The sequence below is a fragment of the Flavobacterium sp. 20NA77.7 genome (assembly GCF_031326205.1).
Taxonomy (GTDB): domain Bacteria; phylum Bacteroidota; class Bacteroidia; order Flavobacteriales; family Flavobacteriaceae; genus Flavobacterium; species Flavobacterium nakdongensis.
Map to the genome: position 1 here is coordinate 2,249,191 of NZ_CP133721.1, position 57,671 is coordinate 2,306,861.

The 57,671-nt window shown below is 33.5% G+C and carries 49 protein-coding genes (2 of these 49 only partly in view); 19 read left to right on the forward strand and 30 right to left on the reverse strand.

The window, feature by feature from the left end:
* The 9 genes from recO to RF683_RS09965 form a co-directional block, all read right to left on the reverse strand.
* Positions 1-278, reverse strand: the 5' portion of a protein-coding gene (gene recO / locus RF683_RS09925; RefSeq protein WP_309532129.1) for a DNA repair protein RecO. 436 nt of this gene lie to the left of the window's left edge; 278 of the gene's 714 nt are visible here — the first part of the coding sequence; the start codon lies at positions 276-278; its stop codon lies off the left edge, out of view.
* Entirely contained in the window at positions 278-2,554 is a 2,277-nt protein-coding gene (gene porZ, locus RF683_RS09930; protein WP_309532130.1) for a type IX secretion system anionic LPS delivery protein PorZ, read from the reverse strand. Before porZ ends, recO begins: the two co-directional genes overlap by 1 nt.
* 80 nt (positions 2,555-2,634) lie before the next feature.
* Complete coding sequence (locus tag RF683_RS09935; protein WP_309532131.1) at positions 2,635-4,398, reverse strand: BatD family protein; 1,764 nt, start codon at positions 4,396-4,398, stop codon at positions 2,635-2,637.
* Positions 4,399-4,449: 51 nt separating this feature from the next.
* Complete coding sequence (locus RF683_RS09940; protein WP_309532132.1) at positions 4,450-5,097, reverse strand: tetratricopeptide repeat protein; 648 nt, start codon at positions 5,095-5,097, stop codon at positions 4,450-4,452.
* Positions 5,090-6,124, reverse strand: a complete 1,035-nt coding sequence (locus tag RF683_RS09945) for a VWA domain-containing protein (protein ID WP_309532134.1) — start codon at positions 6,122-6,124, stop codon at positions 5,090-5,092. Before RF683_RS09945 ends, RF683_RS09940 begins: the two co-directional genes overlap by 8 nt.
* Entirely contained in the window at positions 6,124-7,128 is a 1,005-nt protein-coding gene (locus RF683_RS09950) for a vWA domain-containing protein (RefSeq protein ID WP_309532135.1), read from the reverse strand. The genes RF683_RS09945 and RF683_RS09950 overlap by 1 nt, the downstream gene beginning before the upstream one ends.
* Positions 7,118-8,722, reverse strand: coding sequence for a BatD family protein (locus RF683_RS09955; protein ID WP_309532136.1), 1,605 nt, complete (start codon positions 8,720-8,722; stop codon positions 7,118-7,120). Before RF683_RS09955 ends, RF683_RS09950 begins: the two co-directional genes overlap by 11 nt.
* On the reverse strand, positions 8,722-9,588 hold the full coding sequence (locus RF683_RS09960) for a DUF58 domain-containing protein (protein ID WP_309532137.1): 867 nt from the start codon (positions 9,586-9,588) through the stop codon (positions 8,722-8,724). The genes RF683_RS09955 and RF683_RS09960 overlap by 1 nt, the downstream gene beginning before the upstream one ends.
* An 18-nt stretch (positions 9,589-9,606) precedes the next feature.
* The gene (locus tag RF683_RS09965; RefSeq protein WP_309532138.1) at positions 9,607-10,611 is read right to left on the reverse strand and encodes an AAA family ATPase; all 1,005 of its coding nucleotides are present in this window, start codon (positions 10,609-10,611) and stop codon (positions 9,607-9,609) included.
* Between the two features lie 181 nt (positions 10,612-10,792).
* On the opposite strand from RF683_RS09965, the gene RF683_RS09970 reads away from it, so the two are divergent.
* Positions 10,793-11,662, forward strand: coding sequence for an aldo/keto reductase (locus RF683_RS09970; RefSeq protein ID WP_309532139.1), 870 nt, complete (start codon positions 10,793-10,795; stop codon positions 11,660-11,662).
* Positions 11,663-11,666: 4 nt separating this feature from the next.
* On the opposite strand, the gene RF683_RS09975 is transcribed toward RF683_RS09970, so the two are convergent.
* Positions 11,667-12,341: an SCO family protein gene (locus RF683_RS09975; RefSeq protein WP_309532140.1), complete on the reverse strand. Its 675-nt coding sequence runs from the start codon at positions 12,339-12,341 to the stop codon at positions 11,667-11,669.
* A 121-nt stretch (positions 12,342-12,462) separates the two neighbouring features.
* Here RF683_RS09975 and RF683_RS09980 point away from each other — a divergent pair, with 121 nt between their 5' ends.
* The gene (locus tag RF683_RS09980; protein WP_309532141.1) at positions 12,463-15,849 is read left to right on the forward strand and encodes a T9SS type A sorting domain-containing protein; all 3,387 of its coding nucleotides are present in this window, start codon (positions 12,463-12,465) and stop codon (positions 15,847-15,849) included.
* 222 nt (positions 15,850-16,071) lie between these two features.
* Here RF683_RS09980 and RF683_RS09985 read toward each other — a convergent pair whose 3' ends face one another.
* Positions 16,072-16,761 carry a response regulator transcription factor gene (locus RF683_RS09985; RefSeq protein ID WP_309532142.1) on the reverse strand — a complete coding sequence of 230 codons (690 nt, stop codon included), beginning with the start codon at positions 16,759-16,761 and terminating at the stop codon, positions 16,072-16,074.
* 9 nt (positions 16,762-16,770) lie between these two features.
* Positions 16,771-18,051 carry a sensor histidine kinase gene (locus RF683_RS09990; RefSeq protein ID WP_309532143.1) on the reverse strand — a complete coding sequence of 427 codons (1,281 nt, stop codon included), beginning with the start codon at positions 18,049-18,051 and terminating at the stop codon, positions 16,771-16,773.
* A 150-nt stretch (positions 18,052-18,201) separates the two neighbouring features.
* Between RF683_RS09990 and RF683_RS09995 the strand changes: the two genes are divergently transcribed.
* The 5 genes from RF683_RS09995 to RF683_RS10015 all read left to right on the forward strand — a co-directional run bounded on the left by RF683_RS09995 (position 18,202) and on the right by RF683_RS10015 (position 22,791).
* On the forward strand, positions 18,202-18,648 hold the full coding sequence (locus RF683_RS09995; protein WP_309532144.1) for a DUF1573 domain-containing protein: 447 nt from the start codon (positions 18,202-18,204) through the stop codon (positions 18,646-18,648).
* Between the two features lie 62 nt (positions 18,649-18,710).
* Positions 18,711-19,184: a methylated-DNA--[protein]-cysteine S-methyltransferase gene (locus RF683_RS10000; protein ID WP_309532145.1), complete on the forward strand. Its 474-nt coding sequence runs from the start codon at positions 18,711-18,713 to the stop codon at positions 19,182-19,184.
* A 37-nt stretch (positions 19,185-19,221) separates the two neighbouring features.
* The gene (locus RF683_RS10005) at positions 19,222-20,379 is read left to right on the forward strand and encodes a serine hydrolase domain-containing protein (protein ID WP_309532146.1); all 1,158 of its coding nucleotides are present in this window, start codon (positions 19,222-19,224) and stop codon (positions 20,377-20,379) included.
* Between the two features lie 13 nt (positions 20,380-20,392).
* A complete protein-coding gene (locus RF683_RS10010) occupies positions 20,393-21,106 on the forward strand; it encodes a 3'-5' exonuclease (protein WP_309532147.1) in 714 nt (237 codons plus the stop codon).
* A gap of 86 nt (positions 21,107-21,192) precedes the next feature.
* Positions 21,193-22,791, forward strand: a complete 1,599-nt coding sequence (locus RF683_RS10015) for a peptide chain release factor 3 (RefSeq protein WP_309532148.1) — start codon at positions 21,193-21,195, stop codon at positions 22,789-22,791.
* Positions 22,792-22,930: 139 nt separating this feature from the next.
* Here the strand turns inward: RF683_RS10015 and RF683_RS10020 are convergent, their stop codons facing one another.
* The 3 genes from RF683_RS10020 to RF683_RS10030 are packed head-to-tail and all read right to left on the reverse strand — an operon-like array spanning position 22,931 to position 32,140.
* Positions 22,931-24,793, reverse strand: a complete 1,863-nt coding sequence (locus RF683_RS10020; protein WP_309532149.1) for an OmpA family protein — start codon at positions 24,791-24,793, stop codon at positions 22,931-22,933.
* Positions 24,794-24,817: 24 nt separating this feature from the next.
* Positions 24,818-25,738, reverse strand: coding sequence for a PorP/SprF family type IX secretion system membrane protein (locus tag RF683_RS10025; protein WP_309532150.1), 921 nt, complete (start codon positions 25,736-25,738; stop codon positions 24,818-24,820).
* Positions 25,739-25,798: 60 nt separating this feature from the next.
* Positions 25,799-32,140 (reverse strand): T9SS type B sorting domain-containing protein, encoded by a 6,342-nt coding sequence (locus RF683_RS10030; RefSeq protein WP_309532151.1) that lies wholly within the window; start codon positions 32,138-32,140, stop codon positions 25,799-25,801.
* Positions 32,141-32,296: 156 nt separating this feature from the next.
* Here RF683_RS10030 and hflX point away from each other — a divergent pair, with 156 nt between their 5' ends.
* The 3 genes from hflX to RF683_RS10045 all read left to right on the forward strand — a co-directional run bounded on the left by hflX (position 32,297) and on the right by RF683_RS10045 (position 34,801).
* Entirely contained in the window at positions 32,297-33,520 is a 1,224-nt protein-coding gene (gene hflX / locus RF683_RS10035; RefSeq protein WP_309533171.1) for a GTPase HflX, read from the forward strand.
* Positions 33,521-33,655: 135 nt separating this feature from the next.
* The gene (locus tag RF683_RS10040) at positions 33,656-34,177 is read left to right on the forward strand and encodes an STM3941 family protein (RefSeq protein ID WP_309532152.1); all 522 of its coding nucleotides are present in this window, start codon (positions 33,656-33,658) and stop codon (positions 34,175-34,177) included.
* 111 nt (positions 34,178-34,288) lie between these two features.
* Positions 34,289-34,801: a hypothetical protein gene (locus RF683_RS10045; RefSeq protein WP_309532153.1), complete on the forward strand. Its 513-nt coding sequence runs from the start codon at positions 34,289-34,291 to the stop codon at positions 34,799-34,801.
* Positions 34,802-34,838: 37 nt separating this feature from the next.
* Here RF683_RS10045 and RF683_RS10050 read toward each other — a convergent pair whose 3' ends face one another.
* From RF683_RS10050 to RF683_RS10100, 11 genes are all read right to left on the reverse strand, one after another.
* Entirely contained in the window at positions 34,839-35,342 is a 504-nt protein-coding gene (locus tag RF683_RS10050; protein ID WP_309532154.1) for a DUF2480 family protein, read from the reverse strand.
* Between the two features lie 60 nt (positions 35,343-35,402).
* Positions 35,403-35,726, reverse strand: a complete 324-nt coding sequence (locus RF683_RS10055) for an SUF system Fe-S cluster assembly protein (RefSeq protein WP_309532155.1) — start codon at positions 35,724-35,726, stop codon at positions 35,403-35,405.
* A gap of 51 nt (positions 35,727-35,777) precedes the next feature.
* Positions 35,778-36,191 carry a GxxExxY protein gene (locus RF683_RS10060; RefSeq protein ID WP_309532156.1) on the reverse strand — a complete coding sequence of 138 codons (414 nt, stop codon included), beginning with the start codon at positions 36,189-36,191 and terminating at the stop codon, positions 35,778-35,780.
* A 49-nt stretch (positions 36,192-36,240) separates the two neighbouring features.
* Positions 36,241-36,660: a SufE family protein gene (locus RF683_RS10065; RefSeq protein WP_309532157.1), complete on the reverse strand. Its 420-nt coding sequence runs from the start codon at positions 36,658-36,660 to the stop codon at positions 36,241-36,243.
* 1 nt (position 36,661) lies between these two features.
* A complete protein-coding gene (locus RF683_RS10070) occupies positions 36,662-37,102 on the reverse strand; it encodes a hypothetical protein (protein ID WP_309532158.1) in 441 nt (146 codons plus the stop codon).
* A 12-nt stretch (positions 37,103-37,114) separates the two neighbouring features.
* Positions 37,115-38,329 (reverse strand): aminotransferase class V-fold PLP-dependent enzyme, encoded by a 1,215-nt coding sequence (locus RF683_RS10075; protein ID WP_309532159.1) that lies wholly within the window; start codon positions 38,327-38,329, stop codon positions 37,115-37,117.
* An 18-nt stretch (positions 38,330-38,347) separates the two neighbouring features.
* Positions 38,348-39,664 carry a Fe-S cluster assembly protein SufD gene (sufD, locus tag RF683_RS10080; protein WP_309532160.1) on the reverse strand — a complete coding sequence of 439 codons (1,317 nt, stop codon included), beginning with the start codon at positions 39,662-39,664 and terminating at the stop codon, positions 38,348-38,350.
* Between the two features lie 85 nt (positions 39,665-39,749).
* Positions 39,750-40,118 (reverse strand): four helix bundle protein, encoded by a 369-nt coding sequence (locus tag RF683_RS10085; protein WP_309532161.1) that lies wholly within the window; start codon positions 40,116-40,118, stop codon positions 39,750-39,752.
* Between the two features lie 9 nt (positions 40,119-40,127).
* Complete coding sequence (gene sufC / locus RF683_RS10090) at positions 40,128-40,892, reverse strand: Fe-S cluster assembly ATPase SufC (protein WP_309532162.1); 765 nt, start codon at positions 40,890-40,892, stop codon at positions 40,128-40,130.
* A 47-nt stretch (positions 40,893-40,939) separates the two neighbouring features.
* Positions 40,940-42,388: a Fe-S cluster assembly protein SufB gene (gene sufB, locus RF683_RS10095; RefSeq protein ID WP_309532163.1), complete on the reverse strand. Its 1,449-nt coding sequence runs from the start codon at positions 42,386-42,388 to the stop codon at positions 40,940-40,942.
* A 129-nt stretch (positions 42,389-42,517) separates the two neighbouring features.
* A complete protein-coding gene (locus RF683_RS10100) occupies positions 42,518-42,847 on the reverse strand; it encodes a HesB/IscA family protein (protein WP_309532164.1) in 330 nt (109 codons plus the stop codon).
* 257 nt (positions 42,848-43,104) lie between these two features.
* Here RF683_RS10100 and RF683_RS10105 point away from each other — a divergent pair, with 257 nt between their 5' ends.
* From RF683_RS10105 to RF683_RS10130, 6 genes are all read left to right on the forward strand, one after another.
* Positions 43,105-43,962 carry an MBL fold metallo-hydrolase gene (locus tag RF683_RS10105; RefSeq protein ID WP_309532165.1) on the forward strand — a complete coding sequence of 286 codons (858 nt, stop codon included), beginning with the start codon at positions 43,105-43,107 and terminating at the stop codon, positions 43,960-43,962.
* Between the two features lie 27 nt (positions 43,963-43,989).
* Complete coding sequence (locus tag RF683_RS10110; protein WP_309532166.1) at positions 43,990-45,585, forward strand: S8 family peptidase; 1,596 nt, start codon at positions 43,990-43,992, stop codon at positions 45,583-45,585.
* 3 nt (positions 45,586-45,588) lie between these two features.
* Positions 45,589-47,481, forward strand: coding sequence for a M1 family metallopeptidase (locus tag RF683_RS10115; RefSeq protein WP_309532167.1), 1,893 nt, complete (start codon positions 45,589-45,591; stop codon positions 47,479-47,481).
* Between the two features lie 62 nt (positions 47,482-47,543).
* Positions 47,544-47,948, forward strand: a complete 405-nt coding sequence (rnpA, locus tag RF683_RS10120) for a ribonuclease P protein component (protein ID WP_309532168.1) — start codon at positions 47,544-47,546, stop codon at positions 47,946-47,948.
* Positions 47,949-47,989: 41 nt separating this feature from the next.
* Positions 47,990-49,624: a S41 family peptidase gene (locus tag RF683_RS10125; protein WP_309532169.1), complete on the forward strand. Its 1,635-nt coding sequence runs from the start codon at positions 47,990-47,992 to the stop codon at positions 49,622-49,624.
* A gap of 4 nt (positions 49,625-49,628) precedes the next feature.
* The gene (locus tag RF683_RS10130) at positions 49,629-50,450 is read left to right on the forward strand and encodes an OmpA family protein (RefSeq protein WP_309532170.1); all 822 of its coding nucleotides are present in this window, start codon (positions 49,629-49,631) and stop codon (positions 50,448-50,450) included.
* Here RF683_RS10130 and RF683_RS10135 read toward each other — a convergent pair.
* Complete coding sequence (locus RF683_RS10135; RefSeq protein WP_309532171.1) at positions 50,440-50,805, reverse strand: helix-turn-helix domain-containing protein; 366 nt, start codon at positions 50,803-50,805, stop codon at positions 50,440-50,442. The two genes, RF683_RS10130 and RF683_RS10135, sit on opposite strands and share 11 nt — an antisense overlap.
* 349 nt (positions 50,806-51,154) lie before the next feature.
* Between RF683_RS10135 and RF683_RS10140 the strand changes: the two genes are divergently transcribed.
* The 3 genes from RF683_RS10140 (at position 51,155) to RF683_RS10150 (ending at position 54,999) form a co-directional block, all read left to right on the forward strand.
* The gene (locus RF683_RS10140; protein ID WP_309532172.1) at positions 51,155-51,439 is read left to right on the forward strand and encodes a hypothetical protein; all 285 of its coding nucleotides are present in this window, start codon (positions 51,155-51,157) and stop codon (positions 51,437-51,439) included.
* 68 nt (positions 51,440-51,507) lie between these two features.
* Positions 51,508-52,290: a GLPGLI family protein gene (locus RF683_RS10145; RefSeq protein ID WP_309532173.1), complete on the forward strand. Its 783-nt coding sequence runs from the start codon at positions 51,508-51,510 to the stop codon at positions 52,288-52,290.
* A 6-nt stretch (positions 52,291-52,296) separates the two neighbouring features.
* Positions 52,297-54,999 carry a carboxypeptidase-like regulatory domain-containing protein gene (locus tag RF683_RS10150; protein ID WP_309532174.1) on the forward strand — a complete coding sequence of 901 codons (2,703 nt, stop codon included), beginning with the start codon at positions 52,297-52,299 and terminating at the stop codon, positions 54,997-54,999.
* A gap of 5 nt (positions 55,000-55,004) precedes the next feature.
* Here the strand turns inward: RF683_RS10150 and RF683_RS10155 are convergent, their stop codons facing one another.
* The 3 genes from RF683_RS10155 to RF683_RS10165 all read right to left on the reverse strand — a co-directional run.
* Positions 55,005-55,445, reverse strand: coding sequence for a GNAT family N-acetyltransferase (locus RF683_RS10155; protein WP_309532175.1), 441 nt, complete (start codon positions 55,443-55,445; stop codon positions 55,005-55,007).
* 59 nt (positions 55,446-55,504) lie between these two features.
* Positions 55,505-57,163 carry a lytic transglycosylase domain-containing protein gene (locus tag RF683_RS10160; RefSeq protein ID WP_309532176.1) on the reverse strand — a complete coding sequence of 553 codons (1,659 nt, stop codon included), beginning with the start codon at positions 57,161-57,163 and terminating at the stop codon, positions 55,505-55,507.
* 78 nt (positions 57,164-57,241) lie between these two features.
* Positions 57,242-57,671, reverse strand: the end of a protein-coding gene (locus RF683_RS10165; RefSeq protein WP_309532177.1) for a phosphoglycerate kinase. The gene runs 758 nt beyond the window's last position; the window shows 430 of its 1,188 coding nt (coding positions 759-1,188); its start codon lies beyond the right edge, outside the window; it ends in the stop codon at positions 57,242-57,244.

Genomic DNA, 57,671 nt, shown 5'->3' on the forward strand with positions numbered 1-57,671 from the left:
GTGCTCTTAACAATGTCGGTGTAAATAGATTGATAAACGTGTGCAAGCTTTACTTCTTTAAAATGCTCTAGTGTACCTTTGTTTTTGTGGGTAGCTTCTATTTCAAGACTATTTAATGGCTGAAAGTAAGCAATGCGTTGGTTTGCTTTTTTTGACGAAAAAGCACTCTGGACAAAATAGGATTTAATACCATGATTTAAGGTGTAGCACTTTACGATCAAGCTTTTTTCTTGATATTTTAATGCGCTTAAGACAATGGCTTTGGTTTTAATGAGCATTACCTAACAATCATTATTTTTTTTACCGTTGTTTCTGCTCCATCTGCAGCGCTAACAAACACCATATACACACCAGATGCTACTTTGTATTTTCCAAAAGCAGTGGTATCCCATTCTACTGTTCCGCCTTGAGAAGTGGTTTCAAAAACTAAATTGCCTTCTATATCTGTAATTTTTACATTCACTTTGTCCATTAATCCCGCTATCTTTACGGTTCCTGTGTAATCTGGTCGAATGGGGTTTGGATATACATAAACTGCTTCTAAATTATCACTACCTTTGGTTGATGAGCCTAAAAATGAAACGGTTCCTTTATCTGTAGCAAAAAAAACTTCCCCCGAAACTTCATCAATTTCAATATCTAATACATTGTTACTCGGTAAAGGCGAATTTTCTTTGGTAAATCGATGCAAGGTTGTTTTGCCATTTGCACTTACATGAAAAACCCCTGCATCAGCAAGTGCAATCCATTTGTTATTTGAACCGTCGACATAAATGTCTTGTATCATTTGTTGGTAAAACAATTCCTGCGCTAAATCGCCTTCCTGAATGACAATGTTTGTTGCTGTTAATTCATTTTCTGAAATAAAACGGTCCACACTAGAAATGATTCGCAATCCTTTATAAGTGCCAATCCACAACTGTCCTTTTTTGTCGACAGCCACACAACGCACATCTTTATCAGGCAAACCATTATCTAAGCCTACAACAATAAACTTATTGTTATATTTTTCGTTAAAACCAATAACGCCATTCAAAAAAGTAGCTATCCATTTTGTGCCATTTTTATCAATATCAATATTCCCGTAGCGTTCGTTTGTAACATCAGAAATAACATTTGTTAAATCATATGACTGCCAATTGTTTCCTGGTTTTAGCACCTTTAAAGCTTTATTAACATAGGCGTTTGCTAACCAAATATTCCCGTCTTTATCTTGTTTTAGTCCATTAGGGCGAACAGATTTATACGTTGGGTCGGGAAGATAGGTTAAACTCTCCAAACCTGATGTTCCAGTGTTTAAATGGTTCAACAGCGTTACGTCGGTTTTGTTTACAACTTTTAATAAGCCACTATGGTTAGAGCAAATGTATTTTTCTGTTTTATTTTTAGTGTTTTCTAAAATAGTTCCTAAAGAAACGGCATTAAATAATGCGCCCTTTGGAATACTACTCCATCCTGATTGAGGAGCAAAAACACTTATGCCTTCTTGTTTATAATCGGGTGCATACGTGCGGTCATAACTGCCGTGTGTAAGCCATAATTCGTCGGTTGTTTTTTTTATTTTAAACGAATAATCTTGAATAGGACCGTTTGGAGATAGTAAAGTAAATTGATTCGTAGCAGGAATGGAAGATTCAAACAGCCCGTTTTTACTTGTGCCAATGTATAGTTTATTATTTAGAATTGCTGCGCCAGTGAAATAATCTGAAATACCTGTTATTTGATACGTTATTGATTGTAAAGCTAAGGACGTATTGAAAACATGAATTTGATAATTGGCATGCGCCACTAAATATGTTGCGCTTGTTTTTAATTTTATTCCAACGGAACCAAAAGAAGCAAATGACTGAGGAATAGCACCCACAAACTTATATAACATATTGTTTGAGTTCATCCCAATCAGTTGATTATTAAACGTAACTAAGCTTAGCCAATAGCCGCCATCAAAAACACTCCATTGCGAATAATCATATAGAAAAGGATTGGATAAGGCTGCTTTTTTGATTCCTTGTGTTCTCGTAACCGCATAAATTTGATTATTAAAAACGGTGGTTTGTAACACATCTAGTAGTTCGCCCGATGAACCAATGTAATAGGTTTCGTCTATTTCCAGATTCGTTAAATCAAAAACAGTGATTCCGTATTGAGTGCTTACATATATTTTACCATTGAATTCATAAAAGTCATTTATTCTTTTAGAATTAGGTGGCACAGGAACTTCTAAAATAATATCGGGCTTATTTACTATAGTACCATCTGGTTTAATAATAATGATTTGGCCATTTTCATTTCCTATAAAAGTGTGCTTTGTAGATGTATGAAAAAGCGTAGTAATCTCATTAGGTTTTAAATCATTAATAGACGTATACGTCGTGAGATTATTTGTGTTCAAATCTTTACTAAAAACAGCATTTTTTGTAGACGCAAAAATAGTTTGATTACCCGCACAAACATCAGTAATTTCATTAAACGAAAAATAACCCTTCCACAAGTTCTGTTGTGCCTGAACCTGTGTAATAAAAAGGATAAGTATTCCGAGGAATTTTTGCATCATACCTATACGTTGTAGCTTGAGAAATTCTTTTCAACAATACTACTCAAAAACGAGCACATTCGCAAATTATTGCGATAGAATTAATTTTTATGTCTTAATGCCGAAAGCACTTTTTGAGCGGTTTGAAAGTCTTCTTGAACAGCTACATTCAAAAACGGCGCATATTTTACTTGTTCACACGTATGCAACAATCGAAGTGTATTTTCGATAATTTCTTCTGAATAATTAGCTTCTCGCAATCCTTTTTCAATACTTGTTTTATCCGTAAAACCGCCTTCAAAATTTATTTTTTGTGATAAAGTTGCAAGAAGTATGCGTTCCATTTTTTGATACATTTTTTCTTTATCAAAAGTGTCCTGCTCATCAAGTATTTCCATTTGATAACTTGGCGTTTCGACTTTTATTTCTTCTTTAATTACAAACTCGTTAGTTGAGTCATAAACTTGATTTTTTATGTTGTTTTTCTTTTTTAAATACCAAAAAATTACACTTGATGCGAGTAAAAAGAGTGCTACACCAACAAGGTATTTGATTCCGCTGCCAGGCGCACTTTGTGGTTCTGAAAAATCTTTAACAACGCTATTTTTTTTGTTGGCATTTGAATGATTAATAGGTGTGTTTTTGCCTTGCTGAATTATCATTTTTAACGGCTGGGCAGTAATGGTTTCGTATTTTTTTGTTTGACTATTAAAAAATGTGAAAGTTTGTTCTGGAAAACGCAACTCCCCTTTTTTAGTAGGTATAAGTGTATAACTATCTGTTATTTTACCCGTCATTCCATATACATTATCTTTGATTTCTTCGGTGTGCTTTGGTTCAAAAACCTCAACGTTTTGGGGAAATATAGGTTTTGGAAGGTCAAATAATTTCAAGTTTCCTGAACCCGAAACGATAAATTTCATTTCAAAAGATTCGCCTGTTTTGCCTGCATTTTTATCTACTACTACTGTAAAATCAAAGTCTCCTACAGCGCCTGTGAAATTTTTTGGTTTTCCGTTTTCTGGAAGGGGTTTTACATTAATTTTTAACGCATTAGACACAACTATTTTTCGAGTAGTATCGAAAACTGGGTCGTCAAAAAAATCTAATTCTCCAGTTGGATACGCAATATTAAGATCTAATGTGATAGGATTAATTGTGAGCAAACCCGTTTTCTGAGGATAAAGTAAAGCCGTTCTGAACGCTTTGGTGTAATAGGTTCGACAGTTTACATAGACCTCTTGCCAATCGTCGTAATTGACATTATCTGTTTGACTCCAAAAGTTATTGTATTTTGGATAATTTATTTTATTTTCTTGTTCAATTCTAAATTTTGGGTGCAAATAAATCCGATACGTTACCTCAACGGGCTCATTGATAAAAACTTCTTTTTTTGTTAGTTCTGCTTCAATAAAAATAGCTTGATTTTTTGAAGGTATTGTTTTGTTGGCATTTATTTGATAGGTGTTCCCTGAAGCATTTGCGGTTGATTCTTTTCGTTTTTGATTGTTTACTACAAGCTGAATGGGTTTTGAAAAATAGGCTTTGCCTTTATACACAATTGAAGCGGCCTGAATTGTATATACACCTGCTTTAGTGGCCTGAAGGGCATACGAATATTGCTGTGAAGCAGAATAAGCACCATTTACAATGTTTTCTGAAGCACTAACAAACGGTCCAGCCACTTCAAAATTTCCAAAACGTGGCGGTTCAAAATTTTGACCATTGTTGTTAAATACAAAATCTAATTGAATGGTTTCGCCCACCATTATATTCGTTTTACTTACACGTGCCTCTAATTTCACTTGAGCAAAAGTGAAATACGTAACTAAAAAAAGAAATGCTGTTAAAATATTCTTTTTCATTTGTAACGAATTATTTTTAAAGGTCATTTGTTTTAATTTCATTGTATGTGTTTACCAATCCTTTTCTGTTTCAAGAGTTTGTGTTTTTCCGCGTTGTGCATTGGCTTTTTCTTGCACTCTTTTTTCTTCTTTACCTATGGCATTTAAAATATTTTCCATACGCTGTTTGTTGGTTCCTTTTGGCTTAGATTGAGATTGATTATTTTTGTTTTTTTGAGAATTTTTATTCTTGTCTTTATTGTTTTTTGGTTGTTTTTTATCCTTATTCTTCGGTTTATTTTTTGGAGGCGGATTTTGTTTCAATTTTCGTTGAGCAACTGCTAAATTATAGCGTGTTTCTTCGTCTTTTGGGTTGTTTTTTAAGGCGTTTTTATAACTTTCAACGGCTTTGTCATATTTTTTTTCTCGCATATACACATTTCCTAAATTATGATAGACTTTGTGTTTTTCAGCTTTCGTTTTAGCAGTTGAAAGTGCTAGTTTATAATTTTGTTTTGCTTCGTTATATTGCTTTGATTTATAAATGGTGTTTCCTAAATTGTATGTTGCTTGATTTTGTTGTTTTTTGGAATTATTCTTTACTTCTCTTAATTGCACTTCCTTTTGTTTTAACGCAAGGTTTTTTTGATTTACTTCTTGCTGTGAAAAAACAACCGAAATAAATAAAAGCAAGCTTATTTGTAGTAGTATTTTATTCATTTTTCTCTCTTTTAATTCTTTGTGCAAAAGAAAATAGGTTATTTTCAATAAAAAATACATCTAGTAAGAACAGCACTAAAGCCACACCTAAAAACCATTGAAATTGCGATTTTTGTTGGGCAATTTGTTGCGATTTAACCGTTGCTTTTTTCATAGATTGGATTTCTTTTTTAACAAGCGCGACAACCTCATCTGTTTGGTTGGCATAAATGTAACTCCCAGATGCATTTTTTGCTATATTCTCTAAAACAGTTTCTTGAAGTTTGGTAACAACTTCTCTTCCTTCTTTATCTTTTTTAACTTGAGGTTCGCCGTATTCATCAATAAAATAAATAGGGCCTCCTTGAGGTGTTCCTATTCCAATAGTAAGTACTTTAACTTCTTTATCTTTAGCATAAATAGCTGCTTTTTCAGCCGCTTCTTCGTGGTCTTCTCCGTCTGAAAGTAAAATGAGTACTTTTCCCGCATTAGGATTGTCAAAAAAGTCAACTCCTGTTTTTAGTGCTGTATTAATAGCGGTTCCTTGAGAAGAAATTAAATCTGTATTTATCGTTTGTAGATACATTTTAGCCAATGCATAGTCTGTTGTCATTGGTAAAACAGGATAAGCATTACCTGCATAAGCAACCATACCCATTCGCTCCGCATTTAACTGGTTCACTAATTGTGAAATAATTTGTTTGGCACGTTCTAAACGATTTGGAGAAACGTCTTTACAAAGCATGCTTTTTGAAACATCTAAGGCAAAAACAACCTCAACTCCTTGCGCAGTAACGCTATTTTTTTCAGTACCAAATTTAGGATTAACTAGTGCTAAAACGCTGAAAAAAAGAATCGTTAAAAAAAGAATAAATCTAAATTGTTCGTGATTTACGGTGCTAAATTTTACAATTTTTTGTAAAGCAATCGGATTTCCGAACTCCAACTGTTTTTTTCTTTGCCAGTTTAAATAATAATGCCTTACTACTACGAATAAAGGAATAAGTAGCAACAAAAGAAAATATAGGTGTTTTTCTATCGTAAACATTAAATAAAACTTTTATAAATTAATTTTTTTAGGGCAAATTCAACAGCTAAACAAGCTATTGCTAGTAGTAACCAAAAACGAAATTCTTCTTGAAATTTTAAGTGTTTTTGCTCTCTAATTATTGTTTTTTCTAATTGATCTATTTCATTATATATAGCCGCTAATTTTTCATTTGATGTCGCTCTAAAATATTTTCCTTTCGTCGTTGACGCAATTTGTTGCATCAATGCTTCATCAATTTCAACCTGCTGTTTTTGATACAATATATTTCCGTTAGCGTCTGTAGTATAAGGCACATTTGCTATTCCGTTTGTGCCCACACCTATTGTATATACCTTTATTCCATACGCTGTAGCAATTTCAGCAGCAGAAATTGGATCTAGACTGCCTTTATTATTTACCCCGTCTGTAAGCAATATAATAATTTTTGTTTTTGACTTACTTGTTTTTAGTCTGTTTATAGCTGTAGCTAAACCAATGCCTATTGCCGTACCATCTTCTAAAACATATCCATTGTATTGAACGTCTGCTAAAGAAGTGAGCACCATTTGATGATCTGAAGTAACTGGTGTTCTGGTATAACTTTCGCCTGCATATACCACTAAACCAATACGGTCATTTGTCCTGTTTTTTATAAAATCTGCTGCTACTTTTTTGACTGCTTCTAATCGGTTTGGTTTTAGATCCGTTGCCAACATTGAACCTGACACATCGGTGGCAATTACAATATCAATTCCGTTTTTATAACTTGTGAAGTTAGATTTTTCAGTACTAATGGGTCTTGCAAGAGCCAACACCATACCTACAAAAGCTACTACGCGTAACACCCATAAATAAGGTCTAGTACGTGTACGCCACGTTTTTGTTTGTTCATCAGTAGCTATCTGACTTACTTTTAAAGTAGGTTGAGCGTGTGGTGCTACTTTCACATACCAAAAAATAAAAAAAGGGACCAGAATGAGTAATCCTAGTAATTCTGGATGTAAAAACGAGTTACTCTTCATCTTCGTCTAGAATGAGTTGGATACTGTTTTTTATTTTTTCAATAAAATTAGTTTTCTCTTTATCGGTTGTTCTACAAAAAATCCGAACGGTTTTTAAACTGGTTTCATCATGTAAAACTAAAATTATACCTGTAATTTTTTCAATTTCTCCATTAGTTAAAAACTCAAAATTTGACACTAATTCGTCCCCTTCAACACCATTTTGATTTTTAAATTTTTTGGCATCTACTTTTAATTTTTTTACACCTTGTTGAAGCAAAAGGGCTTGCTCATAATCAATAATTCCTACTAACTCAAATTTAGTAGTATCTTTAAACGCTTTCGTTTCAACAGAAATAGCAATATTATCTTTTAAACTATTCCACTTAAAAGTAGCTGTTGATTTTATACTAGGAGCAATGCTATCTGAGGCGTTTCGTTCTAAGGCTTTTGGCGTGGTGATTTGTATCGCAGGATAACCATATTCAGACGTTACCCAATCTTTGGCTAAATAATAATGTGAATCTTTGCCATTTTGGTATTGTAATAAGGCATCGTAAATGTTTTGATAGCCTAAATAGACTGTACCCGCAATTGCTGTTAATAAAAAACTAAGCACTACCGCAAATTGACGGTAATTTTTATTTTTAAATTGTCTTTTTTGTTCCGCTTCTAATGCTCTAGCTACACGTATTTCTTCGTTAGATTGTGGCAATTTATCATGAAATTCTTGAATACAAGTAAAAATTGTTTTTTGATCTTGAAGGAGAATTGTCTCATTTAATTTAGACTTAGCAAATTTTACTAAATCGGCATGTCGAAACACCTGTTCAAGGGATTGTAACGTAGTTTGGGAAATTTCTAATTTTTGTTCTTTTGTTTTTTGGTTAACCCGAATCAAAAATTCATCTGTCGTACTCTCTAGAGCGGGAATTTCTATTGTTACTTCAAAATACGATTTTATTAATTCTGTCGCTTTAGAATAAAATAGTTTAGGTTGTGTTTTTAAAGACTCTAACGATGAAAATTGTGTGGAAAAAAGCGTAAACGGCGGTGTATATTTCTCTCTTTTTAAATCATATTTAGCATGTATTCGTTTCATTAACCAATAAACGATTACCGGAACAATACCAAGAAATAAAAAGACTAAAATCACTTGCCAAAAAACTAATGGTTGAGCCTCATTTAAAGTTGTATTAAAGTTAATTGATTCATCTTGTTTAATGTCATATAAGGGTTGTTTAAGCGTATCAACTTCAACATCTTTTACTTCTATTGTTTGCTTTTGGGTGTTGATTTTTTGCTTATTGTACGCTATTTCAACCGAAGGAATGGTATAAGTGCCCGAATTAAATTGCGTGATGGTATATTTTTTTACTAATTGGTCAATGTTTTTTTGTCGAATCGTTTTAACAGGATGGTTTGTAACTACTTCCCATTTACCTATTGAATCTAGTTCAGGAAAAACAACTTGGTCTGTTTTTTTTGCATTAAGATGAAGTGTTAACGTAACTTGATCGCCAATTTTTATTGTTTTTTTATCAACAGAAGTCGTTACTGTTTGTGCAACAGAGGAGTAAAAACCAAACAATAACAGTACAATATACCTTTTCATTAACTTCTCGATTTAAAATACGTTAATAATTTAGAAACATAGCTTTCTTCGGTATGTGTATTAACTAAACCTGCCCCACATTTAGAAAAAGCGGAAAAACAATAGGCTTCTTGTGTTTTAAATTCATTTTCATAAGCATGGCGAACTTCTGGAGACTGTGTGTCTAGCCAAATATGGGCATTTGTTTCAGCGTCTACAACAGAAATTAAACCTAAGTTAGGGAGATGTTGTTCTCTTTTATCATACACTCTAATTCCAGTTACATCATGTTTTTTAGCTGCGATTTGAAGTGATTTTTGGTAATTTGAATCCCTGAAATCAGAAATTAAAAATAGTATGGCTTTCTTTTTCATGACTTGAGACACAAATTCTAAAGCTAAATGAATAGCTGTTTTGTTACTTTTAGGTTGCCATTCTACTAATTCTCTAATAATTCGCAATACATGCGTTTTTCCTTTTTTTGGTGGAATAAATAATTCTACTTGATCGGAAAAAAGCACTAACCCAATTTTATCATTGTTTTGTGTAGCTGAAAAAGCTAATGTAGCTGCGATTTCAGCAATAATTTCATTTTTATTTTGTAACGAAGAACCAAATGATTGTGACGCACTACAGTCGACCATTAAAAGAAGTGTTAATTCTCTTTCTTCTTCAAATACTTTTATATATGTATCATTATTTCGTGCGGTAACATTCCAATCAATAGCACGAAAATCATCTCCATATTGGTAGGGTCTCACTTCTGAAAACGTTACTCCCCTGCCCTTAAAAGACGAATGATATTGACCCGAAAAAAGATGATTGCTCAATCTTCGGGTTTTAATTTCTATCTTCTTTACTTTTTTTAGCAGTTCTTTAGTTTCCATTTTAGTTTAATTCGCCGTTTATGGGACTTGAACTTGATTTATTATTTTTGAAATGATAGCTTCAGTAGTAATGTTTTCAGCTTCGGCTTCATAAGTTATGCCTATTCTGTGGCGCAAGACATCATGTACTACCGCGCGCACGTCTTCCGGAATAACATACCCTCTTCGTTTAATAAAAGCATAGCATTTTGCGGCTAAAGCTAAATTAATACTTCCTCTAGGAGAAGCTCCATATTGAATAAACGGTTTAAGATTTTCTAATCTGTATTTTTCTGGGAAACGTGTAGCAAAAACAAGATTTAGAATATAGTTCTCAATTTTTTCGTCCATATATACTTCTTTAACCAATGCCTGCGCACGAAGAATTTGATCTACACTTACTACCGGATTTATAGAGGGTAATCCGCCTTGTAAACTCATTCTAATAATAGCCTGTTCTTCTTCCATTTTTGGGTAATCCACAATTGTTTTTAACATGAAACGATCCATTTGTGCTTCAGGTAACGGATACGTTCCCTCTTGTTCCACAGGGTTTTGAGTGGCTAATACCAAAAAAGGCGCATCAAGCTTATAGGAAACATCTCCTATTGTGACTTGTTTTTCTTGCATGGCTTCTAACAATGCCGATTGTACTTTAGCGGGAGCTCTATTGATTTCGTCTGCCAAAACAAAATTGGCAAATACAGGTCCTTTTTTAACTGTAAATGCATTTTCTTTTAAATTATACACCATGGTTCCTACTACATCTGCTGGTAATAAATCAGGGGTAAACTGTATACGACTAAACGAACCTTGGACCGCTTTTGACAAAGTATTTATTGCCAATGTTTTGGCTAATCCAGGCATTCCTTCTAACAAAATATGACCTTGTCCTAAAAGCCCTATCAACAAGCGTTCTATCATGTGTTTTTGACCTACAATAGTTTTGTTCATTTCAAAAGTCAATACTTCAATAAATGCGCTTTCTTGCTGTATTTTTTCATTAAGTGACGCCACGTCAATTGTTCCTGTTTGCTGTTCCATTTGTAGTATTATTTCAATTATGGATTTTAATTTTAATAATTGGGTGCAAATTGTAATTTTTAATTATTTTTTGATGTTAAGAGTCCGTTAAATTATATGTTTTGAAGATAAATTAGTTTGAAGAGCGACTTATGCGATTTAGTTTTGTTGTTTTTTATATATTTGAATATAAATTGAAACTATGTCAAACAAACTTTCTAGTCTTATTGCAGGCACCATGAACTGGGGTGTTTGGGGTAATAATTTAGCTAAAAGGGATATGCAAGAGCGCATTTTTGCTTATCTAAATCAAGGAATTACCTCTTTTGATCATGCCGATATTTATGGCGGATATACGACCGAAGCCTCCTTTGGAGAAGCGTGGCAAGAAATGAATATTACTAGAGATAACGTGCAATTCATTTCAAAATGCGGCATAAAATATGTTGGAGGAACTAGAAAATATGCTTTAAAGCATTATGATTATAGTAAATCCTATATTATTTGGAGCGTAGAACAGTCGTTAAAAAATTTACAAACAGAGTATTTAGATGTGTTATTGCTCCACAGACCAAGCCCTCTAATGCAAGCCGATGAAATTGCAGAAGCGGTAACTAAATTAAAAGAAACGGGAAAAATTAAAAATTTTGGCGTATCTAATTTTTCTGTTGAACAAACCGCTTTGCTTCAAAAAAACATTCCTATTTCTTATAATCAAATTCAATTTTCGGCAACGCATTTTGAACCTATGCTAAATGGAAGTATAGATTTTATGCAATTACATAGTGTTGTGCCAATGGCTTGGAATCCGCTAGGTGCTGTTTTTAAAGAAACAACCGAGCAAACCCAGCGTTTACATCAACTCCTTTCAAAACTTGAAACAAAATATGAATGTGGTAAGGAAATTATTTTGTTAGCGTGGATTTTGAAACATCCTGCGGGGATATTGCCTGTAGTGGGCACAACAAATCTAGATAGAATCACGAGTTTAGCTCACGTAAAAACGATAGCTTTATCAATAGAAGATTGGTTTGCAATATGGACAGAAAGTCAAGGAAAAAAAGTACCCTAAATTTTTATTCTTGAGTCGCTAAAAATTCAATATCCTCTAAAAGTTGATTCATGTTTTTTTCGCCTTTTTTAGTCTCATTGAGTAAGGTTCCATTATAAAACCCTCTGATTCGACCCTTTTGATCTACTAAGACAAAGTTTTCTGTATGAACCATGTCGTATAATTCTTCTGGCTTTCCTGTTTTTACAACTAAATAAGACTGTCTCGCAATTTTATAAATTTCTTTTTGATTACCTGTTACTAAATTCCATTTAACATCTAGTACACCTTTTGCTTTTGCATATTCTTTCAAAACCTCAACCGTATCCTCATCAGGAAAAACAGTATGAGAAAGTAATTTAACTTTTGGATTGTCTTTAATTTTATCTTGTAACCAAACCATATTTGTGGTCATCTTTGGACAAATGGTTTGACAAGTTGTAAAAAAGAAATCGGCTACGTATATTTTTCCTTCATAATCTTTATTCGTAATTGTTTTGCCGTTTTGGTTCGTAAATGAAAAGGGAGCGATTTTATGATTATAACCTATATGTTGAACTGTAGAATCTACTAATTCTGGATTTACATCACGTGGCGTATAAATAGGAAGGTTTCTTCTATTCATTAAAGAATAAATCGCTATAAAAATAGAGACTAATAAAATTGAAAAGCAAAAAATAAAAATAGTGCGTTTTTTCATTTTGGAAAAATATTTGTTGCAAAAATACACATTTCTAAATGGTCTTTATTGTTTTTTACCCTTGTAAAAACCTCCTTTCTGTTTTTTTTAGTATGTTTGTGTAACCAAAATGTCTACTGCTATGAAAAATATCTACTTAACTTTCTTTTGTTTATTTTCTGTTTTTATTTTTGGACAATTTAATAAAAACGCTCCTTGGAACGTATCAACAGCTGATGTTGTAAAAACAAATTTGTTTGAGCAAGAAGTTACTATTTTTAATAACTATTGGTTAAACAAAGATCGAACTAAAAAAGGAAGCGGCTTTAAACCCTTTAAAAGATGGGAATATCATTGGCAAAATCAGTTAAATGCGGATGGTACAATTATGACGCCTCAACAGCTATGGGAAGCATGGAATACTAAAAAAAATAGATCCACAAATAGAAGTTCAACCATTCAATCTTTACCGCCAAGTAATTGGGAGCCTGTAGGTCCGTTTACACATACCAATACAGGTTCTTGGTCTTCTGGACAAGGAAGAGTAAATGTAGTAGCTGTAGACCCGTCTAATCCTACAACAATATATATAGGTGCACCTGCCGGTGGGATTTGGAAATCAACAAACAGTGGCTCATCTTGGATACCTCTATCGGATGAGTTACCACAAATAGGTGTTTCAGGCATTGCTGTTGATCCTACAAACTCAAATATAATATATATTGCCACGGGGGACCGAGATGCGTCTGACACCTATTCTGTTGGTGTTTTAAAATCAACTAATGGCGGTATTTCTTGGAATACAACAGGTTTAAGCTTTACGGGGACTTCAAATTTTGCTGGCGATCTTATTATTCATCCGACAAACAATCAAATTATTTTATGTGCAACTAGCGCAGGAATTTATAGAACACTAGACGGCGGAACCACATGGACAGTGGAACAAACAGGTGATTTTTCTCAAGGTTCAATACGTTTTAAACCAACAGACCACACAATTGTATATGCTACTTCAAACAATAAATTTTATAAATCCACAAACACGGGAGATACGTTTACAAATATTACCTCTGGTCTTTCTGCTTCAGGCTCAACAGGGCGAATGATATTAGATATAACACCAGCTAACGCAAATTATGTGTATATTTTAAGCATTAATACAAGTAATGCTTTAAATGGTATTTATCAATCTACCAATAGCGGAACTTCATTTAATAAAACCTCTGGAACTACAGATATCTTAGAATCTACACAGGGTTGGTATGATTTAGCTTTAGCCGTTTCGCCTACGAATGCAAATGTTTTATTTACAGGATGTTTAAATATTTGGAAATCCTCAAATGGTGGTAGTACTGCTACAAAAGTAAACAATTGGAGTGCGCCATCTTCGGCTACTTATACACATGCCGATATCCATTTTTTACAATTTTTAAATGGAAAATTATATTGTGGAAGTGACGGAGGGGTGTATGTTAGCGAAGATAATGGTTTGTCTTTTAACGATTTAACGGGCGGTCTGCAAATTAGTCAATTCTATAAAATTTCTGTATCTAAACAATCCTCTGGTAAAATGGTTGGCGGACTTCAAGATAATGGTGGCTATGCATTTAGCAATGCTGGATGGAAAAATTTTTATGGCGCAGACGGTATGGATGCTGCTGTAAGTCAAAGTAATAGTAATCTTTATTATGGATTTATTCAATTTGGAAATCCTATGTACATTTCAAACAACGGGGGCAACAGCATAACAGGTAGTGTGGGTTCGCCTGGAGGTGTAGATGGGAATTGGGTTACACCCATAAAAAGTGACGGACAAGGTGCTATTTATTCTGGTTTTAATGGGTTGTTTAAATTAGTCAATGGAGCTTGGTCACAACAAAACACAAATAGTGTTGGTTCGGGAAATATTGAATTAATTAGTATAGCGCCTTCCAATGATGCTGTTATTTTTGTGGCTAACGACAACGTACTATATAAAAGCACGAACGTGGGTGTTACCTTTACTGCTGTTTATACGGCTTCCTCTTCAATAACAGGAATTACAGTGCACTACTCTAACACAAATATCGTTTACATTACAACTAGCGGTGTCTCAGGAGAAGCCTTAAAATCTACCGACGGTGGTAATACATTCGTTTCAATTGCTCCCGGACTGCCTTCTATCTCTAAAAATTGCATTGTACATCAGGGAAGAAATAGCACAAATCCACTATATGTAGGAACAGCTTTAGGCGTTTACTACATAGACGACACAATGTCAACTTGGCAAGCCTTTGATACTAACTTACCCAATGTTTCTATAACCGATTTAGAAATTAACTTAGAAGACGCCAAAATTGTTGCAGCTACCTATGGACGGGGAATTTGGCAAACAAATATTCCTGTAGAAATTCCTGCTTTAGATTTAAAATTTGTTTCGGTAACTAATCCAACTATAAATATAAACTGTACTGCCTCAGTTGCCCCGCAAATTGTAGTAAAAAATGGAGGCCAAAACACCATTTCATCTGTTGCTATTACTTATTTAGTAGATAACACGCCTAGCTCTTTTAATTGGTCGGGTACAATAGCTTCTGGCGCAAATCAACTTATTGATATTCCTTCCTTTACAACAAATAGAGGGGCTCACACATTATCCTTTACAACGACTACAGCAGGCGATGCTTTTTCAGACAACAATACTGGAGGAACAATTTTTTATGTAAATGATTCAGGAACTGTAGGTGTTACTAATAATTTTACAACTGTTTCGGACGAATTAATAGTAATTACAGAAGGAGGAAACGGATGGACAAGAGGAAACAGAGTTTCGGGCTTACTAACTACGAATGGAAATACGGCATACGTTACAAATATCTCAGGAAATTATGCGGATAATACCAAGTCTTATTTAATTTCTCAGTGCTATAATTTATCTACTATATCTAACCCAACAATTAATTTTAAATTGGCTTTTGATTTAGAACAAGACTGGGATTTGGCATATGTTGAATATAGTACTGATTTTGGAGCAAATTGGGCAGTTTTAGGTACCATGGGAACAGGGTGGTATAATAGCGACAGAACTCCTCAAACCTCAGGAACAGATTGTTATAATTGTGTAGGCGCACAATGGACAGGGACAAATACTACCTTATCAGATTACTCGGCTTCTTTAGCGGCTTTAAATGCTGAAACAAACGTTATTTTTAGAATTGTTTTTCAATCAGATGAAGGCGTAAACCAACTAGGAATAAATATTGATGATTTTGTCGTATCAGGCTCACTTAATACAGAAGGTATGAATTTGAACGCGATTCAAATTGCTCCAAACCCTACAAGTAGTTCATTTAAAATTTTCTTTCGGGATACTATACCTAGCACTATTGAAATTTTTGATGTAACAGGTAAAATTATTTATACAAAAAAGAATCATGTGTTTTCTAATGAAGTAGAAATTGACTTAAACGAAGTTTCTGTGGGTCTATACTTTATTAAAATAACATCCATAGATCAAAAAATTTACACAGAAAGAATAATCAAAAAGTAAACAAAAAATCCCCGTAAATTTTACGGGGATTTTTGTGCTTGTAATGGTTAACCCTTATTACATTAACTATAGAATTGGGTGCAAAAAGGTAAAATTATTTAACATTAAGTATAAATAAAATACTAACTTTTAACTTGCCAAATGTACTAATAAATATAACGCTTACAACTTTTTTTTATTACATAAAGATGTGTAATCGTTTCATTTTAAAAGCATTGCTATTTATTTTTCTTCAACAACCCATTTAAATCCTACTCGGGGAATATTTTCAATAGCTAATGCAGGTTCTTCTTTTATTATTTTTCGTAAACGAGAAATGAACACGTCTAAACTTCTTCCTAAAAAATAATCGTCACTTCCCCATAGTTCCATCAATATTTTTTCTCTTTTCAATACCATATTTGGGTGATCTAAAAAGAGTTTTAACAGTTGTGCTTCTCGCTCTGTTAATGTAATTTTTATATGTTGATTTTTAACTAAATAATTTTCAGGCTCAAATAGAAATGAACCAAAAGAATAATTTTTTATAGATATTTTGTCAGTTGTTTTTTGACTTCGTTGTAAAAAAACTTCAATTTTTAGAATTAATTCCTCTATAGAATACGGTTTAATCAAATAATCATCTGCACCTAATTTTAATCCTTTTATACGGTCTTCTTTTAATGTTTTTGCGGATAAAAAAATTATTGGAATTTCTTGATTCTTTTTCCTAATGTTTTCAGCTATTTGAAAACCATCCATGTCGGGTAGCATAATATCCAATATGACTAAATCAAAAGCTTGAGTACAAAACGTTTCAAACCCTTTTTTACCATTGTTACAGTGCACTACCTCATAATGATGTTCTAAATTATCTGTCGTTAAAAACGCCAGCGTTTCGTCGTCTTCAACATATAAAATTTTTTTCCCCATATTATTATTTTATTTGTTGTTCATTAATTTATATTCATGAATGATTATTGTAACCGTAATTCCTTCTTTCTGATTATTGTGAATACTAATTTGCCAATGATGCATCTCACAAATTTTCTTTACATAAGCTAAGCCAATTCCGAAACCTTCTATTTCTTTACTGTCTTCACGAGCAACGCGATAAAATTTATCAAAAACAAAAGGCAATTCTCTTTCTGGAATACCCATCCCATTATCAATAATTTTTAAGGTTAATTTGCTGTTTTCTTCAGAGACCAAAAGTTGAATATTCGGTCTTTCTCCTGAATATTTAACCGCATTATCTACCAAATTATAAATTACGTTATAAAAATGAAAAGCATCGGCTTGAATTTGATATTCATTTTGTGAAACAATAGAAATCGTAAGCTCTTTTTCAAACTTTAACAATACATTTTCCTTCACAAGCTCTATTATAGGAAGTAATTTTAAAGGGGTTTTTTCAATGGTCATTTGCTTACTCTCTGTTTTAGCAACATACAAAATGCGTTCTATATGTTGATTTAACTTCTGCGATTGCTCAATAATAATTTGGTTATACCTTGCTAATTTCGAATTAGTCTTTATTTCGGGTTGGTCTTTACAATAGGTAGAAGCAATTAATATAGAAGACAAGGGTGTTTTAAACTCATGCGTCATATTGTTGATAAAATCTTTCTGTAAATCTGTATATTTTTTTTGCTTTAACATTAATAAAATGGAATATACATAAATGATTAAAACAAATAATAAAACACCTGTAAACACCCAATATTGTTCCAAATTTTTAAAATGGCTTTGTTTCATTTCTGGAAAATGTATCGCAAAATAATAGGTGTAATCCTGATGTTTTACAAAACAATTTTTACATTTTAAGGGTTCTTTTTCTCCTTTACTTGAAATATAACTGCCATAAACCATTTGGTTAGACGAGCAATTGTAAACCGCATATTCAAAAGCTAAATCTAATTTTATTTTTTGAAACTCCTCTTTTAGATAATGCTCTAATATCGTATTTTCAAATTCATCATTAACATTTACAATATAATACTCTTCTGATTGTTTAATTACTTGATTTGAAACCGTTAATCCTGAATGATTATCTCTATATACCTTGTCTAAAACATCTTGAAGAGCAAAAAAGATTTTATCTTCGGTTTCCTTTTTTTCAAGTTTATACGCGTTGTCAATTAACAAAAGTTGCATAATAATGACACCTACTATCGCTAATAGACCAATGATAATGACGCTATTTAATCTTGAAAATTTCATGTTCTCTATATTTTTTTAACGATATTACTACAAAAAAGTAAGCAAAATTAGACATTAACAACTCATTAACAGCAATAATATAAGTGATTAACAACAATTTGTAAAATAATAAATATATTTGCTCCATACAAAATTAAAAATTATTCAACTATGAAAACAGTAAAATTACTAGCATTTGCATTATTCGTTTCTACTGCGTCTTTTGCTCAAACACAACAAGATGCAAAAACGGCCGTGGCTACTCCACAAGTTCAATCCCAATTAAAATGGGAAACAGAAACACATGATTTTGGTACAATTGAAAAAGGTAAACCAGTTACTTATGAGTTTACGTTTACTAACACTACAAAAAAAGATGTTCTTTTGACTTCTGTAAGAGCTTCTTGTGGATGTACCGCTACAAATTATACAAAAACAGCTATTAAACCAGGTGAAAAAGGTATCGTTTCTGCAGAGTACAACGCAGCTGCTCCTGGTGCTTTTCACAAAACAGTTACAGTTACTACTAGTGAAGAAAATGTAGCACCAAAAGTAATCACTATTAAAGGTACTGTAAAAGCAGACGAAGTTCCTGCTCCAGCGCCGCAAGCTAAATAATTCAGTTGTTTTTTACTATATTTATCCCGATAAGTTTTATAACAACTTGTCGGGATTTTTTTATGGAAAAAGCATTACTACAAACTCCTCTTGGCAATCTTCTTATTGAAGGCGATGAAAACGGTTTAACATCGCTATCTATTATCTCAGATGAAATAAAAATAACTCATACGAGTCAAAAAACATTGGAAGATGCTATAATACAACTTCAAGAATATTTTGAAGGAAAACGGAAACAATTTACAATTCGTCTCAATCCTCAAGGGACAAATTTCCAAAAAAAAGTATGGCAGAAACTTCTTGAAATTCCATTTGGAACCACAATAAGCTATCAGCAATTATCAAACCAATTAGGCGATTCAAAAGCGATAAGAGCAGTCGCAAATGCTAATAGTAAAAACCCCTTATGGATTATCATTCCTTGCCATCGAGTTATTGGTTCTGATGGGTCACTAACTGGTTATGCGGGTGGGTTGTGGCGAAAAAAATGGTTGTTAGAACATGAAAATCCATCTTTGCAACAACGATTGTTTTAAAAAGTTTCTTACATTCGTAAAACAAAACAACTAAAGAATGAAACGGCTCAAAAAATTCTTCAAATGGTTCGCTATTGCATTAAGTAGCATCGTTTTATTACTCTATATTTTTAATGTAGATTATCTTTTAAGAGCAGTGCAAACAATTTACTTAAAAGGTTATGTTACAGCATTTCTAGAAGATTACAAAGAGTTCCCTAATAGAACAATAAGAAAGGGAACGGCACAGCCTTGGCCTATTGCTAAAGATTACAACTCTATTACTGAAACAACTACATTATACAAAACGCATCAAGAATTAAAAACAGTTGCTTTTGTGATTATTAAAAATGATAGTGTTTGGCATGAAAGTTATTTTGATGGTTTCGACAAAAATTCTAAAACCAACTCTTTTTCTATGGCTAAAAGCATGGTTTGCGCTGCGTTAGGGAAAGCGATTATGGAACATAAAATAAAAAATCTAAATCAAAAAGTGATTGATTTTTTTCCAAATTTAAAAGGAAAATACGCTAAAGAAGTAACTGTGGGTGATTTAGCCTCAATGTCTTCTGGATTAAATTGGGACGAAAAATATTATAGTCCGTTTTCAATTGTTACGAGAGCCTATTTTGATGATGATTTAAAAAAAATTATTTTAGGCCTTGAAATAAATGAAAAACCGGGGCAAAAATTTAAATACCTAAGTGGTGCTACCCAATTATTAGCCATGTGTATAGAAAAAGCAACAGGCGTTTTTCTTTCAGATTATATTGCTAAAAATTTTTGGCAACCCATGGGTGCCGAACATGATGCTTTATGGCAACTAGACGACCCAGACGGCATTGAAAAGGCTTATTGTTGTGTGGCAAGTAACGCAAGAGATTTTGCTCGTTTTGGAAAATTGTTCAAACAAAATGGAAAATGGAACGGCAAACAACTACTAGACGAAGCTTTTATAAAAAAGTCTATTACTCCCCGATTTAAAGACGCGCCAGAATACGGCTATGGTTGGTGGTTACATGAAATTAATGGAAAAAAATTATACTATATGCGTGGTCATTTAGGGCAATTTGTAATTGTTATTCCCGAAGACGATTTAATCATTGTAAGACTCGGGCATTTAAAAGGAAAGCAAACTAAAACAGACCCACATAGTAACGACCTTTACACCTATGTAAACGAAACCTATGCCATGCTAGCAAAAAGAAAAAACTAAAACTCCCAAAACTATGATCACCTCAATTAACCTAGAAAACATTCTGTTTTTAGACATCGAAACAGTACCCGAAAATGCTTCATTCCAAAATCTTGATGAAGATTTTAAAACACTATTTAGTCAGAAAACACAGTACCAGCGCAAAGACGAGATTGCTGCCGAAGAATTTTACGAACGTGCTGGAATTTGGGCCGAATTTGGGAAAATTATTTGTATATCTGTGGGTTATTTTACCCATAAAATGGGGGACCGACAATTTAGGGTAACTACTTTTCATGGAGAAGAAAAGAAACTTTTACAAGACTTTGCTAATCTGTTAAGCACACATTTTAACGGGCCTAACCACGTGCTATGTGGCCATAATGCTAAAGAGTTTGATTTTCCTTTTATTGCAAGAAGAATGATAATTAACCAAATAAAAATTCCTAATAAATTGAATTTAATGGGCAAAAAACCTTGGGAGGTGCCTCATTTAGACACCTTAGAAATGTGGAAATTTGGAGACTACAAACATTATACTTCTTTAAAATTATTAACAAAAGTATTAGGCGTACCTTCTCCAAAAGATGATATTGATGGTAGCGAAGTTGCTAAAGTATATTATGAAGAGAATAATATTGACCGTATAATTACCTATTGTGAAAAAGATGTTGTTGCGGTAGCACAAATTATTTTGAAACTTAGAATGGAACCGTTGCTAAACGAAGAGGATATTTTAAGCGTTTAACGCCTTTAGGTTGGGTGTTTTTTACTTTCCTGTTGGGTATTTTCGGCATATAAATTTTTCTGCCTACTTTTGCAAAAATTTTTAAGATGAGTTTCGAAAAAGAAATTGCCCGTAGAAGAACGTTTGGAATCATTTCACATCCCGATGCTGGTAAAACAACCTTAACAGAAAAACTATTACTTTTTGGTGGCGCCATTCAAGAAGCAGGTGCTGTAAAAAGCAATAAAATAAAAAAAGGAGCCACTTCTGATTTCATGGAAATTGAGCGTCAAAGAGGTATCTCTGTGGCTACATCTGTATTGGCTTTCAATTATAAAGACAAAAAAATAAATATCCTAGATACCCCTGGGCACAAAGATTTTGCCGAAGACACATTTAGAACACTTACTGCTGTTGACAGTGTAATTGTTGTAGTAGACGTGGCAAAAGGTGTGGAAGAACAAACCGAAAAATTAGTAGAAGTGTGTCGCATGCGTAACATTCCTATGATTGTGTTTATAAACAAATTGGATCGCGAAGGAAAAGATGCGTTTGACCTCATGGACGAAGTGGAAAAAAAACTTGGATTGCATGTTACACCTTTGAGTTTCCCTATTGGTATGGGGTATGATTTTCAAGGTATTTATAATATTTGGGAAAAGAATATCAACCTTTTCGAAGGTGATAGTCGTAAAAATATTGAAGAGACCATTGCTTTTTCAGACATCAATAACCCAGAATTAGAAAAAATTATTGGCGAAAATCCTGCTACTAAACTTAGAGAAGAATTAGAATTAATCGAAGAAGTGTATCCTGCTTTTGATCGTGAGGTCTATTTAAATGGGAAATTACAACCTGTATTTTTTGGATCGGCTTTGAATAATTTTGGTGTTCGCGAATTATTAGATTGTTTTGTAGATATAGCACCAACTCCAAGGCCTAAAGAATCAGACACGCGATTAGTAGCCCCAGATGAAGCTAAATTTAGTGGATTTGTTTTTAAAATTCATGCAAACATGGACCCAAAACACCGTGATCGTTTAGCGTTCATAAAAATCGTTTCTGGGACGTTTGAACGTAACAAACCTTACTTGCACGTGCGTCATGGAAAAAACTTAAAATTTTCAAGCCCTAATGCGTTTTTTGCAGAGAAAAAAGAGATTGTGGATATTTCTTATCCGGGAGATATTGTTGGTCTACATGACACGGGTAATTTTAAAATTGGTGATACTTTAACAGAAGGTGAAATCATGAATTTTAAAGGTATTCCGAGTTTCTCACCCGAACATTTTAGATACATCAATAATGCAGACCCACTAAAAGCTAAACAACTGGAAAAAGGTGTAGACCAACTTATGGACGAAGGAGTTGCGCAGCTATTTACGTTAGAAATGAACAGCAGAAAAGTGATTGGAACTGTAGGGGCCTTACAATATGAAGTCATTCAATACCGTCTGGAACACGAATATGGCGCTAAATGCACCTATGAAAACTTCCCAGCTTATAAAGCGTGTTGGGTATTACCAGACAATCCAAAAAATGAAGAATTTGCCGAATTTAAACGTGTAAAACAAAAATTTTTAGGACACGACAAACACGGCCAATTAGTCTTTTTAGCTGATAGTGAGTTTTCTATACAAATGACACAACAAAAATACCCGAGTGTAAAATTATTTTTCACATCTGATTATCATAAAAAAGAATAAGAAGCACGCCTATATTTTTTCAAAAAGCATAGGGTCCCCCCGTGTTTCGTTATATAAAAAAGGTTGTCTTAATTAAGACAACCTTTTTTGATGCCACTTCACCCGCGGCTATACTTGACGTATTGTGTTTAGTCTACTGCTATTTCTTAACAATTAAAAACTCACTACGTCTGTTTTGTGCATGCTCTTCTTCGGTACATTCTGTGCAAGATACTTTTGGTTCTGTTTCTCCCATGCCTTTACCTGAAATTCTATCTTTAGCAATGCCTTTTGAGATAATATATTGAACCGTAGCCTTAGCTCTTCTGTCTGATAAACGTAAGTTGTAGTTGTCTCCTCCTCTAGCATCTGTGTGCGATTTTGCATAGATAACCATCGTAGGATGCTCATTCATCACTTTTACTAACTTGTCTAACTCCTCAGCACCTTGTGCCGTAATGTTTGACTTGTCATACTCAAAGTAAATTGGTTGCAAGATAACTTCTGTTTCGGTGATAATTGGTTTTATAGGCGTTAAAGGAATTTCAACAACTACTACACCACCTTCACTCTTTTCTACTGCTTTAGAATTACTCTCATAACCACTTCTACTTGCTTGTGCGCCATAGGTTTGTTCACAAGCCACACCAAAGCTAGTTTGACCTTCTTCATTGGTTGTTTGTGTGCCTATTGCTTTTGATTTAGCATCTACTAATGTAACTTGAGCATCTGCTAGTAATTTGTTTGTTTCTGCATCTTTAACAACAATCTTTGCTTGTACCCCACAAATTGGGTCTGCTTGATAAATGTCGTCATTGCCTTCTCTATTACTTGAAAAATAACCTACTTTTTTAGCTTTATTAAATGTAAAGGCAAAGTCGTCTTTTTCTGTGTTTACAGGTGCGCCTACATTGCTCGGTTTTTCGTTAGTTTTTGTATTATATACATATACATCATACCCACCAAATCCTTCTGTGTGATTTGAAGCATAAAACAACATGTTGTCGTCTGTAATGTAGGGGAAACTTTCGTTATCAGAAGTATTAATAGCTTTTACATTTTCTGGAGTGCCATAGCTGTCACCATCAATACTTACTTTCCAAATGTCTTCTCCACCCATACCACCTGGCATATCCGAAGAAAAATACAAGGTTTTACCGTCTTTACTAATACTTGGATTCCTTGCAGAGTAGTCTTTGTTGTTAAAAGGCAATACTTGTGCATTTTGCCATTTGTCGCCTACTTTGGTGGCTTTGTATAAATAAATTTGGCTGTATTTTAAGTGCTTTGATTTGTCTTTTTGGTATTCGCTTTGGTTAAAACTCTCACTTCCATAATAAATCGTTGAACCATCTGCAGATACTGCTGCCGGCCCATCGTGCCATCTCGTGTTTAGTTCTGCTACCTCTGTAGCTTGGCTTATGCTCCCATCTTGATTGCGTGTGGCTTTGTAAATATCTAGATACGGCTGATCGTTCATCCCGTTTGTTTTTCTAGATGTATTACGCGCACTTGCAAAATACAATTCGTTGTTAGCTGTCAATACTGCCCCAAAATCAGCTTTATCGCTACTTATATCTGAGCGCTTTACTTCATACTTCTTTACCTGTGCCTTTAATTGTGCTACAGCATTCGGATTGTTCTTAAATGCTTTTGCTCTGGCGTCATTTGGAAGCATTTTTGCAAATTGCTCCATTTGTTTATTGCTTTGGGTTAAGTTACCATTGGCTTTAAGCATTTGAGCATATCTATAATGTGTTTCGGCATCTTGTGGTGTTTCTATAGCTTTAGCATACCACATTTCTGCTTCTTTTGTGTTAAACACATTGTAATAACTGTCTGCTAACTGCTTGTAAACATAACCGTCTGCTTTGCCTTTCTCTACTAATTTTGAGTACGCTGAAGCAGCATCTACAAACTCTAATCTATCATAAAGTTTATCGGCTTCTTTGGTGTCTTTATTCTGTGCTAGTGCTGCTGTACTTACTAATAGGGCACTGGCTAATATATATATATTTCTCATGTGTAGTCTCTTTGATTAGATAGATTAAAAATAACGCGGTGAACGAGATACTTTTTTATTAAAGTTAACATCAAACAATAAGATAATCTCATGCGAAGCAGGAGTAGTTACTTTCAAATCTGAAGTAATATGATCATACGCATAACCTACTTTTAAATTCGGAGCTACTTGATAATTTACCATCGCACCAAAACTGTCTTGTAAACGATACGTAGCACCCAACTCTAATTTGTTTTGAATTAAAAAATTCGTAGATAAATCTAAAGATGTTGGTGTATTAAACGCAGATTTTAACATAAAGAATGGCTTAAATTTTAAATTCTCATTAATATCAAACACATAACCTCCCGTTACAAAATAATGGTTTACTTCACTTCCAAAACTTCTACCTATTATATCTAAATGTTTTGACTTCATCATATTAGGAACTGAAACAGCAAAATAATACTTATTGGTATAATAAAATAAACCTGCACCTAAATTAAAATAACTTTTGCTAGTGTTTTGAGAAAAAGCAATATCATTAGCATCAGGTACAAAATTATATACCTCAGACAAAAGACCAACATTATGCAATGTTAATCCCGCCTTTAAACCAAAAGCTAATTTATGTTCGCCTCCTAATTGTAAGGTATACGAAAAATCACCATACATGTTGTTCTCTTCAACAGGGCCTAACTTATCATTAATTACAGATAAACCTAACCCTACATTCTTTCCTGCTGGCATGTGACCGAAAAAAGTAGCAGTAGAAGGGGCGCCCTCTATATCAACCCATTGTTTTCTATATAATAATCCCATCGATAAATTCTCCTTACTACCTGCATAAGCTGGATTCATCACGCTCATATTGTACATGTACTGCGTATAATGCGGATCTTGTTGCGCCATTAAATCAGGAACAAAACCCAAAGTAACCAACGCTAATAAATAAATTCTCTTCATAATGTTTGTCGTGTTTTAAAACTACACTACTATTTAAAATAGTAGTGTAGAACTCTTTTTTTAATTCTCCTTATTAATGTAAATCCAACCCGTCTTAAGCTCCCCACCTAACAACTTAATAGCATAATAATAAGTCCCATCAGGTAAAACAGAACCACTATCCGATTGACCAAACCAATCATTGTGGTAATTAACCTTACTGTAAACCTTACCTCCATACCTGTTGAATATTTCAACCTTCTCAGCCGTTAACTCTAAATAATCATTCAACCCATCTCCATTAGGACTTATACCTCGCTGGATTTGGCATTGATGCACACTAACTGTTAAACTAGTCGGTAAGTAACATCCCGTACCATTCGGTGTAAAGTTATACACCGTAGTTCCTGCTGATGCAGTATCTACTGTTGAAGGAGACCAAACTCCTGTTACTCCATTAGTTGAAGTTGACGAAAGCACAATCGGCACTGCGCCTACGCAAAGATCAGCAATTGGAGTAAATACAGGCTGCACAAATGGATTTACTGTTATAGTCATCGTTGTACTAGTTGCACATTGACCTGCGGTTGGTGTAAAGGTGTAAGTTGTTGTTGCTGTATTATTTGGTGCTGGTGACCAAGTTCCCGTGATACTGTTTGTAGATGTTGTTGGTAACGCAGACAATACGTCTCCCGAACAAATTGCACTTACCGGAGTAAATGTAGGAGTGATATTTGGGTTAACCGTTATAGTCATAGTAGTTGTAATCGCACACTGGCCAGTATTAGGTGTAAATGTATATGTTGTTGTAGCGGTATTATTTAATGCTGGAGACCAAGAACCAACAATATTATTTGTTGAAGTTGTTGGTAAAGCCGTTAAAGTTGCTCCCGAACAAATCGCCGCTACTTGGTTAAATGTTGGTGTAATGATTGAACTGATAACAATCGGTGCAGTTGAAGAACCAGAATTTATACAGTTTGTTAAATCACCTGGGTAATTATAAGTGACTGTATATGAACCTACTGTGCTATTTACTAAATTGATTACCCCTGTAGTAGAATTAATATCTAATCCTGTTGGTGTAGCACTAAATGTTCCTCCTGAAGTAAATCCTGTAGCTAAAGCCGGTGAAGGATTAGTCGTATTAGAATTACACACTGGTGTAGTATAAGTAAATGATGTTACTGGGTTTGTGTAAGGAACCGCGTCGATGGTAAAATTAGACGGTGAAGAGTAACAATCATTTATTAAATCATGCACAATTAATGTGTGTGAGCCAGGTGTTAAACCGCTAAATGTTGTCCCTGATTGGAACGTACCGCTGTCTACTGCATATTGATAGTTTGATACATATAATGAATATTGTCCAATATTAGAATAATTTTCAGGGTCTAATGTACTCCATTGTGCTGGCGTCCAAGTAGTAGTTGGAAGAGGTGTTGAAGAAGCTAATCTTCTATACGTATAACCAGGTTGGTTGTTTGGTGTAAACACGGTTCCGTTTGTTGGTCCCCACATGTCTACTTCAACATCAGTAACTGTAGTTAAACGAATATTATCATTTGTATCTACACCAGAATTTGGAATTAGTAAATTATGAGAAACTCCAGGAATACTTGGATCATTACTAATCTTAATAACAAATGTACTATTATTTGCAATCGTTCCCGATAACGTTTGTTGCCACGTAGCGGTTGCATTTCCATTATTGTACATTTTTAATTTATAGTTTGCTAAATTTTTTGCACTTCCTGTGCCGTTGTACAACTCTACATATGATAATGCTCCTGTATTAGCGTCAGTCACTTCTGAAATAAATAAATCCGAAGGAGTTACTGCTGACTGAGTAATCGGTGATGTTACTTGCATATTACCTGTTTGTGTTGAGCAGGTTGGTTGAGCAGTAACAGATGCGGTTGGCGTTGGAATAGATATGATATTTACCTTAAACGATACTTGATTAGAACAATCACCGTTTGTTGCATATACATAAACTACTTGAGTTGTTGTAATTACATCTCCTGCATTTAATTGTGTTCCTGTTGCATTTGAACCTGTATAATAAACACCTGTTGTTAAAGCAGGTAATGTATAACTATTACATCCATTCACGTCTACTTTAATAGGTAATTGTGGAGCTGTTTTTATTTCAACTGAAGTGTTTGTTGTGTATGCCGCACATCCTCCTTGAGCAGGAACAGACATAGTAATTGTATAAGTTCCAGGTGTAGCTAAAGATGGTGTTATTGCTCCAGAAATAGGGTCTAACGCATACTGCAAACCAAGTGGTGTTGACGAATATGTGGTATTTGGACCTGCCGTTCCTGTAATAACAACAGGATATGCTACAGAATCAGAATTACAATAAGACGCACTTGAATAAGCAATTGAAGCATTAGGGTTTGGTGTTACAATTACTGTTCTAGTACAAATAATTGGATTATTCGTTGCTGGAGGAAGTAATGTTGGAATTAAAGTGCTTGTTACTGTATACGTTCCAGGTGTACTGGTTGCAAAATTAATTTCCCCTGTAACAGAATTTATAGATAATCCAGCTGGCGATGCAGAATAAGTACCTGCTGTTGCTCCGGCAACCAAAACGGGCGTTTGATTAACGCTATTACTACAATAAGTAACGGCTGAATAATTAAATGTGTTATATGGATAACAAAAAGACTGTGCTGTATTATTAGCATTTGGTGTAATAGTTACTGATCCTGCTTGATTAGCAAAGTTAGTAACCATTAATATATATACCTGACCCTGCGTAACTGTTATGGTAAAGTTTTCTGTGGCAGCAGCAGAATAACTACAGCTTAAAGGGCTTCCATTAGGAATCAACACACAACCTGCATCTCTGCTTGGGAAAGGGCCCCATAATGCATAATCCACATCAATAGGTGTTCCACCAGTAGTAACCTGGTTAATTGTATAACTTAATGAACCGCTCTGAGCTGCTTCTAAAAAGAAAAAGCTAGCGTTTGGTGAAGAACCTAAACATCCATATGGACCTAAATTTATTACACCAGTAGCATTTGGATAAGTTCTAGGCTGATTACATAAAGAAACTGCCTCAGGACAAGGAACGGCTCCTATACATAACTTAAAAGAAATAGCTGTATTTGTTGAGGCAGTAGTATAAACTCTAACATAATACGTCTGCCCAATTACTAAGCTATTAGCTACGTAACTTGTTGATCCACATTGTATTTGTGTAAGTGAATTACATGTTCCTGAATATAAGGCAAAATTAACCGTTGTGCTTGCTGGTAATATATTTGACAAACTAAATGTGTGTGTTGGCTTTGTGGCAACAAAAGAATACCAAACATCATTTGCTGTAGCAGAACAAGTCAATGTTGGTGTTGCAGTTGGTGTTGCTCCAGTTAATACCCCGTTATTTAATAAGGTACAATTTAAATCATCATTAAGAATAGCTACTGTTGCATTTGTACATAAATCATTAAGCGGTGTTGTAGTGAAATTTACACCATCTGTCCAAAAACTTTTATCTGTTGAAGAACAAAGAGATCTAACATAAAAAGTATATGTTGAAGATGGGTTCAATCCGGTTACTAAAAATGGACTAGTAGCGCTAATTCCGGTGAAATTGAATGATGGTACATTCGATCCTACTGGAAATACTAAAATTTGCCATTGTGTTGCACTACCTGACTCTGTCCATGAAACAGAAGCTGTTGTAGCCGTAATATTTGATACTGTTACTGCTGTAGGTTTAAAACAAGTGATTGGAGGTGTACAATAAATTGTTGCATCCCAACCAGTACTTGTTCCAGTTGTATTAGAAGTAAATGAGAAAGTTAAACATCCTGATGGTGACGTAGAAGTAAAACTTGGTGGTAAATTAGCTCCTGTATATGTTCCTACTATTGGTGATGTAGGTAAATCTCCATTTCTAATAATTAAATTATCTCCTGCCGCAACGTTGAAAGAGTTAAACACCACAGTTACTACGTCTCCAATATTTCCAGGACATGCCGTTACAAAATAATTCTCACTATTTTGATAACCTCCTGTGGTACCTCCCGTATCGGTAAAATGATCTCCAGAACAGAAATTAGGAGTAGTACAAATTGTTAATGGCAACGACCAATAACTTTTATCCGTGGTAGAACAAATAGCTCTCACATAAACATCATAACATGTTACAGAATTTAAACCTGTAATTAAATATGGACTTGGAGAATTAACTACCGTTCCGGTAGCTGTTGCTGTTGGAGTCGCTGAACCTTGTGGTAAAACTAATACTTCCCATTGGGTTTCTGTTCCTCCATTTACCCAACTTACCTGCGCTTGATTATAACTAACATTGGCAGAAGCTAAATTTTTTGGTTTAGGACAAGTAACTATTTTTAGTTCAATATTATCTATGGCTCCTGGAGGTTGAGTTCCTAAAGTAGCATTGTTTCTCCACTCAAAAACTAATCTCATTGTATTTCCTGCAAAAGGAATTACATTTAAATCATTTATAAGTACTGTATTCCAAGTAGAAAAAGATAATAAATCATTACCTGCTTTAATATTTGATGCACTTGCAGCTAAACCAGTTCCTGCAGTAGGAGTTGTTGTACCAGGAATAGCCCAAACTCTAATTAAATCATTTGCTGCCTCTCCAAAAGCTCTCCAGTCAAATTTTAATTCTGCTTGAGTGGCTCCTGCAGGGATAACAAAATCTTTATAAGCATGAACAATAGAGGTGTTAGTTAATGCATAGGCATTATTTACACCATTGTCGTTAGTAATATACATAGCATGGGTTCCTCCGTTATTCACGGCTGTTCCTATCGCCCACTTATTTACTTGGTTACCTGTACCACTACCGTTACTTAATGTCCAGCCAGTAATTGTTTCAAAACCATCTGTAAAAGGTAAACTTACTGCAACTTGTGGAAGGGTAAATGTAAATGGACCAGACCAAATACTAAAATTACCATCATTACAATTTGCTCTTACATAGTATTGATAAACAACACCTGAAACCCCGTTATATACATATCCTGTATTGGTGTTTACGGTTGTGCCAGCGCCTGTTGGTAATCCATAAGGCGCAGGAGCCACAGAAACTTCCCATGAAGTCGCTCCAGAAGGGTTTCCCCATGACAATGTTGCCGATGTTGAAGTTATTGCGGTTGCTGTTAAAGCACTTGGTTGTGTACAGAAAACTTGTTGAATATCTAAAGTATAACCAAATGTTTGAGTTGCAGCAGTAGAGGAAATAATAATATAATAGGTTGTACCTGCGGTTACAGGAAATGGATTAATTACTCTAACATTAGTTGTTGCATTTGCGATACCTGTTAAACATGTTGCTCCAGCAGTTCCAGGACATGCATTATATATATGCAAACTTGAATTAGTCCCTGTTGGTGTTAAAGAAACAGATATGTTTCCAGACACGGTTGGAGTATACGTATAAAAGACGTCGTTTCCTGCCATATAATTCGTAGCAGAACCCGAACAAGCTAAAGGTTGAGCAATATCGTTCGTGTCTCCAAAATTTGATGTGTTACTCGTTGTGCTATATGGCAAAGTACCAACAACTATTGGTGCAGCACAAGCTTGACCAGGTATTGTAGTCGTAAAATTAGTTGATGTTGCTGACCAGTCACTTGGGAATCCCGAAGGACAAATAGCCCTAACTTGGAACTTGTAAGCTGTTCCTTGCGTTAAACCTGTCACAACAAAAGGATTAGAGTTGGCTGTATAATTTGGAACCCCTGTAAAATTTGAAGCTAATGGAACTACTTCTATTTGCCATTGCGTTGCACCTGCCGGACCCGTCCAGCCAAGAGATGCAAATGTAGTGCCTACTGTAGCAATAGGCGCTGTAGGCGCTGTAGGCGCATTACACGATTGTACAACGTTTACATTATCTATCAACCAACGATCTCCATTTTCATTTGTTCTAACAAATGCAATATAAATACTTTGCCCAGCAAATGCCGTTAAAGAAATTACTTTTTCTTCGTAAACATTATAAACTGCGTTAAGTGTATTTTCATCCCAAGTAGCAGTAGGAATTGTTGTAAACGCGGTCGTCCCTGTTTGAGTTGTAGTAGAAACTCTAACAGAAAAAGTACTTCCGTCATTTCCCGCTAAACCTGTTCTTGTATAAAACCTTAACTGACCATTGGCAGGAACAGTTACTTGAGAAGTTACTAAATATTCTTCTGCTGTAGTTGCTGATGTACCAGTAACTTTATTTAAAAACGCAGATGTTCCAGTTGCGCCATATGTTAAAGCGGCGCTAGTTGTTGTTCCCCAACTTGCTGTTCCCACACCATTATCGAATGAGGTCCATCCTGTTGGAGGAAACGTACCTGATTCGAAATTTTGTGTTAGCTGTCCAAAACTAAAACAAGAAATAACAAGAAACAAAATTGAAAGTAATTTTTTCATTATAGTATTTGTTGGTTATATTTATATTCTAACAAATATATTAAGATTATTTGAAGAACAGAAAAAAAAAGACAAAATACTTTTTTTATCGACGAAAAGTAATTTGATTCCTGTTTAGTTTAGTTTAAATGATTATTTTTGTTCCTATTTATTGATATGCTGGAAATCGAAAAACATAATTTTGAAAAAACCGTCATCGTTGGTATTGTTACACAAAACCAAAGTGAGGATAAACTTATTGAATATTTAGACGAATTAGAGTTTCTTACCTATACTGCTGGAGGTGAAGTTGTTAAGCGTTTTACGCAAAAAATGGACAAGCCCAACCCAAAAACATTTGTAGGAACAGGTAAGCTAGAGGATATTAAATATTACATCAAAGACAACGATATTAAAACCGTAATTTTTGACGACGAATTAAGTCCTTCTCAACAAAAAAACATCACTCGTGAACTAGACTGTAAAGTACTGGATCGAACCAATCTTATCTTAGATATTTTTGCGCAGCGTGCCGAAACTTCTTATGCACGAACACAAGTAGAACTAGCTCAATGCCAATATTTATTGCCTCGTTTGACCGGAATGTGGACGCACTTGGAGCGTCAAAAAGGAGGTATTGGAATGCGAGGTCCTGGTGAAACTGAAATTGAAACCGACCGTCGTATTGTGCGTGATAGAATTTCATTGCTGAAAGACAAAATCAAAGTAATCGACAAACAAATGGCAACGCAACGTAGCAATCGTGGAGCTATGGTGCGTGTGGCTTTAGTTGGCTACACCAATGTAGGCAAATCAACCTTAATGAATGCCGTGGGAAAAAGCGATGTATTTGTAGAAAATAAATTATTTGCCACGCTTGACACAACCGTTAGAAAAACCGTAATTAAGAATTTACCGTTTCTTTTAAGCGACACGGTGGGATTTATTAGAAAACTTCCAACACAATTAGTTGAGTCGTTTAAAAGCACCTTAGATGAAGTGAGAGAGGCCGATTTATTACTTCATGTAGTAGATATTTCACATCCCGATTTTGAAGATCATATTGCTTCGGTGAATCAAATTTTGCAAGACATTAAAAGTGCCGATAAACCTACGATTATGGTGTTCAATAAAATTGATGCGTTTCAATCGGTTTATTTTGATGCAAACGATTTAAGTGTGGAGAAAACGACCAAACATTATACCTTGGAAGAGTGGAAAAACACTTGGATGAGTAAATTAGGCGAAAGCAAAACCTTGTTTATTTCGGCTACTGAAAAAGCCAACTTTGAAGAATTTAGAGAAAAAGTGTATGAAGCAGTGCGTGAAATTCACATTACACGTTTTCCATACAATAAATTCTTATATCCCGATTATAAAGACGCCGTTGAGAATGAGTAAAATAATCACTTGTTTTAAAAAAGATTTTTATATTTACAATTGGTTATAATCATATTTATATAAAATGTGGGGTTGTACAAGCTAGCCGTCAATTTGAAAAAACAAGAAAAACACAACGTAAAAGAATAAAATAAATTGAAAGAAGAACACTATTATTCAAATAAATTAACATCTTTCTTATTGCTTTTAATATCTTCAATATTTGTTGTTGCGGGAATATTATTGGGTGAAAAAATGATAGATTTTAAAGAAAAACTATTTAAAAGTGTAATTTTAATTTTCGGCTTTTTGTTGTTTTTGTTTGGAATAATTTTATCTGTTTTATTGTTGAAAAGAAAAAAGCCTCTTTTAACAATTACAAATAGTGAGTTAATAATTCATAGTATTTTGGCCCCGTCTAATACCATTCCATTTAACAACATAAAATCATTTTTCATCATTAATACTCGATATCGAGGAATTAAAACAAATAAGCAAATATTTGTTGAACTGAAAAATCCAACAGAAAAACACACAAAAACTTGGTTTTATAAATTTCTCTGTAAAATTAGTATTCCTATCGCTAATTCTCAATATTCTATACAAACCAATTTTTTAAATATCAAACAGAAAGAATTACTTGAACAATTAAATAAAAAAATTAAAAATATTGAATAATAGGGGGTTAAAAAATATTTTTATATTTACAATTGGATAGAAAGTTAGTACATGTTTAATTGAGCGGTTATTTATTAGTTAGCAGCCAACTTATAAAAACGAAATCTTAAGATGGAATATAAAAAATATTGGTCAATTGAAGATTTAGGAACAAATTCATTGAAATCTTATGAAGTATGTCTTTACACTGCAATTATATTTGTTTTACTTTTTGTATTAATCAAAAAATTCAAAAAATCTAATCAAGATTATGAAAAAACAATTCTTCTTTGGGTTACAGGAATTATTGGGATTGGATCGATGTTTGGATTTATATATTTAAAAATTTTCACAATTGACTCAACTCATGAACGAATGCAGAAAATTCTAAATTCAAAAAATGTAGCTATCGTTGAAGGAAATATCAGTAAATTTGAAAGTGTTAGGCCTTTATCTAAAAAAGGAATTGTAACTCAAGAAAAATTTATTGTTGACTCAATTGAATTTTCGTATTCGGATGAATTACTTGGAAGATTTAATCGATTTAGTAAAACAAATAATGGTGTTTTTCGAAATGGATTGCCCGTGAGGATAACTTATGGAAAAGAAAAACATGAAATATTAATGGTTGAAATTAATAAATAATTATTCCTCAAATCAATCTTAATAAAATAACCTCCTCCTATTTTCTTTTATACAAAGGCACTGCCGAACACGCCTCGCCAAACATGACGCTTTTAGCTACTTTTTGTAGTTTTTGTATGGCTACGGTATATACTTGGTTGGGTACGGCTTTTTTAGAACAGCCTTTTAAAATAACAGGTTTTTCAAAATAATCGGTGTAGTCGAGTTTATTTAAAATGTCTTGATACCAGGCAATAACGGCCAACTCTTTTGTGCCGTGAATAACGTGTAAAGCAAACGGAATCAAATGAACCGCAACTAAAGCAAATGCCCAAGCGGGCAAAATGGCATCGGTAGCACAATACAAGGCTACATATTTGTCCTCGTAGTTAGACCAATCGGTGCCTTTTAATTGGGCTCTAAAATCAGCTTCTTTCAGTAAAAAACCCTCCACTAACCATTGCGAAATATCAACCTCAACCACATGACCATCTGGATAGTAATCTTCTAAATCGAATACCATCAAGGAACTTTGCGCTACTTTGTTTACTATTTCGTCCATTGTTTAGTCTCAGTTTTCAGTAAGAAGCTCAGAAACTGCTCACTGCGACTGCTTACTTTTTTAAAGCATTCCCAATTCTAACTTCGCTTCTTCGCTCATTAAGTCTTTGCTCCATGGCGGATCAAATGTAATTTCTACTTCGCACGATTTTACGGTATCAATAGATTTTACTTTTTCTTCCACTTCTTGCGGCAACGTTTCAGCTACTGGGCAATTTGGCGATGTTAACGTCATTAAGATTTTTACATCGTTATCCTCATTAATCATTACGTCATAGATTAATCCTAATTCGTAAATATCAACCGGAATTTCTGGGTCAAAAATTCCTTTTAATACTTTGACTACGTCTTCGCCTAAATTGATTGTATCGTTAAATTCTTCCATTTTTATTTTTATTTTTATTATAACCATATAAGACATATAAGGGAATATAAGTTAATCCCAAATTTGATTATATAGATTATTAATATATGTTTTTTGGCCTTCTTTATAAATGTTTGTTACATTAAAATTAATTAGTAAACCCATTGGCACATTTAATAAATTCATATAAGATAAAATTTGTGCTTCAAATATAGGTTTCATTTCGGACACAGACTTTAGTTCAACAACTAACTTGTCTTCTATCAATAAGTCACATCTTAATTCCGCTTCAACTTCAATTCCTTTATATTCAATTGGTATTGATAATTCAGACTGAAATTTAATATTTCTAAGTTCAAGTTCGCGTAGTAAACATTTATGATAAACACTTTCGAGCAAACCAGGACCAAGACTCTTGTGAACTTCAATAGCGGCTCCATTTACTTGATAAACCAAATCCTTTAAATCTTGTCTTGTATAATTCATAAAACTTATACTTTCTTATATGCCTTATATGGTAATTAAAACTTTAAGTCTATTGCTTCGCTTGAAATGCCAAAGCATACATTTTTATTTGTTTAATCATTGAAACCAATCCGTTTGCTCTTGTGGGCGATAAATGTTCTTTTAAACCAATTTCATCAATAAAATCAGTATTAGCCTCCAAAATTGAACTTGGTGTTTGGTTTGAAAACGCCCGAATTAAAATGGCAATAATCCCTTTGGTTAAAATAGCATCACTATCGGCTGTGAAAACAATTTTTCCATCTTGTTCTTCGCCATGCACCCATACTTTTGATTGGCAACCTTTAATAATATTTTCGTCAACTTTGTACTGTTCATCAATTATAGGAAGTGATTTTCCTAATTCAATGATGTATTCGTAGCGCTGCATCCAGTCGTCAAACATAGAAAACTCGTCAACAATTTCGTGTTGTATGTCTTGTATTGTCATGTTATTTTTCGGTCAATTTCAAAATTTTGTTTACCAATTTTTCTATCTCAACAGGCGGATATCCATGATCAAAACCGTTCGCAGGATATTCTTTTCCTTCAAAAACAAAGGTAATGTTTGCATGTGCTGCGCCATCATAAAACCTTTTCTCTGTGGGCCATTTTAAGTCTTTCACTTTAGCCAAATCTACTGCTTTAGTTAGTGTAATAATTTCTTTCCAATCATCCTCAGAAAGAGTTGTTTTCTCTTGATAATCTTTTGCGTCTCGTGAACGTGAAACAAATAACACTTGATGTTCAACTTTGATATTTAAAACAAAATTTCGCGCATTTGCCTCATAGTTAATAACCGGAATGTCTTTGTTTTGGTGATTATTCACATCGGTTTTAGTCGGTTTGCAACCCACAAAAAACAGAAGTATCAAGCTAAATAAAAATCTCATATGCTCTCTTTTTTAAGACAACATCATTTGCGCTTTTTTTACCGCTTCTACAAAGATATCAATTTCTTCCTTAGTATTGTAAAAAGCAAAACTTGCTCTAATAGTACCTGGAATATTGAAAAATTGCATAATAGGTTGGGCGCAATGATGGCCTGTTCTAACCGCTATCCCTAACTTATCTATAATTGTGCCAATGTCATACGGATGAATTCCTTCGATGTTGAACGAAATGACCGAAGCTTTGTTTTCGCTCGTTCCAAAGATTTTTAACCCTTCGATTTCTTGTAATCTTTTGGTTCCGTAAAGTAATAATTCTTGTTCGTAAGCTGCAATGTTATCAAAACCAATGGCATTCATGTAATCAATAGCGGTTCCTAAAACAATTCCGCCTTCGATGTTGGGGGTTCCGGCTTCAAATTTATGTGGTAAATCGGCATACGTAGTTTTTTCAAACGTTACCTCAGCAATCATTTCGCCTCCCCCTTGATAGGGTGGCAATTTTCGCAACCATTCTTCTTTTCCGTATAAAATTCCAACGCCTGTTGGCCCGCACACTTTATGTCCCGAAAACACATAAAAATCACAATCCAACACTTGTACATCTGGACGTAAATGTGGAGTGGCTTGTGCACCGTCGATTAAAACAGCCGCCCCTAATTCATGTGCTTTTTTAATGATATATTCAATAGGGTTCACCGTACCTAACGCATTTGAAATGTGGTTCACCGCTACAATTTTCGTTTTATCGGAAAGTAAATTGTCGAATTCAGAAAGGATTAATTCTCCTTTTTCATTCATTGGGATCACCACCAACTTTGCTCCTGTTTTTTCACATAAAAATTGCCAAGGCACAATATTGCTATGATGTTCTAAGGCAGAAACCATCACCTCATCACCTGATTTTATTAAACTTGCAAAACCATTCGCCACCAAGTTAATTCCGAAAGTCGTTCCCGAAGTAAAAATGATTTCGAAGTTATGTTTCGCATTCAAATGATCTTGAATCGTAGTTCTAGACGCTTCATAGGCATCTGTTGCCAATTGACTTAATGTGTGTACACCGCGGTGAATATTTGCGTTAATTTCGGTGTAATAGGTAGAAATAGCATCGATAACCACTTGCGGTTTTTGCGAAGTAGCTCCGTTATCAAAATAAACCAATGGTTTCCCATTTACCTTTTGTGAAAGTATCGGAAAATCGGCTCTTATTTTTTGGATGTCTAACATATTTCTACGATTTATTTTTTACAAATCAAATCCCATATTTACCCCTAATTTATCAGCGATAATACGAGCAATTTTTGCTTTTAATTCTGGAATTTTTACACTGTTGGTTACTTCGCTGGTAAATGCATACATCAATAAAGCTTTGGCTTCTTTTTTAGGAATTCCACGTTGTTGCATGTAAAACATCGCACTTTCATCTAATTGTCCAATGGTACAACCGTGTGAACATTTTACATCATCGGCAAAAATTTCCAATTGTGGTTTTGCATTAATCGTTGCTTTATCACCAATTAAAATATTATTATTTTGTTGGAATGCATCGGTTTTTTGCGCTTCTTTTTCTACGAAGATTTTTCCGTTGAAAACGCCTGTTGAACTATCATGCAAAATTGTTTTATAGTTTTGATGGCTTTCGCAATTTGGTGTAGCGTGTTGCACTAACGTATAATGATCTACGTGTTGTTTGTCGCCAATAATAGTAATTCCTTTTAAAGTTGAATCGATTCGTTCCCCTTGATGATAGAAATTCAAGTTGTTTCTTGTGATGTTTCCGCCAAATGAAAACGTATGCACCGCCACTCTACTCTCTTGATTTTGAGCAATGTAGGTGTTGTCGATCAAATTAGCAGTTTGCACATCGTTTTGAATTTTGTAATAATCCACAATCGCACGTTTTTGAGCAAAAATTTCAGTAACCGAATTCGTTAAAACCGGATTTGAATTCAAACTTTGATGACGCTCTACAATTTGCACGTGCGCATTTTCGCCAACAATGACTAAATTTCGAGGTTGCACCATTAAAGCCGCTTCGGTTCCTGTAGAAAAATAAATAATTTCAATCGGTTTTTCTACTACTTTACTTTTCGGAATGTTGATATAGGCGCCTTCCAATGAAAAAGCCGTATTTAAAGACGTTAAACTTTCTTCTTTACTCGCAATTTGATTGAAATAACTATCAATTACCATTTTATATTTAGGCTTTGTCAATGCCGAAGACATCAAACAAACATCTAAACCATCATGTGTAGTTGAAGACAAAAACGAACTGAAAATGCCGTCAATGAAAACCACTTTATAGGTGTCAATTTCGTGTAAGAAATACTTTTTTACATCTTTAAATTCGATAGCATTATCTTTCTTTGGAAACACCGAAAAATCATTTTTCAAAATCGCATTTAACGACGTGTATTTCCAAGCTTCCTCTTTTTTTGTGGGGAAACCTTTGTTTTCGAAATTTTTTATGGCATTGCTTCTTACCTCATGAAGTTCAGAATGGGTATCAATCTTTTCTTCAAAAGCCATGAAGGAAGCTAATAATTTATCTTTTAATTCCATTTTTATTATCTTAAAGTCGAAAGTCAAAAGTCTTAAAGACTTGCGTTATCGACAAATTTTATTTTTAAAATCGTTATATAATAATTTACGATTTTGGATTTAAATATTTTATAAAACCACTTAAAAGTCTGGATATTTCAGAAACAGATTCTAATAGTTCTTCAAATTCTTGTTTTGTTATATATTCTAAATCAAATGCTAAATATAATTGTGAACGAACTTCTCCGGCAGAAGCTTTTGAAACATATAAAAAGTAAATAAATTCTTTATCTGTATTTCTTTCAAATCCTTCTGCAATATTAGATGATATAGAAATTGAAGCTCGTCTAATTTGTCTTACAAAATAGTTATCTTTTTTAAAATTTAAATTTTCTGTAATTTGATAAATTCGTTTATTAAAAATTCTTGCCTTTTGCCATGAATTAATTTCTTCGAATGAATTAAATTTTCCCATCTTTAAACTTTAAGACTTTTGACTTTCGACTATTTCACTTTTAATCCAATCGTAACCTTTTTCTTCAAGTTCTAATGCTAAATCTGCTCCGCCTGTTTTTACGATTTTTCCGTCCATTAATACGTGAACGAAATCAGGAACGATATAATCTAACAAACGTTGGTAGTGCGTAATGACTAACACCGCGTTGTTTTCGTTTTTCAATTTATTCACTCCGTTAGCAACAATTCGCAACGCATCGATATCTAAACCGGAATCGGTTTCGTCCAAAATTGCGATTTTTGGTTCCAACATTGCCATTTGGAAAATTTCATTACGTTTCTTTTCACCACCCGAAAAACCTTCGTTTAGCGAACGCGACAAAAATTTTCGATCCATTTCTAATAATTCTGATTTTTCGCGAATTAATTTCAGCATTTCGTTGGCTGGCATTTCGTCTTGCTTGTTTGCTTTACGTTTTTCGTTGATTGCGGTTTTAATGAAATTCGTTACCGAAACGCCTGGAATTTCTACAGGATATTGAAACGATAAGAAAACACCTTTGTGTGCTCTTTCTTCTGGCGCTAATTCTGAAATTTCTTCTCCGTCCAAAAAGATTTCGCCTTCAGAAACTTCGTAATTTTCATTTCCAGCAATGATTGAAGATAAAGTAGATTTTCCGGCACCATTTGGTCCCATAATCGCATGTACTTCTCCTGCTTTAATTTCAAGGTTGATTCCTTTTAATATTTCTTTGTCTTCAACAGACGCGTGTAAATTTTTAATGCTTAACATCTTTTTTTTATTTTAAACCATTTAAGGCACATAAGTTCATATAAGTTCTATCCAACACTTCCTTCTAACGAAATTTCCAACAATTTCTGTGCTTCTACCGCAAATTCCATTGGTAATTTATTCAATACTTCTTTGCTGAATCCATTTACGATTAAGGCAATGGCTTTTTCGGTTGGAATTCCTCGTTGGTTACAATAAAACACTTGATCTTCTCCAATTTTTGAAGTCGTTGCTTCGTGTTCAATTTTTGCCGAAGCATTTTTACTTTCGATATACGGAAATGTATGCGCGCCACAATTATTTCCCATTAAAAGCGAATCACATTGAGAGAAGTTACGCGCGTTTTCGGCTCTTGCGCCAATTTGGACTAATCCTCTATAACTGTTTTGTGATTTTCCTGCTGAAATTCCTTTAGAGATGATCGTCGATTTGGTGTTTTTACCCAAGTGAATCATCTTGGTTCCTGTATCGGCTTGCTGGAAATTATTGGTAACGGCAATCGAATAAAATTCGCCAATTGAATTATCGCCTTTCAACACACAAGAAGGATATTTCCAAGTTACCGCCGAACCTGTTTCTACTTGTGTCCAAGAAATTTTAGCGTTTTTCTCGCACAAACCTCTTTTGGTTACGAAATTATAAACGCCTCCTTTGCCTTCTTTGTTTCCAGGATACCAGTTTTGCACCGTTGAATATTTGATTTCGGCTCCGTCCAAAGCGATTAATTCTACAACGGCAGCGTGTAATTGATTTTCATCACGACTTGGAGCGGTACACCCTTCCAAATAAGAAACATAGCTATCTTCATCAGCCACCAATAACGTTCTTTCAAACTGACCCGTTCCACCTTGATTAATTCTAAAATACGTTGATAATTCCATTGGACATTTTACCCCTTTTGGAATGTAACAGAAACTTCCATCTGAAAAAACAGCCGAATTTAAAGCCGCGTAAAAATTATCTTTCATCGGAACAACAGTCCCTAAATGTTTACGAACTAATTCTGGATGTTCTTTGATAGCTTCCGAAATCGAACAGAAAATAATGCCTTTTTCGTTTAATGTTTTCTTGAAAGTAGTTGCCACAGAAACCGAATCTACGACGATATCAATCGCCACATTATTCATTTTCTTTTGCTCGTCTACCGAAATTCCTAACTTTTTATACATCGCTAAAAGTTCTGGATCAACATCTTCTAGTTTTTTATTCGGATCAGCTTTTTTTGGTGCTGAATAATAGGAAATGGCCTGAAAATCGGGTTTTTCATAATGTACGTTTGCCCATTCTGGTTCAATCATTTCTTGCCACGCTCTAAACGCTTCCAAACGCCATTCGGTCATCCATTCTGGCTCGTCTTTTTTCTTTGAAATAGCACGAACAATGTCTTCATTTAACCCAATAGGAAACGTTTCCGAGTCTAATTCGGTATAAAATCCGTATTCGTATTCTTTATTTTCTAATTCAACTTTTAAGTCGTCCTCAGTATATTTGCTCATATTAGCCCCCTAGCCCCCGAAGGGGAACTCCTATTAGGGGTAAATAGGATTTCAATTATTTTATATTTTTATATTACTTTGTATTAACAATAACTATTGGAGCCCCTCCTTTGGAGGGGTTGGGGAGGCTTACAGCGAGAAACTCTCTCCACATCCACATGTTCTTTGTGCATTAGGATTGTTAAAAACAAATCCTTTTCCGTTTAAACCGCCCGAAAATTCTAAAATGGTTCCTGCTAAATAAAGGAAACTCTTTTTTTCAACGGCTATTTTTACATTGTTATCTTCAAAAACTTTATCATTTTCGGTTAACTCTTTGTCAAATTTTAATTCATAAGACAAACCCGAGCAACCTCCGCTTTTAACTCCTACTCTTACATAGTCTTTGGTTGCATCAAAACCATCTTCTTGCATCATGGCAATGATTTTTTTACTTGCTGTATCAGAAACTTTAATCATAACGTCGTTAGTGTTTGTTTTTTATTAGTGCTATGTAATTCGCATTGAAAAAATTGTTTTAAAATTCAATGTTTTCTCTTGCTCATTTCATGGCTTATTTTGATTTTGTCTAAATTAAAGACAAAGATAAGTCATAATTTGCTTTTTACAAGGTTTGCTAACATTTTTATAACTTATTAACGCATAACTTTTATTTATAATTTACTTAAGAAAAAAGTATAATCAATTTTTGTAAATTGCAGAAATTTTAATTCATTATGAAATTACATGCTATTGAAGCTGGAAATTTTAAACTTGATGGAGGCGCTATGTTTGGTGTTGTGCCAAAAACCATTTGGAACAAAACAAATCCAGCCGATGAAAATAACTTAATTGATATTGCTGCAAGGTGTTTATTAATAGAAGACGGAAATCGGTTGATTTTAATTGACACAGGAATGGGCAACAAACAATCGGATAAGTTTTTTGGCTATTATTCGCTTTGGGGCGATCATTCGTTAGATACATCCTTAAAAAATGCTGGTTTTCATCGCGATGATGTTACCGATGTTTTTATGACACATTTGCACTTTGACCATTGTGGTGGAAGCGTGAATTGGAACGCAGCCAAAACAGGCTATGAAGTGGCATTTAAAAATGCTAAATTCTGGACGAATGACAATCATTGGGATTGGGCAACGAAACCCAATTCAAGAGAAAAAGCATCTTTTTTACATGAAAACATTATGCCGATGCAAGAAAGTGGTCAACTGCATTTTATCAAACGACCAGAGGGCGATTTTTTGCAAGAATCTGAATTAGGTTTTGGTATATTTTTTGCCGATGGGCATACCGAAAAACAAATGATTCCGCATATCAATTATAATGGAAAGACTATTGTTTTTTGTGGTGATTTATTGGCAACCGCTGGCCATATCCCTGTTCCCTATGTAATGGGTTATGACACGCGTCCGCTTTTAACTATGGATGAAAAAACTAAATTTATGAATGCGGCGGCGGAAAACAAATATTATTTGTTTTTAGAACATGATGCACATAATCAAATTATTACGGTAGAAAAAACCGAAAAAGGCGTTCGTCTAAAAGATGTTTTTTCTTGTCAAGATATTTTTTAATCAAACTATTAATTTCAATCAATAAAAATGAAAACTATTCGTATCCCTTTTTATGTAACAATTTCGTTAACATTAGTTTTTGCAGGTTGTGGTTCTTCAAAAATTATTCCAACGCCGGTTGAGAATATTGATAGAATGCCTCTAAAAATTGCTCCAATAAAAGAAAAAGATTTACAACGCTGGTCACACTTAGACCTAACAAAAGACACGATTCCGGGCATGAGCGTGGACAAAGCGTATGCAGAATTATTAAAAGGAAAAAAAGGCCAAAAAACTGTTGTTGGTGTAGTAGATTCTGGTATTGATATTAATCATGAGGATTTGAAAAATGCTATTTGGACAAATCTAAAAGAAATTACAGGAAACAACATTGATGATGATAACAACGGCTATGTTGACGACATTCACGGATGGAATTTTTTAGGTAATGCAGACTATGAACAATATGAATTTGTGAGAATTGTAAAAAAGGGAGTGGGCACACCTGATTATGAAAAAGCTAAAGCAGAATTAGACAAAAAAAGAAAAGAAGCTGAAGAAGAAAAACAGCAACTTGACTTTATTTTAGATGCTGAAAAAACCATAAAAAATCATCTTAAAAAAGAGGATTATACACTTGATGATATTAAAAAAATTGACGCTAAAGATGTAAATCTTTCTAGAGCTAAGTCAGTTTTTCTACAAATTTTGTCAACAACTTCTGTAGCGGACTTTAAAAAAGAAATAGAAGAATTTAAAGACCACGTGTATGAACAAGTAAATTACCACTATAATGTTTCGTTTGACGGCAGAAAAATAGTTGGTGATAATCCAAATGACCTAACCGATAAAAAATATGGAAACAACAATGTTATTGGACCAAATCCAAAAGACGCCAAACACGGCACGCATGTAGCTGGAATTATTGCACAAACAAGAGGCAACAAAAAAGGGGGCGATGGTGTCATAAACAACGTTTCAATTATGGCCGTAAGAGCCGTTCCTAACGGAGACGAATACGATAAAGATATAGCTTTAGGAATTCGTTATGCTGTTGATAATGGTGCTAAAGTTATTAATGGTTCTTTTGGAAAATATTTTTCACAAAATAAAGAATGGGTTATAGATGCTATAAAATATGCAGCATCAAAAGATGTTTTAGTGGTTGTTGCTGCCGGAAACGAATCTTACGATTTAGATACTACTAATAAATATCCAAACGACACCTATGACAACTCTCCTGAATATACAGATAATGTATTAATAATTGGTGCAATTGGTCCAAATTATGGGTCAAAACTAGTCGCAGATTTTTCAAATTATGGTAAAAATAATGTAGATATTTTTGCGCCGGGAGATAAAATTTATGCTACTACTCCGCTAAACACCTATGAATACCTTCAAGGAACGTCAATGGCTTCACCAAATGTTGCTGGTGTAGCTGCATTAATTCGCTCTTATTATCCTACGCTAAGTGCTAAAGAAGTAAAAGCTATTATAATGGAAAGCGGCACAACATTAAATAACACCATCACTGTAGGAGAAGACAAACACAAAGCAAATTTTAAAGAAATTTCAAAAAGCGGAAAAATTATTAACGCTTATAATGCATTATTATTAGCCGAAAAAAGAACAAAAAAATAAAAAATGAAACACCTATTTAATTCTATTCCCCTATTTTTTTTACTCGTTACGGCGGTAAGTAACGGACAAAATCATCCTAATCCGGGTTATTGGCAACAACACGTTGATTACAAAATGAATGTAACTGTAGATGTAAAGAAGTACCAATATTCAGGTAATCAAGAATTGGTCTACACAAACAATTCGCCAGACACTTTAAAAAAAGTATATTTTCATTTATTCCCAAATGCATTTCAACCTGGAAGCGCAATGGATATAAGGCTTCAAACCATTTCTGATCCCGATAAAAGAATGGTAAGAAAGTTTATGAAAGAAAAAAAAGAAGTTAAAGAAAGCCGAATTAGCACCTTAAAACCTGACGAAATAGGATTTTTAAACGTTTTTAATTTAAAACAAAACGGAAAATTGGTTGTTTCAAAAGTTGAGGGGACAATATTAGAAGTTACACTTAACGAGGTTATTTTGCCAAAAAGTAAAACAGTATTTTCACTAGATTTTACAGGTCAAGTTCCTTTGCAAATTCGTCGTTCTGGGAGAAATTCTGAAGAAGGCATTGCGTTGTCAATGACGCAATGGTATCCTAAAATGGCCGAGTTTGATTTTGAAGGCTGGCAGGCCGATCCTTATATTGCAAGAGAATTTCATGGTGTGTGGGGAAATTTTGATGTAAAAATAACAATTGATAAAGACTATACTATCGGCGGAACGGGCTATTTGCAAAATAAAAACGAAATTGGAAAAGGATATGAAGATGCTGGTGTTGAAGTTGTTTATCCTAAAAAAACGAAAACATTAACTTGGCATTTTTATGCACCAAACGTTCATGATTTTGCATGGGGAGCTGACAAAGAATACGTTCATGATAAAATTATAGGAGAAAACAACGTAGAGCTACATTTTTTCTACAAAAACAAAACTGAAAACATTGAAAATTGGAAAAAAATGCAACCAAAAACAGCGGAGTTGTTAGCTTTTTATAATAAGCATGTAGGCGCGTATCCTTACAAACAATATTCTGTAGTTCAAGGTGGAGATGGCGGTATGGAGTATGCTATGTGCACACTTATTACAGGTAATAGAAGTTATGGAAGTTTAGTTGGGGTAACCGCTCATGAATTTGCACACAGTTGGTTTCAGCACATATTAGCTACAAACGAAGCTAAACATTGTTGGATGGATGAAGGGTTTACTTCTTATATTTCTAACTTAGCCATGAATGAAATTATGCCACCTAAAGAGCCTGAAAGTCCGTTTGCAGATGCGTACAAAAATTATGTTTACTTGGCGAATAGCGGCAAAGAACAACCCTTAACTAATCATGCCGATCGTTTTGATTTGAACATGGCTTATGGAATTGCTGCTTATAGCAAGGGAGAAGTTTTTTTAGCACAATTGGCACATGTTATTGGTGAAGAAAATCTGGAAAAAACAATAAAAAAATATTATTCCGACTTCAAATTTACACACCCAACACCAAATGATATTAAACGCACTGCAGAAAAAATTACAGGTGCTAATTTAGACTGGTATTTAAATGAATGGGCGCAAACCACAAATACTATTGACTATGCCATAAAAGAAGTGCAGAGCAATGAAACTCAAACAAAAGTTACAATAGAACGAAAAGGAAGAATGCCAATGCCTATAGACATTATTGTGGAATATACAGACGGGAGTAAAGACTATTTTTACGTACCTAACAGTTTGTTGCGCTGGGAAAAACCAAACCCCTATCCAAACTTGAAACGAACCGTATTGCCAAGTTGGGACTGGGCTTACCCCACATTTAGTTTTCAAATTAACAAACAAAAATCTGAAATAAAAGCAATTGATTGTAATCCAAATGGTTTATTAGCTGATGTAAAACCAGATGATAATAAAGTAACCCTGAACTAAAAACACTTAAAGCCACTAATAAAGTGGCTTTTTTGTGCATTATAACTATCTTTGTCTCTGAAATGAAAGCAGACTTTACATACCCAAAGCACGAAAAACTGAAAAGTAAAAAAATTATTGATGCTCTTTTTTCCGAAGGAAAATCGGTGTCAAAATACCCTTTACGACTAGTTTATGTGCCGATTTCTGAAGAATCATATACGTTTCTTAAAAACAACAACCCTCAGTTAGAAAATCACGTATTAGGCGTTTCTGTTTCAAAAAAATATTTTAAACACGCGGTTGATCGAAATTATTTTAAGCGCGTTTTAAGAGAATGTTACCGACTGAATAAAACCACGCTTGTTGGTCCCTTAAAAAAACCACATGCCTTTATGTTTTTTTATCAAAGCAATACAAAACTAACATTTGATGAAATTAACGAAAAAACGATTCAGCTATTTGAAAAATTTCATCTTAATCAATAATAAATTAATTACTTTCGTATAATAAAAAATTAACTATCCGCATGAAGTTTTCCACAAGAAAGAAATATATTATCCCCGCACTTCTTTCGGGTTTCTTATTTATTGGTGTAAGTTTTCAAAATGATTTCTTTGAACTTGCAAAACAAATAGAAATTTTTACCTCTATGTTTAAAGCCGTAAACCAAAATTATGTTGACGAAACCAATCCGGGAAACATGATGGACGTTGCTATAAAAAACATGTTAAAAGAATTAGACCCCTACACTGTTTTTTTTAATGAACAAGATGTGCTAAAACACAAAATTAACAATACAGGTGAATATACAGGCATTGGCGCCTTAATTACAAGAAAAGACGGACAGCTTATTCTGCGCGAAGTATATGAAAATATGCCCGCAGACAAAGCGGGTTTTAAAGCGGGTGATGTAATTACACAAATAGGTGATGTAAATTTAAAAGACTTCAAAGAAGACGCCTCACAATTATTAAAAGGAGCCAAAAACACAAAAATTGAAATCATTTATTCGCGTCAAGGAATTGAAAAAAAAGGACAAATTATCTTAGATGAAGTAGAAATAAAAGCCGTTCCTTATTATAAATTATTAGCCAACAATGTTGGTTATATTGTTTTGTCAAAATTTAATGAAAAAGCATCTTCCGAAACAAAAGAGGCTTTACTAACACTCAAAGAAAAAGGAGCTACTAAAATTATCTTAGATTTAAGAGATAATCCGGGTGGTTTATTGCACGAAGCGGTAAATGTGTGTAATTTATTTGTGCCAAAAGATGAATCAATTGTAACAACAAAATCAAAAAACACGGTCCACAACCACACCTATAAAACAAAAAACGAACCCGTTGATGTTGAAATTCCCCTAGTGGTTATCGTAAACGACCGAAGCGCTTCTGCCTCTGAAATTGTTTCCGGAGCCTTACAAGATCTTGATAGAGCAGTTATTGTAGGCAATAGAAGCTTTGGAAAAGGATTGGTTCAGCGCCCCTTTAATTTATCTTATGGAACACAAGTAAAAGTAACGATTTCTAAATACTACACCCCTTCTGGAAGATGTATTCAAGCAACAGATTACAGCAAAAAAGACGAAAATGGCCGACCAATTAAAACATCAGAAAAAGAATTTAATGCGTTTAAAACCAAAAAAGGAAGAACCGTTTATGATGGTGGTGGTGTATTGCCTGATGTAGAAATTTCTGAAATGAAAAAAAGTGCTGTAGGACAAAACTTAACAGACTCTGATGCATTATTTAATTTTGCGACTCAGTTGTATTATAAAAATCCGAATGGCAAAGTGCCAAATGCTATTTCTGAAGCTGAATTTAGTGAATTTAAAGCCTATATTAAGAAAGAACATGTTGACCTAAACACACAAATAGAAAAATCATTTAAAACGCTTGTGGAATCAGCTAAAAAAGATAAAATTGAAAATGAATTAACGGTCGAAATTAAACAACTTGAAACGGCAATAGAAAAAGCTAAAGATAAAGAATTAGACAAAAACAAAGAAGAGATTAAACGTTTACTTTATCAAGAATTAGTACTAAAATATGGCTATAGAAAAGACTTTTATGATTATGTAGCCGCGCGTTATACAGATGTTCAAAGAGCCGTACAAATACTAACTAACACATCCGAATATCAAACTATTCTAAAAAAATAAACAAATGAAAAAGGTGTTTTTTATTGCTGTTTTTTTCATTTCGCTTTCGGGCTTTAGCCAAGAAGAAACGGTACATTCTATTTATTTTGAATCAGATGTACACGAATTAAAGGCCTTGCAATCTGAAGCGGTTGTAGCTTTTTTAAAAGTCATTGATACCACTCGCCTAGAAAGTATTTCTATCTTTGGGTATTGTGATGATATTGGTAAAATTGATTACAATTATAAGCTTTCTCAACGCAGAGCAAATGGAGTAAAAGACATGTTAGTTAAAAAAGGAGTAAAACTAAAAATCATCGTCAAAATTGAAGGAAAAGGAAAAGTCATGATTGACGAAGACTTAGAAGACAATGTGCCTGAAGCAAGAGCAAAAAACAGGCGTGTAGATGTAGTGCTAAACTTTAAACCTTTAATACTAGAAGAATTTAATATTCCTGGTTTATATACCACAATTAGAAAAGACGCCGTAGAAGGTGATCGAATCTATTTAGAGAAGTTGCTTTTCGACAAAGGAAGCAGTCGCCTAACTTCTAAAGCAAGAGAAGAATTAGACCGAATGGTTTTGCTTCTAAAAAGATATCCTAACATAGAATTCGAAATACAAGGTCATGTTTGTTGTACACCAAATTATCAAAAAGAAGCGGTAGACAAAGACACAAAAAAAAGAGAGCTTTCTAAAAACAGAGCAGAGAGTGTATATCGGTATTTTTTATCAAAAGGAATTAGCAAAACACGGATGACATTTAAGGGCTATGGAAATACACAATCATTGGGTAAAGATGCACAACTTGACAGAAGAGTGGAGTTACTAATAACTAAGGCTTAAGTTGGATTGTTAAAACCCTAATAAGCTCTCGTAAATCAGAAATTGTTTGATCTTTTTCTTTAATTCGCGCCTCATATTGTGTTTCTAATTTTTGTATAAAAAAATAGATAAATTCCTCATTTTTTACATCAACACTTTTTATTTCTTCTGCTTTTGAATCGAATAAAAATTCTTCTAAAGTTATAGAAAAAACGGTGCAAATTCTTTCTAAATGTACCGCCCAAGCATTACTTTGTCCGTTTTCCATTCTTGCGTAAGCAGATTGAGAAATAAATAATAAATCGGCAAGATGCTCTTGAGACCAATTTCTCTCAATTCGAAGCGCTTTTATTTTTTCGCCAATTAAATTTTTCATTTGTAGGTAATTAGATGTTATTGGGACTTTAACAAATAATCTTTAGAGTTAAATTAAAAAATTAGTATTTGAAACATAAAATATGTAAGAAAATATGTTAATTTATTTTTGTGTGAAATAAAAATGTTTATTTTTGAAATAGTAAAATTCTAAATCAAAAAAGGCATTTATTTTATAAAGCCTTGTCATATGTAGATTTACACCCATAAAGTATTAGTAAACTTTTTCACACAATATAAGAACAATTTTGGTTTATTCGAAATACGATTGAAATTACCCGAATTTCGAATAATAGGCTTGTGTTTTTGTAAGTAATTTAGCAATATTATTAACCAAATATTTTTAAATTATGAAAAAGTTTACTTACAGCGCAGTCGCTATTGTACTATTTTCATTTGCTGGAATAGCTAGTGAAAAAAATGAAAAAAAAGGATCTGTGAAACACAATGAAGTAGCTTCATTTGCTCTACCAAATTTAGAAACCACTGAAGCTATAAAGGGCAACCCTGCTACTTGCCAAAAAGTAGCCACCGCATTAACCGCATTATATGAAATGGATTTTGGAACTGTTGAAGATTGTTGTGAATACTATGAAATATACAATCATATCTACAACAATTGTATGAATAGTTAAATGAGTCAGAGGTTGCTTTTACTTAATTATATTAAGAGTAAAAGCAACCTCTTTTTAAAAATAAAATTATGATAAAAAAAAGTATAAATACAGTAGTCGTCTTGATTGTAATAATCAGCTGTAAAAGCTTTCATTCCGGAGAAAATCATATTTCAACAATAAACGAAAATAAAGAAAGTGGTATACAGGTTACATACGGTGTGGCACAAGGAAAAGGAAATGATATAAAAAGAACTGAGTTTTCTAAAGACGTTGAAGAAATGGCAAAAAACATCAATGCTGAAATGCCTAATTTAGAATTTAACTTGTTATGTACTAAAAATAAAAGTGTTTTCAAACTGGTTGATAAATTAGAAAAAGATGATAGTTTTAATTATAAAATGGCAACACTTTTTTTTGGGGATAATAATAAAACATATTTTATAAATAGAACGGAAAAAGAATATTTTTATAAGACAGAATTTGATGGTCAAACGTATTACATAGACATTTCTGACACCGGAAACCTGTGGCAACTAACAAACGAAAAAAAAATAATTGATAACTATACATGCTACTTAGCTCATTTTAAAAAGAAGATTATTAGTGCTAGAACAGGTAAAGAAGAGGAACAAAGTTTTTCTGCCTGGTATGCTCCAGAAATTCCTTATTCCTTCGGCCCTTTTCAATTGTTTGGACTTCCTGGATTAATCATGGAAGGCCATATTGGGAGAAAAATGTATTTTGTAAAAAAAATCACTTTCTTAGAAAATGTAAAAATAAATTCTCAAAAAGACATTCAAAAAACACCACTAGATGTTTTAGAAAAAAAAGCCAAGTCTAATGCTGTGAGTAAAACATTTAATCAATAATACCTTTTGAATAAATATATTTTACATATTTATAAACAACCCTTTCGTTTAAACATATTTATTGTTTTTTTTCTAATTATTCCATTTTTTTCAATTGGACAATCTTTCTTTGGAACAGTAAAAGACGCTTTAGGCAACCCACTTCAAAACGCAAATGTATTGGCAAAACCCATTGAGGGTATCTATGAAATAAAATTTGCTATTGCAGATCATTTAGGAAGATTTAAACTAGATCTCCAAAAAAACACTAGTTATGAAATTCAGGTGTCATATATTGGTTTTGTAGAGAAAACAATTGAAATAAAAACAGGAGCTTCTAATGAAGAATATCATTTCAATCTCATTAAAAAAGATACTGAAATAAAAGAAATTGTTATAAAATATGATTACAACCCTGTCTTAATAAAAAAAGACACTAGTATCTATGACGTAAAAGCATTTACAAATGGAACCGAACGAAAACTAAAAGACCAATTAGAAAAAATTCCGGGTATTGAAGTTGATAAAAACGGAGGAGTCTTCGTACAAGGTAAAAAGGTTACAAAGTTTTACGTAGAAAACCAATCTTTTTTTGGGGGTGGAACCAAATTGGGAATCGAAAACATTCCGGCAGATGCAGTTGATAAAATTGAAGTGTTAGATAATTTTAATGAAACTGGATTTCTAAAAAACGTTTCTAACAATGATGACTTAGCGATGAATGTTAAGTTGAAATCAGATAAAAAGAATTTTATTTTCGGCGACTTAGAAACAGGTATAGGAGGCGAGAAAAAGAATCTTTATTATAAAAATCACGCCGGGTTGTTTTATTTTTCGCCCAAAACGAATATAAGCTACATAGGTGATGTTAACAACATTGGTAAAAGCACATTTACATTTGAAGATGTTATCCGTTTTCAAGGAGGAACCAGTAGTTTTTTAAATAATAAAAAACAATTGTCTGATTTGTTTTTATTTACAAACGACAACACCTATGTTGTTCAAGCAAAATCTGTATTTAATGCACTTAACTTTAGGCGGTCTATTAACTCAAAAATTGATGTTGAGGGATTTGGCATAGTTTCTAAAAATTATACATCTAATCAATCTGTATCCAACATAAGCTATTTACAAAACAACACATATGTTTTGGAAAACAAAAACAATCAAAACGACGCAACATCGTGGCTAAGTATGGGAAATGTGAAACTAAATTATTTGCCTAATTCTAAATCGAAATGGCTGTATAACGGACACTTTCAAGTGATAACTAATGACTATTTCGACCAAATAAATTCGTTACAAAACAACCAGCTTTTTTCTTTTGAATCCTCAAACACAAATATTACCTCTCAAATTAAACAATTTATTGAGTGGCACAAACAACATTCTGAAAAACACACCACTACTTTTGTGTTAAATCAAACGTTTGAAGAGGCAAGCCCAAAAAACACATGGATAACAGACAGGCCTTTTTTAGCTGGCTTAATTCCTTTACAAAACGATACATTTTATACAATACAACAACTTAAAAAGATTAGAAATCACACTGTTGAGGGGATATTTAAACATTATTGGGCGCTAAATAATCATAATCATTTGTATTCAAATGTGGGCGTCAATTATACGCGTTCTCAAATCATAATTTCTGAAAAACAAACCCTTACCAACGGAGAAATTAATGATTTTTCGAGTCAGGGTTTTGGAAATAATTTAAACTACAGATTTTCTGATTTATATGTGGGAGCAGAATATAAGTTTAAAATTGGAAAATGGATAAATAGGCCTGGAATATATTATCATTTGTACCAATTAAAAACTGCTCAACAAAACAATTTCCTCTCTAATCAACAACTCTTATTTGAACCGAGATGGAAAAGTGAACTAAAGTTTAATAACGCCGAAGCATTAGTCTTTGATTATAAATTAGCTAATACATTTTCTGACGCCTCTAAAATGATTGAAAATTATACACTTCAAAGTTATAACAGTGTATTTAAAGGAAATGCGCTCTTAACTAACGAACGCTACCATGCCGCTTCATTATATTATACTAAAACAAGTACATTTAGAGGATTGTTTTTTAATGCTAAATCTAGTTTTTACAAAAAAACTAGAACCATACGAAATGAAATTCTATTAGATGGTGTAAATCAATTTACTTTTCCGCTTTTAACAAATAATCCAGAAACAAATTGGCAAGCATCTTGTAATCTAGATAAAAAAATCAACAAGTTTAGAGTGGGATTGCAGTCTAATTTTAATTGGTTTACTTATATACAAACCGTTAATAATCAAAGGACTAAAAACGAAAGAACTAGTAAAAATTATGGGGTCTCTATTCGAACAACACCAAAAAAATGGCCCCTGGTACAGGTAAATTATTCTAAAACATTTAACCGCTTTTTTGGACTAACAAATTCAAAACTAATTTCAGACAATATTTCCTTATCTATTGATGTAACATTCTTTAAAAATTTTACTTTTAAATCGAATTATGAGGTTACATATACTATTAATAACCTAAATCAAAAAAGCACGTATAAAATTGCAAATGCGCTTTTGTGTTATCAAAAAAAGGAAAGTCCTTTTAGATGGGAACTTTCCGCACAGAACTTTTTAAATAATGGTAAAATAATAGATAATTCTTTTTCGGACTTTATGGTGTCGACAACAACAACGTTTGTAATGCCAAGAATAATACTGGTTAGTGTGAATTATAAAATTTAAAACAACTAACGCTTCATCTCAATATGTGGAATTCCGTCTTCTAAATAACTTTCGCTGGTTTGTTTAAAGCCGTGACTTTCATAAAATTTCTTTAAATATTCTTGTGCCGAAATAGTAATTTTTGAGGTTTGGAAGTGTTGCTCTACAGCCTCAATAGAAACGCGCATTAAATCATGACCATACTTGTTTGCTCTGTGTTGTGGGCTTACAATTACTCTACCAATGGAAGCTTCTTTAAAATAATCCCCGGTAGCAAAAATTCTAGAACAGGCAATTAATTCTTGATTTAAATAGCCCAATACATGAATGGCTTTTTGGTCTTTATTGTCAATGTCTTGATAAACGCAGTTTTGCTCCACTACAAACACTTCTGAGCGCAACCTTAACAATTCATACAGTTCCGCAGTAGAAAGTTCGTTAAATCGCTTTATTTTAAATTGTGCCATTTTATTAGATAAAGAAAAGCCACAACAAAAGTTATGGCCTCATCTATTTTATTTTTTTACTATCCGTTTATTTTTAATTTCATCCCAGGTTGAATGTTATCATCACAAAGGTTGTTGTTCTTTTTTAAATCATCAACTGTGACATTAGGATATTTTTTTGAAATCGAAAAAATAGAATCTCCTTTTTGAACCGTATAAAATTCTTCTTCTTTCGTAAAAACATCTTTATTTGCGGGTTTTTTATCTAATTTTACTATGTTTTCACCAGTCGAATTGGGCAATTGTTCTGTTTTTGTTTTAGGCACCTTAACGACTTCGTTAACGGTTATTTTCTTCGTTTTTTGTAACGCTAATAACTGCCCCTCATTAATTGTCGTTCCGTTAATCGTATTCCATTTTTTTAATTGTTCGATACTAACGTTATTTATAGTTGCTATTTTGCTTAACGTTTCCCCTTTTTTAACTTTGTAATACTCTTTTTTGACTACTTCCTTGGTTGTTTGCTTTACAATTTTATCAAATTCTTTTTCTTCCAATGCTGCAATACTGTCTTGTTTAGCTATACTGTCTTGTTTTTGTATTTTGGCAAGTTGTACTTTTCGCCATTTTTCGGCTTCTAGATACTCTAAGTAAGCATAAATTTTATCTTCATTGGAAACAAATAAGCCAATTTTATCTTTTGGTAATCTTAAAAAATACAATTCATTTTCATAGGATGGAATAAAATTATTTTTAAACGTAGGATTAAAAAACTCTATTTCATCTACCGATACGTCTAATAAATCGGCTATCTGCTTAAAAGTCATTCCTCTTTTTACGGCCACTGTATCGGTTTGGAAATAAGCTACAGGTGCTTTTTTAGGCATTAAACCCAACTCCTTTTTAAACTCATAAATATACATTGTGGCTAAAAAAGCAGGAACATAGTTTGCTGTTTCTTTGGGTAAAAACTTTCTAATTTCCCAATAATCATTACTTCCTCCGGCGCGTCTAATTGCTTTTGACACGTTGTTTGGGCCGCAATTATATGATGCTAACACTAAACTCCAATCGCCAAAAATGGCATACATATTTGACAAATATTGACAAGCCGCTTCTGTGGCTTTTATTGGATCGTGTCTGTCGTCAACATACGACGTAACATTTAATTTATATTGTTTGCCTGTCGCTGGCATGAATTGCCATAACCCTCCTGCACCTACACGTGATTTTGCTTTTGGATTTAATGCCGATTCAACAATGGCTAAATATTTAATTTCTAAAGGAACGTTATATTTTGCTAAATGCTCTTCAAACATCGGAAAATAATACTCCGCAATCGCCATTTGTCGCTCAATACTTTTGCTTCTGTTTTTTAGAAAAATTTTAATTGTATTCTCTAACGTTTGATTGTATTCTATAACAAAAGGCGATTGAACATCAAGTTTTTTTAATCGTTTTTTTAATACTTCTGTATCTAAATTAAAATCTACTTTTTCGTCTAAATTAAGTGTAGTAATGTCTGCAAACATCTCCTTAGAAATGTCTGTGTTTGCAAGTTCTTTCATCCATCTTTCGTCAATACAAACACTTGTGGAATGATTAATAAACGTGCTTTTTAATGAATCTAAGTAGGTTAATTTTGGAACAAAAATAGGCAATTCTCTTTCTGCGCTTTCTTGTGCAAAAGCAAAAGAAAACGAGAAAAACAAACTTGCTAATAGGGCTATTTTTTTCATCTTTTTATGGGGCGTTTTTATTATGTTGCTAATTTACAACACATTACTAACGTTGCAAAAATACAATTTATTGTTTAATTATGCTAAAATAGCTGCGATTCCTGGTAATGTTCTGCCTTCAAGCATTTCTAACATGGCTCCACCTCCAGTGGAAACGTAACTCATTTTTGATTCCAAGCCAAACTGTTTTACCGCCGCTACACTATCTCCTCCTCCAACTAAAGAAAACGCACCATTTTTTGTAGATTCGGCAATGTATTCTCCTAAAGAAATGGTGCCGTGAGCAAATTTTTCCATTTCGAAAACACCTATTGGACCATTCCATAAAATCGTTTTAGAATCTAAAAGCACTTTTTTAAATAGTTCAAGTGTTTTTGGCCCTGCGTCAAGCCCTTGCCATCCATCTGGAATAGCCGTAACGTCTATTATTTGTGTTTCTGCATCATTTGAAAAAGCATTTGCAGCCACTACATCGACAGGCAAATGAATTTGAACACCTTTTTCTTTA

Bases quoted from the DNA above. Each gene is read 5' to 3' on its own strand.
- porZ (WP_309532130.1), bottom strand. From the start codon at position 2,554: ATGATGCAAAAATTCCTCGGAATACTTATCCTTTTTATTACACAGGTT.
- RF683_RS09935 (WP_309532131.1), bottom strand. From the start codon at position 4,398: ATGAAAAAGAATATTTTAACAGCATTTCTTTTTTTAGTTACGTATTTC.
- RF683_RS09940 (WP_309532132.1), bottom strand. From the start codon at position 5,097: ATGAATAAAATACTACTACAAATAAGCTTGCTTTTATTTATTTCGGTT.
- RF683_RS09945 (WP_309532134.1), bottom strand. From the start codon at position 6,124: ATGTTTACGATAGAAAAACACCTATATTTTCTTTTGTTGCTACTTATT.
- RF683_RS09950 (WP_309532135.1), bottom strand. From the start codon at position 7,128: ATGAAGAGTAACTCGTTTTTACATCCAGAATTACTAGGATTACTCATT.
- RF683_RS09955 (WP_309532136.1), bottom strand. From the start codon at position 8,722: ATGAAAAGGTATATTGTACTGTTATTGTTTGGTTTTTACTCCTCTGTT.
- RF683_RS09960 (WP_309532137.1), bottom strand. From the start codon at position 9,588: ATGGAAACTAAAGAACTGCTAAAAAAAGTAAAGAAGATAGAAATTAAA.
- RF683_RS09965 (WP_309532138.1), bottom strand. From the start codon at position 10,611: ATGGAACAGCAAACAGGAACAATTGACGTGGCGTCACTTAATGAAAAA.
- RF683_RS09970 (WP_309532139.1), top strand. From the start codon at position 10,793: ATGTCAAACAAACTTTCTAGTCTTATTGCAGGCACCATGAACTGGGGT.
- RF683_RS09975 (WP_309532140.1), bottom strand. From the start codon at position 12,341: ATGAAAAAACGCACTATTTTTATTTTTTGCTTTTCAATTTTATTAGTC.
- RF683_RS09980 (WP_309532141.1), top strand. From the start codon at position 12,463: ATGAAAAATATCTACTTAACTTTCTTTTGTTTATTTTCTGTTTTTATT.
- RF683_RS09985 (WP_309532142.1), bottom strand. From the start codon at position 16,761: ATGGGGAAAAAAATTTTATATGTTGAAGACGACGAAACGCTGGCGTTT.
- RF683_RS09990 (WP_309532143.1), bottom strand. From the start codon at position 18,051: ATGAAATTTTCAAGATTAAATAGCGTCATTATCATTGGTCTATTAGCG.
- RF683_RS09995 (WP_309532144.1), top strand. From the start codon at position 18,202: ATGAAAACAGTAAAATTACTAGCATTTGCATTATTCGTTTCTACTGCG.
- RF683_RS10000 (WP_309532145.1), top strand. From the start codon at position 18,711: ATGGAAAAAGCATTACTACAAACTCCTCTTGGCAATCTTCTTATTGAA.
- RF683_RS10005 (WP_309532146.1), top strand. From the start codon at position 19,222: ATGAAACGGCTCAAAAAATTCTTCAAATGGTTCGCTATTGCATTAAGT.
- RF683_RS10010 (WP_309532147.1), top strand. From the start codon at position 20,393: ATGATCACCTCAATTAACCTAGAAAACATTCTGTTTTTAGACATCGAA.
- RF683_RS10015 (WP_309532148.1), top strand. From the start codon at position 21,193: ATGAGTTTCGAAAAAGAAATTGCCCGTAGAAGAACGTTTGGAATCATT.
- RF683_RS10020 (WP_309532149.1), bottom strand. From the start codon at position 24,793: ATGAGAAATATATATATATTAGCCAGTGCCCTATTAGTAAGTACAGCA.
- RF683_RS10025 (WP_309532150.1), bottom strand. From the start codon at position 25,738: ATGAAGAGAATTTATTTATTAGCGTTGGTTACTTTGGGTTTTGTTCCT.
- RF683_RS10030 (WP_309532151.1), bottom strand. From the start codon at position 32,140: ATGAAAAAATTACTTTCAATTTTGTTTCTTGTTATTTCTTGTTTTAGT.
- hflX (WP_309533171.1), top strand. From the start codon at position 32,297: ATGCTGGAAATCGAAAAACATAATTTTGAAAAAACCGTCATCGTTGGT.
- RF683_RS10045 (WP_309532153.1), top strand. From the start codon at position 34,289: ATGGAATATAAAAAATATTGGTCAATTGAAGATTTAGGAACAAATTCA.
- RF683_RS10050 (WP_309532154.1), bottom strand. From the start codon at position 35,342: ATGGACGAAATAGTAAACAAAGTAGCGCAAAGTTCCTTGATGGTATTC.
- RF683_RS10055 (WP_309532155.1), bottom strand. From the start codon at position 35,726: ATGGAAGAATTTAACGATACAATCAATTTAGGCGAAGACGTAGTCAAA.
- RF683_RS10060 (WP_309532156.1), bottom strand. From the start codon at position 36,191: ATGAATTATACAAGACAAGATTTAAAGGATTTGGTTTATCAAGTAAAT.
- RF683_RS10065 (WP_309532157.1), bottom strand. From the start codon at position 36,660: ATGACAATACAAGACATACAACACGAAATTGTTGACGAGTTTTCTATG.
- RF683_RS10070 (WP_309532158.1), bottom strand. From the start codon at position 37,102: ATGAGATTTTTATTTAGCTTGATACTTCTGTTTTTTGTGGGTTGCAAA.
- RF683_RS10075 (WP_309532159.1), bottom strand. From the start codon at position 38,329: ATGTTAGACATCCAAAAAATAAGAGCCGATTTTCCGATACTTTCACAA.
- sufD (WP_309532160.1), bottom strand. From the start codon at position 39,664: ATGGAATTAAAAGATAAATTATTAGCTTCCTTCATGGCTTTTGAAGAA.
- RF683_RS10085 (WP_309532161.1), bottom strand. From the start codon at position 40,118: ATGGGAAAATTTAATTCATTCGAAGAAATTAATTCATGGCAAAAGGCA.
- sufC (WP_309532162.1), bottom strand. From the start codon at position 40,892: ATGTTAAGCATTAAAAATTTACACGCGTCTGTTGAAGACAAAGAAATA.
- sufB (WP_309532163.1), bottom strand. From the start codon at position 42,388: ATGAGCAAATATACTGAGGACGACTTAAAAGTTGAATTAGAAAATAAA.
- RF683_RS10100 (WP_309532164.1), bottom strand. From the start codon at position 42,847: ATGATTAAAGTTTCTGATACAGCAAGTAAAAAAATCATTGCCATGATG.
- RF683_RS10105 (WP_309532165.1), top strand. From the start codon at position 43,105: ATGAAATTACATGCTATTGAAGCTGGAAATTTTAAACTTGATGGAGGC.
- RF683_RS10110 (WP_309532166.1), top strand. From the start codon at position 43,990: ATGAAAACTATTCGTATCCCTTTTTATGTAACAATTTCGTTAACATTA.
- RF683_RS10115 (WP_309532167.1), top strand. From the start codon at position 45,589: ATGAAACACCTATTTAATTCTATTCCCCTATTTTTTTTACTCGTTACG.
- rnpA (WP_309532168.1), top strand. From the start codon at position 47,544: ATGAAAGCAGACTTTACATACCCAAAGCACGAAAAACTGAAAAGTAAA.
- RF683_RS10125 (WP_309532169.1), top strand. From the start codon at position 47,990: ATGAAGTTTTCCACAAGAAAGAAATATATTATCCCCGCACTTCTTTCG.
- RF683_RS10130 (WP_309532170.1), top strand. From the start codon at position 49,629: ATGAAAAAGGTGTTTTTTATTGCTGTTTTTTTCATTTCGCTTTCGGGC.
- RF683_RS10135 (WP_309532171.1), bottom strand. From the start codon at position 50,805: ATGAAAAATTTAATTGGCGAAAAAATAAAAGCGCTTCGAATTGAGAGA.
- RF683_RS10140 (WP_309532172.1), top strand. From the start codon at position 51,155: ATGAAAAAGTTTACTTACAGCGCAGTCGCTATTGTACTATTTTCATTT.
- RF683_RS10145 (WP_309532173.1), top strand. From the start codon at position 51,508: ATGATAAAAAAAAGTATAAATACAGTAGTCGTCTTGATTGTAATAATC.
- RF683_RS10155 (WP_309532175.1), bottom strand. From the start codon at position 55,445: ATGGCACAATTTAAAATAAAGCGATTTAACGAACTTTCTACTGCGGAA.
- RF683_RS10160 (WP_309532176.1), bottom strand. From the start codon at position 57,163: ATGAAAAAAATAGCCCTATTAGCAAGTTTGTTTTTCTCGTTTTCTTTT.